The 57,671-nt window shown below is 40.4% G+C and carries 57 protein-coding genes, 2 tRNA genes and 1 pseudogene (2 of these 60 cut by a window edge); 35 read left to right on the top strand and 25 right to left on the bottom strand.

The window, feature by feature from the left end; all coding sequences use genetic code 11:
- On the bottom strand, positions 1–574 hold the 5' portion of the coding sequence (locus tag PSM_RS00560; protein ID WP_013463742.1) for a DUF808 domain-containing protein. 347 nt of this gene lie to the left of the window's left edge; 574 of the gene's 921 nt are visible here — the first part of the coding sequence; its start codon is at positions 572–574; the stop codon falls past the left edge of the window.
- Positions 575–696: 122 nt separating this feature from the next.
- On the opposite strand from PSM_RS00560, the gene PSM_RS00555 reads away from it, so the two are divergent.
- The 5 genes from PSM_RS00555 to PSM_RS00535 all read left to right on the top strand — a co-directional run bounded on the left by PSM_RS00555 (position 697) and on the right by PSM_RS00535 (position 5,996).
- Positions 697–975, top strand: coding sequence for an MliC family protein (locus PSM_RS00555; protein ID WP_013463741.1), 279 nt, complete (start codon positions 697–699; stop codon positions 973–975).
- A gap of 67 nt (positions 976–1,042) precedes the next feature.
- On the top strand, positions 1,043–3,073 hold the full coding sequence (locus PSM_RS00550; RefSeq protein ID WP_013463740.1) for a methyl-accepting chemotaxis protein: 2,031 nt from the start codon (positions 1,043–1,045) through the stop codon (positions 3,071–3,073).
- 71 nt (positions 3,074–3,144) lie between these two features.
- Complete coding sequence (gene ubiD, locus PSM_RS00545; RefSeq protein WP_013463739.1) at positions 3,145–4,611, top strand: 4-hydroxy-3-polyprenylbenzoate decarboxylase; 1,467 nt, start codon at positions 3,145–3,147, stop codon at positions 4,609–4,611.
- An 86-nt stretch (positions 4,612–4,697) separates the two neighbouring features.
- Positions 4,698–5,411, top strand: coding sequence for an NAD(P)H-flavin reductase (gene fre / locus PSM_RS00540; protein ID WP_013463738.1), 714 nt, complete (start codon positions 4,698–4,700; stop codon positions 5,409–5,411).
- Positions 5,412–5,582: 171 nt separating this feature from the next.
- Positions 5,583–5,996, top strand: coding sequence for a CBS domain-containing protein (locus PSM_RS00535; RefSeq protein WP_013463737.1), 414 nt, complete (start codon positions 5,583–5,585; stop codon positions 5,994–5,996).
- 47 nt (positions 5,997–6,043) lie between these two features.
- Here PSM_RS00535 and add read toward each other — a convergent pair whose 3' ends face one another.
- The 8 genes from add to cyaY form a co-directional block, all read right to left on the bottom strand.
- Positions 6,044–7,045, bottom strand: coding sequence for an adenosine deaminase (gene add / locus PSM_RS00530; protein ID WP_013463736.1), 1,002 nt, complete (start codon positions 7,043–7,045; stop codon positions 6,044–6,046).
- 122 nt (positions 7,046–7,167) lie between these two features.
- Complete coding sequence (locus PSM_RS00525) at positions 7,168–9,858, bottom strand: ATP-binding protein (protein ID WP_013463735.1); 2,691 nt, start codon at positions 9,856–9,858, stop codon at positions 7,168–7,170.
- Between the two features lie 48 nt (positions 9,859–9,906).
- Positions 9,907–11,016 (bottom strand): heme biosynthesis HemY N-terminal domain-containing protein, encoded by a 1,110-nt coding sequence (locus PSM_RS00520; protein WP_013463734.1) that lies wholly within the window; start codon positions 11,014–11,016, stop codon positions 9,907–9,909.
- On the bottom strand, positions 11,013–12,854 hold the full coding sequence (locus tag PSM_RS00515; protein ID WP_013463733.1) for a uroporphyrinogen-III C-methyltransferase: 1,842 nt from the start codon (positions 12,852–12,854) through the stop codon (positions 11,013–11,015). The genes PSM_RS00520 and PSM_RS00515 overlap by 4 nt, the downstream gene beginning before the upstream one ends.
- Positions 12,854–13,792, bottom strand: a complete 939-nt coding sequence (hemC, locus tag PSM_RS00510) for a hydroxymethylbilane synthase (protein WP_013463732.1) — start codon at positions 13,790–13,792, stop codon at positions 12,854–12,856. Before hemC ends, PSM_RS00515 begins: the two co-directional genes overlap by 1 nt.
- A 71-nt stretch (positions 13,793–13,863) precedes the next feature.
- A complete protein-coding gene (locus tag PSM_RS00505) occupies positions 13,864–14,769 on the bottom strand; it encodes a DUF2914 domain-containing protein (RefSeq protein ID WP_013463731.1) in 906 nt (301 codons plus the stop codon).
- A gap of 23 nt (positions 14,770–14,792) precedes the next feature.
- The gene (locus tag PSM_RS00500; protein WP_041695561.1) at positions 14,793–15,449 is read right to left on the bottom strand and encodes an alpha/beta hydrolase; all 657 of its coding nucleotides are present in this window, start codon (positions 15,447–15,449) and stop codon (positions 14,793–14,795) included.
- A complete protein-coding gene (cyaY, locus tag PSM_RS00495) occupies positions 15,446–15,769 on the bottom strand; it encodes an iron donor protein CyaY (protein WP_013463729.1) in 324 nt (107 codons plus the stop codon). The genes PSM_RS00500 and cyaY overlap by 4 nt, the downstream gene beginning before the upstream one ends.
- Before the next feature lie 148 nt (positions 15,770–15,917).
- Here cyaY and lptM point away from each other — a divergent pair, with 148 nt between their 5' ends.
- From lptM to PSM_RS00460, 7 genes are all read left to right on the top strand, one after another.
- Positions 15,918–16,097, top strand: a complete 180-nt coding sequence (gene lptM / locus PSM_RS00490; protein WP_013463728.1) for an LPS translocon maturation chaperone LptM — start codon at positions 15,918–15,920, stop codon at positions 16,095–16,097.
- The gene (gene lysA / locus PSM_RS00485) at positions 16,098–17,351 is read left to right on the top strand and encodes a diaminopimelate decarboxylase (RefSeq protein WP_013463727.1); all 1,254 of its coding nucleotides are present in this window, start codon (positions 16,098–16,100) and stop codon (positions 17,349–17,351) included.
- Positions 17,352–17,415: 64 nt separating this feature from the next.
- On the top strand, positions 17,416–18,246 hold the full coding sequence (dapF, locus tag PSM_RS00480; protein ID WP_013463726.1) for a diaminopimelate epimerase: 831 nt from the start codon (positions 17,416–17,418) through the stop codon (positions 18,244–18,246).
- Complete coding sequence (locus tag PSM_RS00475) at positions 18,243–18,854, top strand: DUF484 family protein (protein WP_013463725.1); 612 nt, start codon at positions 18,243–18,245, stop codon at positions 18,852–18,854. The genes dapF and PSM_RS00475 overlap by 4 nt, the downstream gene beginning before the upstream one ends.
- Positions 18,851–19,795 carry a tyrosine recombinase XerC gene (locus tag PSM_RS00470; protein WP_013463724.1) on the top strand — a complete coding sequence of 315 codons (945 nt, stop codon included), beginning with the start codon at positions 18,851–18,853 and terminating at the stop codon, positions 19,793–19,795. Before PSM_RS00475 ends, PSM_RS00470 begins: the two co-directional genes overlap by 4 nt.
- Before the next feature lie 10 nt (positions 19,796–19,805).
- The gene (locus PSM_RS00465; RefSeq protein ID WP_013463723.1) at positions 19,806–20,516 is read left to right on the top strand and encodes an HAD-IA family hydrolase; all 711 of its coding nucleotides are present in this window, start codon (positions 19,806–19,808) and stop codon (positions 20,514–20,516) included.
- 97 nt (positions 20,517–20,613) lie between these two features.
- Positions 20,614–20,973 carry a HopJ type III effector protein gene (locus PSM_RS00460; protein ID WP_013463722.1) on the top strand — a complete coding sequence of 120 codons (360 nt, stop codon included), beginning with the start codon at positions 20,614–20,616 and terminating at the stop codon, positions 20,971–20,973.
- Between the two features lie 14 nt (positions 20,974–20,987).
- Here the strand turns inward: PSM_RS00460 and PSM_RS00455 are convergent, their stop codons facing one another.
- Both PSM_RS00455 and PSM_RS00450 read right to left on the bottom strand, forming a co-directional pair.
- Complete coding sequence (locus PSM_RS00455; protein ID WP_013463721.1) at positions 20,988–21,407, bottom strand: GNAT family N-acetyltransferase; 420 nt, start codon at positions 21,405–21,407, stop codon at positions 20,988–20,990.
- 41 nt (positions 21,408–21,448) lie between these two features.
- Positions 21,449–21,754: a DUF6482 family protein gene (locus tag PSM_RS00450; RefSeq protein ID WP_013463720.1), complete on the bottom strand. Its 306-nt coding sequence runs from the start codon at positions 21,752–21,754 to the stop codon at positions 21,449–21,451.
- Between the two features lie 91 nt (positions 21,755–21,845).
- Between PSM_RS00450 and PSM_RS00445 the strand changes: the two genes are divergently transcribed.
- The 3 genes from PSM_RS00445 (at position 21,846) to PSM_RS00435 (ending at position 24,240) form a co-directional block, all read left to right on the top strand.
- Positions 21,846–22,538, top strand: coding sequence for a pseudouridine synthase (locus tag PSM_RS00445; protein WP_013463719.1), 693 nt, complete (start codon positions 21,846–21,848; stop codon positions 22,536–22,538).
- 109 nt (positions 22,539–22,647) lie between these two features.
- Positions 22,648–23,022, top strand: a complete 375-nt coding sequence (locus tag PSM_RS00440) for a BlaI/MecI/CopY family transcriptional regulator (RefSeq protein WP_013463718.1) — start codon at positions 22,648–22,650, stop codon at positions 23,020–23,022.
- A 9-nt stretch (positions 23,023–23,031) separates the two neighbouring features.
- Positions 23,032–24,240, top strand: coding sequence for a M56 family metallopeptidase (locus PSM_RS00435; RefSeq protein ID WP_013463717.1), 1,209 nt, complete (start codon positions 23,032–23,034; stop codon positions 24,238–24,240).
- Positions 24,241–24,314: 74 nt separating this feature from the next.
- On the opposite strand, the gene PSM_RS00430 is transcribed toward PSM_RS00435, so the two are convergent.
- A complete protein-coding gene (locus tag PSM_RS00430) occupies positions 24,315–24,698 on the bottom strand; it encodes an MAPEG family protein (protein WP_013463715.1) in 384 nt (127 codons plus the stop codon).
- Positions 24,699–24,941: 243 nt separating this feature from the next.
- On the opposite strand from PSM_RS00430, the gene PSM_RS00425 reads away from it, so the two are divergent.
- Positions 24,942–25,823: a DMT family transporter gene (locus PSM_RS00425; protein WP_013463714.1), complete on the top strand. Its 882-nt coding sequence runs from the start codon at positions 24,942–24,944 to the stop codon at positions 25,821–25,823.
- A 44-nt stretch (positions 25,824–25,867) separates the two neighbouring features.
- Here PSM_RS00425 and PSM_RS00420 read toward each other — a convergent pair whose 3' ends face one another.
- From PSM_RS00420 to PSM_RS00405, 4 genes and pseudogenes are all read right to left on the bottom strand, one after another.
- Complete coding sequence (locus PSM_RS00420) at positions 25,868–26,185, bottom strand: DMT family transporter (RefSeq protein WP_010392612.1); 318 nt, start codon at positions 26,183–26,185, stop codon at positions 25,868–25,870.
- Positions 26,185–27,717, bottom strand: coding sequence for a bifunctional GNAT family N-acetyltransferase/carbon-nitrogen hydrolase family protein (locus PSM_RS00415; RefSeq protein WP_013463712.1), 1,533 nt, complete (start codon positions 27,715–27,717; stop codon positions 26,185–26,187). Before PSM_RS00415 ends, PSM_RS00420 begins: the two co-directional genes overlap by 1 nt.
- Before the next feature lie 88 nt (positions 27,718–27,805).
- On the bottom strand, positions 27,806–28,654 hold the full coding sequence (locus PSM_RS00410) for an MBL fold metallo-hydrolase (protein WP_013463711.1): 849 nt from the start codon (positions 28,652–28,654) through the stop codon (positions 27,806–27,808).
- A gap of 76 nt (positions 28,655–28,730) precedes the next feature.
- A pseudogene (locus PSM_RS00405) lies at positions 28,731–31,019 on the bottom strand (penicillin acylase family protein).
- 156 nt (positions 31,020–31,175) lie between these two features.
- Here PSM_RS00405 and ycaO point away from each other — a divergent pair.
- The 7 genes from ycaO to folX all read left to right on the top strand — a co-directional run bounded on the left by ycaO (position 31,176) and on the right by folX (position 39,782).
- The gene (gene ycaO / locus PSM_RS00400; protein ID WP_013463710.1) at positions 31,176–32,936 is read left to right on the top strand and encodes a 30S ribosomal protein S12 methylthiotransferase accessory factor YcaO; all 1,761 of its coding nucleotides are present in this window, start codon (positions 31,176–31,178) and stop codon (positions 32,934–32,936) included.
- A 118-nt stretch (positions 32,937–33,054) separates the two neighbouring features.
- Positions 33,055–36,408: an ATP-binding protein gene (locus PSM_RS00395; protein WP_013463709.1), complete on the top strand. Its 3,354-nt coding sequence runs from the start codon at positions 33,055–33,057 to the stop codon at positions 36,406–36,408.
- A gap of 47 nt (positions 36,409–36,455) precedes the next feature.
- On the top strand, positions 36,456–37,088 hold the full coding sequence (locus tag PSM_RS00390; protein WP_028834876.1) for a YceH family protein: 633 nt from the start codon (positions 36,456–36,458) through the stop codon (positions 37,086–37,088).
- A gap of 72 nt (positions 37,089–37,160) precedes the next feature.
- Positions 37,161–37,997: an ammonia-dependent NAD(+) synthetase gene (nadE, locus tag PSM_RS00385; protein ID WP_013463707.1), complete on the top strand. Its 837-nt coding sequence runs from the start codon at positions 37,161–37,163 to the stop codon at positions 37,995–37,997.
- Positions 37,998–38,124: 127 nt separating this feature from the next.
- A complete protein-coding gene (folM, locus tag PSM_RS00380; protein WP_013463706.1) occupies positions 38,125–38,844 on the top strand; it encodes a dihydromonapterin reductase in 720 nt (239 codons plus the stop codon).
- Between the two features lie 23 nt (positions 38,845–38,867).
- Complete coding sequence (gene folE, locus PSM_RS00375; protein WP_008108996.1) at positions 38,868–39,422, top strand: GTP cyclohydrolase I FolE; 555 nt, start codon at positions 38,868–38,870, stop codon at positions 39,420–39,422.
- Positions 39,423–39,425: 3 nt separating this feature from the next.
- Entirely contained in the window at positions 39,426–39,782 is a 357-nt protein-coding gene (gene folX, locus PSM_RS00370) for a dihydroneopterin triphosphate 2'-epimerase (protein ID WP_013463705.1), read from the top strand.
- Here folX and PSM_RS00365 read toward each other — a convergent pair.
- The 3 genes from PSM_RS00365 to PSM_RS00355 form a co-directional block, all read right to left on the bottom strand.
- Positions 39,759–40,199, bottom strand: coding sequence for a YqaA family protein (locus PSM_RS00365; RefSeq protein WP_013463704.1), 441 nt, complete (start codon positions 40,197–40,199; stop codon positions 39,759–39,761). The two genes, folX and PSM_RS00365, sit on opposite strands and share 24 nt — an antisense overlap.
- A 91-nt stretch (positions 40,200–40,290) precedes the next feature.
- Positions 40,291–40,656, bottom strand: a complete 366-nt coding sequence (locus tag PSM_RS00360) for a DUF4870 domain-containing protein (protein WP_010392586.1) — start codon at positions 40,654–40,656, stop codon at positions 40,291–40,293.
- A 159-nt stretch (positions 40,657–40,815) separates the two neighbouring features.
- Complete coding sequence (locus PSM_RS00355; protein WP_013463703.1) at positions 40,816–42,987, bottom strand: S9 family peptidase; 2,172 nt, start codon at positions 42,985–42,987, stop codon at positions 40,816–40,818.
- A 191-nt stretch (positions 42,988–43,178) separates the two neighbouring features.
- Between PSM_RS00355 and PSM_RS00350 the strand changes: the two genes are divergently transcribed.
- Positions 43,179–43,649, top strand: a complete 471-nt coding sequence (locus PSM_RS00350; RefSeq protein ID WP_013463702.1) for a DUF2721 domain-containing protein — start codon at positions 43,179–43,181, stop codon at positions 43,647–43,649.
- A 53-nt stretch (positions 43,650–43,702) separates the two neighbouring features.
- Here PSM_RS00350 and PSM_RS00345 read toward each other — a convergent pair whose 3' ends face one another.
- Both PSM_RS00345 and PSM_RS00340 read right to left on the bottom strand, forming a co-directional pair.
- Positions 43,703–44,236, bottom strand: a complete 534-nt coding sequence (locus PSM_RS00345) for a hypothetical protein (RefSeq protein ID WP_013463701.1) — start codon at positions 44,234–44,236, stop codon at positions 43,703–43,705.
- Between the two features lie 11 nt (positions 44,237–44,247).
- Positions 44,248–46,581, bottom strand: a complete 2,334-nt coding sequence (locus PSM_RS00340; RefSeq protein WP_013463700.1) for a S8 family serine peptidase — start codon at positions 46,579–46,581, stop codon at positions 44,248–44,250.
- A gap of 221 nt (positions 46,582–46,802) precedes the next feature.
- Here PSM_RS00340 and PSM_RS00335 point away from each other — a divergent pair, with 221 nt between their 5' ends.
- Entirely contained in the window at positions 46,803–47,255 is a 453-nt protein-coding gene (locus PSM_RS00335) for a c-type cytochrome (RefSeq protein ID WP_013463699.1), read from the top strand.
- A 51-nt stretch (positions 47,256–47,306) separates the two neighbouring features.
- Here the strand turns inward: PSM_RS00335 and PSM_RS00330 are convergent, their stop codons facing one another.
- Positions 47,307–47,963, bottom strand: coding sequence for a cytochrome b/b6 domain-containing protein (locus PSM_RS00330; protein WP_013463698.1), 657 nt, complete (start codon positions 47,961–47,963; stop codon positions 47,307–47,309).
- Positions 47,964–48,068: 105 nt separating this feature from the next.
- Between PSM_RS00330 and PSM_RS00325 the strand changes: the two genes are divergently transcribed.
- The 3 genes from PSM_RS00325 (at position 48,069) to PSM_RS00315 (ending at position 49,654) form a co-directional block, all read left to right on the top strand.
- Positions 48,069–48,773 (top strand): AzlC family ABC transporter permease, encoded by a 705-nt coding sequence (locus PSM_RS00325; RefSeq protein ID WP_013463697.1) that lies wholly within the window; start codon positions 48,069–48,071, stop codon positions 48,771–48,773.
- Positions 48,770–49,069 carry an AzlD domain-containing protein gene (locus PSM_RS00320; RefSeq protein WP_016900234.1) on the top strand — a complete coding sequence of 100 codons (300 nt, stop codon included), beginning with the start codon at positions 48,770–48,772 and terminating at the stop codon, positions 49,067–49,069. The genes PSM_RS00325 and PSM_RS00320 overlap by 4 nt, the downstream gene beginning before the upstream one ends.
- Before the next feature lie 93 nt (positions 49,070–49,162).
- The gene (locus PSM_RS00315) at positions 49,163–49,654 is read left to right on the top strand and encodes a glutathione peroxidase (protein ID WP_013463695.1); all 492 of its coding nucleotides are present in this window, start codon (positions 49,163–49,165) and stop codon (positions 49,652–49,654) included.
- A gap of 118 nt (positions 49,655–49,772) precedes the next feature.
- Here the strand turns inward: PSM_RS00315 and PSM_RS00310 are convergent, their stop codons facing one another.
- The gene (locus PSM_RS00310) at positions 49,773–49,958 is read right to left on the bottom strand and encodes a PA3496 family putative envelope integrity protein (protein WP_008108975.1); all 186 of its coding nucleotides are present in this window, start codon (positions 49,956–49,958) and stop codon (positions 49,773–49,775) included.
- Between the two features lie 387 nt (positions 49,959–50,345).
- Here PSM_RS00310 and PSM_RS00305 point away from each other — a divergent pair, with 387 nt between their 5' ends.
- From PSM_RS00305 to PSM_RS00290, 5 genes are all read left to right on the top strand, one after another.
- The gene (locus PSM_RS00305) at positions 50,346–51,140 is read left to right on the top strand and encodes a YggN family protein (protein ID WP_013463693.1); all 795 of its coding nucleotides are present in this window, start codon (positions 50,346–50,348) and stop codon (positions 51,138–51,140) included.
- A 760-nt stretch (positions 51,141–51,900) separates the two neighbouring features.
- Complete coding sequence (locus PSM_RS18555; protein WP_008113257.1) at positions 51,901–52,041, top strand: hypothetical protein; 141 nt, start codon at positions 51,901–51,903, stop codon at positions 52,039–52,041.
- A 226-nt stretch (positions 52,042–52,267) separates the two neighbouring features.
- Positions 52,268–52,358: transfer RNA gene (locus PSM_RS00300), tRNA-Ser, on the top strand.
- 53 nt (positions 52,359–52,411) lie between these two features.
- Positions 52,412–52,504 (top strand) — tRNA-Ser (locus PSM_RS00295).
- A 359-nt stretch (positions 52,505–52,863) separates the two neighbouring features.
- Complete coding sequence (locus PSM_RS00290; protein WP_013463692.1) at positions 52,864–53,352, top strand: DUF4124 domain-containing protein; 489 nt, start codon at positions 52,864–52,866, stop codon at positions 53,350–53,352.
- Here the strand turns inward: PSM_RS00290 and PSM_RS00285 are convergent.
- Together PSM_RS00285 and PSM_RS00280 are read right to left on the bottom strand one after the other, a co-directional pair.
- A complete protein-coding gene (locus PSM_RS00285) occupies positions 53,336–54,460 on the bottom strand; it encodes an aminotransferase class V-fold PLP-dependent enzyme (RefSeq protein WP_013463691.1) in 1,125 nt (374 codons plus the stop codon). The genes PSM_RS00290 and PSM_RS00285 overlap by 17 nt on opposite strands.
- 1 nt (position 54,461) lies before the next feature.
- The gene (locus tag PSM_RS00280; RefSeq protein WP_013463690.1) at positions 54,462–55,631 is read right to left on the bottom strand and encodes a PrnB family protein; all 1,170 of its coding nucleotides are present in this window, start codon (positions 55,629–55,631) and stop codon (positions 54,462–54,464) included.
- Between the two features lie 136 nt (positions 55,632–55,767).
- Here PSM_RS00280 and PSM_RS00275 point away from each other — a divergent pair, with 136 nt between their 5' ends.
- Positions 55,768–56,223 carry an Lrp/AsnC family transcriptional regulator gene (locus tag PSM_RS00275; protein WP_013463689.1) on the top strand — a complete coding sequence of 152 codons (456 nt, stop codon included), beginning with the start codon at positions 55,768–55,770 and terminating at the stop codon, positions 56,221–56,223.
- Positions 56,224–56,296: 73 nt separating this feature from the next.
- Positions 56,297–57,671 carry the 5' portion of an ATP-binding protein gene (locus PSM_RS00270; RefSeq protein ID WP_013463688.1) on the top strand. Its footprint extends 1,352 nt past the window's final position, so 1,375 of the gene's 2,727 nt are visible here — the first part of the coding sequence; its start codon is at positions 56,297–56,299; its stop codon lies off the right edge, out of view.

The following is a 57,671-nucleotide window of genomic DNA, read 5'->3' as shown; positions in this document are numbered from 1 at the left end:
CATCATCAAGTTTTACAATTCCAGCTACCAGTCCATAAACACCAATTGTCATGATGATGGCAATAACACTTAGCACCAGTGCTTGATTCATTAACGTAGCCCCAGCCACAGTCCCTAAGGTAATTACAATAATTTCAGCAGACAGAATAAAGTCAGTACGAATAGCACCTTTTACTTTTTGCCTTTCATATTCAACTAAATCTAACTTTTCATCATCATCTATCGTTTCCTCATGGTGAGGTAAAAAGCGAGCAAATACTTTTTCAGCGCCTTCAAAACATAAAAATAAACCACCCATCATCAAAAGTGGCGTAATTAGCCAAGGCAACCACACACTAATTAATAACGCAGCAGGGACTAATATCGCTTTATTTAAAAACGACCCTTTTGCCACCGCCCATACTACCGGCAGCTCTCTATCGGCAGTGACCCCTGTAACTTGCTGCGCATTGAGCGCCAAGTCATCTCCTAGTACGCCTGCCGTTTTTTTAGTCGCAACTTTACTCATGGTCGCAATATCATCAAGTAAGGTCGTTATATCATCAAGTAATGTTAAGAGGTTAGTGCCAGCCATGATATTCCCTAGCTAAAAATAAGAGCTTAAACATAACGTAAAGCCTTATTTTCACCAACGGTTAATTTAGCTTTGCTAAGCTCTTAATTAACCAAGCGACTAAATAAGTAAAACACAGCCTAATGAAACACTACGCCATTACTATTGCTTTAATAGCCCTGGTTGCATGCAATGAGCAACCCATTACAACAAACTACATGTGCGATAACACCGCTGCACAGCTAGATATTATTAGCAACAAACAGGCGACGCTCCGCTTTAATAAGCATGATTATTTATTAACTCATGAGGTGAGTGCCTCTGGTAGCAAATATATTAATACCAAGGTACTGTTTTGGAGTAAGGGCGAGCAAGCTATGCTAATAATTAACGGTAAAAAATATCAATGCACAAGCAATTAACCACTAACTAACAACATATTAAAAAACTTGCTACACTAACAAAAGTCTTAATACTGTTGATAAAGTTATGCATTCTATCGCTATAAAACATAAAATAATTTTAGCCTTTTCAGCTATTGGCCTGTTAATGCTCACCAGCTGCATATTTTTTTACTGGTCACTCCATCAAATCAGTACCACTAACTCGCGCATAGAAACGTTAGCGGTTCCGGTACAGCAAGCGAGTAAAGACCTGCGTTTATCGCTACTTTCAATTACTAAATTTAACGCCATTGCTTACAGCCAAACTAAACTTGATTTACTACTGCAAAATAAAAAGCAAGCACACGCAGAGCAGACACAGTTTTTTAATAAATTAGAGACGCTAAAAGCACAAGTTGCCAAGCAACAAAGTATGCAAACATTGCTTGTTACTATTCATAATGACTTCACTAAACTAAACACTATAAGCAACGACATGCTTGCAGCAAAAGAGCAACGCTTTAAGGCGCAAAGTACCGCCGCAGCACTGACAGTTACCTTTAATGAACAGCTTCGCGATCTGAGTAACCAATTACTTGATATAGAGCTTATAAACGTAGCAGGCAACCAGCAATCGCTTTTAAATGCAGTCTTTGGCACAGCGACTCGAATTGATGATTTATTATTTACTCTAAACAATAATGTCAAAGGCATCGGGCAAGTAACCACCTCTGAAGATATCAATGCCCACCAACAGGACACTTCTTTTTTACTCAATAATATTCAATCTAATCTTAGTTATTTAGAGCAACAAGCCTCTCCTATTGCAAATAAGCTCAACGCCAATGAGTTAATAGCGGCGTTTAACGATTTAAGCAGCCTATTAAATAATCCTGATGGGCTGTATGCATTGCAGAACACTGTACTCAATAGCAAAGACAAGGTTGATCAGCGGTTTGAAAGTTTTCAACATGCTTTTATCATTATAGAAAATCAGCTAATTGAGCTTAATAAACTTGCAGACACGCGCTTTGACTCCCTGCAAGAGAGCGCTAAGTCAGCAATCAATACCGGCTCTAGCTTAGTTATTATTATTGCTTTTGTTTTAATTGTTTTGCTGGTTATTATTTCAGTGTTTACTACTAACGCCATGCTAAAACCACTTAAAAAGGTGAATAAAGAACTCGCACGCATAGCCTCAGGTGACTTTTCACAGCGAAGTAATCCTCTAAGTAAAGACGAATTTGGTACCCTGCTGCATAATACCAATAAGCTTTGTGATGATTTAACTCACCTAATAAAAGGGATCAGTAACGACGCCTACGAACTCGATAATTCAGCCATTCAAACCAGTGAAAAAGGGCAGCAAATGACCATCGTTGCTAAGCAACAGTTGGAACGCAGCGCACAAGCAACCTCATTAGCGCAACGTATGCTACAAAGCTCACAAGCCGTTTACGAACAAGCGCAGAGTACCTCAAATGAAATAACGAATGCCTCGCAGTTTGCAAATGATGTCAATGACATTGCAAACAACAATAGCCAAAGTATTGAATCTCTTTTAAGCCGCCTAGATAAAGCAGTTAGCAGCACCGAAGAGCTTGCACAATACACCAAACTGATTGGCGCTATTGTTGATACGATTAGCAGTATTGCAGAGCAAACCAATTTGCTAGCGCTTAATGCGGCCATTGAAGCAGCAAGAGCCGGTGAACATGGTCGAGGATTTGCCGTAGTGGCCGATGAAGTGCGTTCGCTTGCAGCACGAACACAAAGCTCCACTAGCGAAATAACCACCATGATCAACACACTACAACAACATACTCAGACTACCCAAGCTGAAATAAATGATGGTCAACAACAAGCCAAACATTGTGTTGAAAACAGTACTGAACTAAATGCAGCCGTTGAGCGTATCAAAAGCACGTTAGTATCGGTCAATGCAATGAGCAAAGACATTGCCCATGCATCGCATGAACAACTTGCAAACAGCACTGATATCCAACAAATAATGGCTAAGGTAACCGATCATGCCACCTTAAATGCCGACAATGCGACGACCCTAGCAAGCGAAAGTGAAGATGTTAATCAACTTGCACACTCTTTAAAAGGTGCGGTAGAGCGCTTTAAGTTTTAAGTGCAAGTAATGACTTGGCTTGCATGAACTGGGTATAATACTTTTAACTTTTTGCTAAGTAACGGCCCACAATGAAATACAAAGATCTACGCGATTTTATCGATTTACTTGAAAAACGAGGCGAATTAAAACGCATCAGCCAAGAAATCGACCCGTATCTTGAGATGACCGAAATTGCCGATCGCACACTGCGTGCTAAAGGCCCCGCTTTATTATTTGAAAACCCGAAAGGGTATGACATGCCTGTTCTAGCTAACTTATTTGGTACACCTAAGCGTGTAGCAATGGGCATGGGCCAAGAAGATGTCAGTGAATTACGTGAAGTTGGTAAGTTATTGGCATTTTTAAAAGAGCCAGAGCCACCAAAAGGTATTAAAGAAGCCCTTGGACAAATTCCGGTATTTAAGCAAGTCCTTAATATGCCAGCCAAAGAAGTAAAAAAAGCGCCTTGCCAACAAGTTATTTTACAAGGTGACGATGTTGATTTAACCAAGCTTCCTATTCAGCATTGCTGGCCTGGTGATGCTGCGCCTTTAATTACTTGGGGTTTAACCGTTACCAAAGGGCCTTATAAAAAGCGTCAAAATTTAGGGATTTATCGCCAGCAGTTACTTGGCAAAAATAAAATTATTATGCGTTGGTTATCTCATCGTGGTGGCGCGCTTGATTTTCAAGAGTGGTGCAAAGAACACCCTGGTGAGCCGTATCCGGTATCAGTGGCATTAGGGGCTGATCCTGCCACAATTTTAGGGGCGGTTACTCCGGTCCCCGATACATTAAGCGAATATGCTTTTGCCGGTTTATTGCGTGGCAGTAAAACGGAAGTGGTTAAGTCTATTTCGAATGATTTACAAGTACCGGCCAGCGCAGAAATCGTGCTTGAAGGGCATATTATGCCAGGTGAAATGGCACCTGAAGGCCCTTATGGCGACCATACGGGTTACTATAATGAAGTCGATGACTTTCCCGTTATGACAGTCACTCATATTACTCATCGTAAAGACCCTATTTATCACAGTACCTTTACGGGTCGTCCGCCTGATGAGCCAGCTATTTTAGGGGTGGCTTTAAACGAAGTATTTGTGCCAATTTTACAAAAACAGTTTCCAGAAATCGTTGATTTTTATTTACCGCCAGAGGGCTGCTCGTACCGTATGGCCGTGGTTACGATGAAAAAACAATACCCCGGGCACGCCAAGCGCGTAATGATGGGGGTTTGGTCATTCCTACGACAGTTTATGTACACTAAATTTGTTATTGTCTGCGACGATGACATTAACGCCCGAGATTGGAACGATGTAATATGGGCTATTACTACCCGTATGGATCCTGCACGCGACACCACGTTAATTGAAAACACGCCAATAGACTATTTAGACTTTGCATCGCCTGTCTCTGGCCTTGGTTCAAAAATGGGCATGGATGCAACCAACAAATGGCCTGGCGAAACAACCCGTGAGTGGGGCGAACCTATTGTTATGGATCAAGCCACTAAAGATCGCGTTGATGAACTTTGGGATAGCCTAGGTATTCTTTAACGACTTTGGTCTAGGCTATAAACTCACCCTGCGGATATGCTACTATTGCTCAAATAAAGTGCGTATCCGCTAATTTAAGGTAAAACATGCAAACATTACACGCTGACGTTGTTTCTATCAGTCCACTAACAGAATTTGTTCATAAAGTTATTTTAAAGCCGCAGCAACCCGTCACATTTGAAGCTGGCCAATATTTACAATTGGTTTTAGGTGAAAAAGATAAACGTGCGTTTTCAATTGCAAGCCGTCCTTCACAAACGGATGCTTTAGAATTACATATTGGTGCTTCAGTTGCTGACTCATATGCTATGCAATCGCTAGAGCACCTTCGTAGTGCCCACAATAATAATCAAACAGTGACTATTGAAGCGGGCTTAGGTGTTTCTCAACTACGTTTGCAGTGCGAGCGCCCCATTATTTTACTTGCTGGCGGCACAGGCTTCTCTTACGCAAAATCAATGGCCGATCACCTTGCTGAAATAAATTGTCAGCGCCCAGTGCTATTTTATTGGGGTGTTAAAGAAGAGTCTGCGCTGTATGCACACAGCGAAATGAAAGCTTGGGCAGATAGTCATAAGCACTTCGAATTTATTCCTGTGGTAGAAAATCCTACTGACAGCTGGACTGGCCATACTGGTTATGTGCATAAAGCGGTAATGGACGATATCATCTCGCTTGAACCTTACGATATTTACATGGCAGGTCGTTTTGACATGATAGGCATAGTGCGCGATGACTTTATTAGCCACGGTGCCATTCGCGAAAACATGTACGCGGATGCATTTGCTTTTATAAAATAACAGAAAATGCATCATTTTTAAGGCACCTTAGGGTGCCTTAATTGTTTTTATTGCCCGCCATTACCGCTGCGATGATTGTTATTACCTATTAAACTCATCAACATAAACAATTTCCTAAAATCCAATCTATAAACCATACTTTGTATAGAACATTCAGCGGGAGAAACCTAAATGCTAAATACAAAAGTAAAAGATTTTATGCAACACAAGTTGCCTCATATCACCCCTAATACAGAAATGACGACCGCCATTGCAGAACTACAAAAATTTAAATTGCTTGGTGCCCCAGTATTTGACGATAACAAGTTGCTAGTAGGTTTTATTTCTGAGCAAGAGCTTCTTAAACCCCTAATGCAAAGCAGTTATTTTTGTGACGGTATGGTAAAAGTATCGCAGTTGATGCAAACAGAAGTTGTGACGGTCAGCGGTGATACCAATATCATGGAATTAGCAGAACAAATGCAACCCGGTAAGCCAAAGAATTATCCTGTGGTTGATGGTGACGTTGTAGTTGGCATGATCAGCCGTGCCGATATTTTAAAAGCACTTTATGATAATTACGTTAGCTGTCAAACTCACATATAAACAAAAATGCCACTGTAAACAGTGGCATTTTTTTATAGTACAGGTGATTAACGCTGTGCGACTTTGGTTTTGAGTGCCTGTTTATCTGCATCACTTAAATACGCAATCTCAAGTGCATTGGCTTGCGCTTTTTCCATATCAGCTTGCGATAAACCAGCTTGTGGCGCTGCAGTTGTGTATTCGTACTCAATTTCAATCCCTTCAACAGCCGGATCATCGGTATTAATGCTGGCCAAAATGCCATGATCTAAAAACTGTTTAAGCGGATGCTTAGTTAAATCATTCACTGTGCTGGTTTGAATATTACTGGTTAAGCACGATTCAATACCAATACGGTTATCACGTAAATAATCCATTAGCGTTGAGTCTTCAATCGCTTTAACGCCATGCCCTATTCTGCTTGCGCCAAGCTCGTTTAATGCTTGCCAAATACTTGCAGCACCCAATGCTTCGCCAGCATGCACAGTAACCGCTAAATATGCATCGCGTACTTGTTTAAAGTGATCAACAAACAGTTCACCAGGGTAACCAATTTCGTCACCCGCTAAATCAACCGCGACCAAATCATTTTTAAAAGCAAGTAAAGCATCCAGCTCGTGTTGACAGGTTTTAACACCGTAAGTACGAGATAAAATACCAATTAAGTTTGCTTTAATATCAGCATCTTTTGTTGCACTTTTAATACCATCGACCACGGCTTCAACAACGCCCTGAGGATGTAAACCTTGGCTTTGTGCCATGTAGTAAGGGCTAAAACGTAGCTCTACGTAATCAAGGCCTTGCGCTTGTGCATCTTCAATGTTTTCTATTGCAATTCGTCTACAGGCATCGTAATCACCCAGTACCGTGACCCCCCAATCAAGCTTTTGTAAAAAAGCCATTAGGTTTGGCTCAGGATCAATAACTTGAACATGAGGAATAAGTGCCTCAACATTATCTGCTGGTAAAGCTATATTAAACTGACGACCAAGTTCTAGTATGGTTTGCGCGCGTACATTCCCATCTAAGTGACGGTGAATATCTAGCAAAGGTATTTTTCTATTAATCATAGTAGCTACTCGGTTGAGTTAAAATTGCGCGAATGATACGCAGGTACAGTAATATTTCAAGTGTAGAATATTTAAAATGGCGCTTGGAGGTCTTATGTCTGCCTTTTGTACAAAAATACGTGTTACTTATCTAAGCGAGATAAATAATACCAAAGCGTTTTAAATAGCTCATCAGCTTCAATAGGCTTGGTCATGTAGCTATCCATTCCAGAGGCAATCGCTTTTTGAGCGTCTTGTTCGTGAGCGTTGGCGGATAAACCAATAATAGGTAAATCAAAAAAACCTAACTCATTACGAATCACTTTTGTTGCTTGTAAACCATCCATATTAGGCATTTGAATATCCATTAATACTAGGTCGTAGTTTTTTTCGCTAAGCATCGCAATCGCTTCTAAGCCATCATTTGCGATATCAGCAATACCGTGTTTAGTTTCTAAAATAGCACTTACAACATGTTGGTTTAATGGGTTGTCTTCCACTATAAGTAATTGATATTTTTCTAAAGAAATATTACTCACATCAATTTTTGATAAAGCATCAGCACTGTATTTGGCTTTTGGCAGCGATGAATGAACTGGTAAGCTAAAAGTAAACGTAGATCCATGCCCCTCACTGCTTTTTAAATCAATAGCCCCTCCCATCAATTCGACCAATTTTTTACAAATACTCAAACCTAAACCAGTACCACCGTACTGACGTGACGTTGAGCTATCTGCTTGAGAAAAGGGTTTAAAAAGCTGTTTTTGAGCTGCAGAGCTAATGCCAATCCCGGTATCGTTAACACTAAAATATGTCATTTTTGATGATTGCCAAATCTTTAACGTAATACAGCCCTTTGCGGTAAATTTTACTGCATTATTTAATAAATTAAGCAGAATTTGCTTTAAACGAATAGGATCGGTATTGAGAATTAAATGCGCATCGCTGTCATACTCTAATTTTAAAGAAAGCGATTTACTCTCCACCTCAAATTGCATTAAACCGACGATGTCCTCGGCTAATTGCTTGAGGTTCACAGGCTCTTGCATTAACTCAAGTTTACCGGCTTCCATTTTAGAAAAGTCGAGTACATCGTTTAACACTCTTAATAATACACTTAGAGCACCATCAGCTTGCTCTATATAGCCTTTTGCTTGCTGCCAATCCTGTTGTTGTAGCGCTAGATAGTGCATACCCTTTATGCCATTTATTGGCGTGCGTATTTCATGACTCATGTTGGCTAAAAACTGACTTTTTATAGCGCTGGCTTCATCGGCCTTTTGTTTTTCTTGGCGTAGCGTGAGTGTTTGCTTTGCCACTTGTTCGCGAATCCGAATATTGGTAGCCGTCACAGAGATCAAAAATATAATCAACAACCACACAAATAACATACCCACTATTTGCGCTAGCCAGTATATGAACCACGATGATTTTAAAACGGGTTGATGCAGCTCAACGCGCCACATTCGCTGACCAATTAACAACTGATATTTTTTTAGTAACACCATAGAATGATGCTCTGCAATATAAAGTGCCTGCTGTTTTTCAGCATTATTAATATCAAAAAAACTAATCGCAATACGCTCATTAGAGTCAAACGACAGCGACTTAGAAAGTTTAGCTAAGCTAACCACGGCAACAACAAATCCTTTAAAATCGCCTTCTGTTACCACATTTCCAAAAACGGGATACATAAAGAGTACACTTAATCCATCGTTATTCGGTATCAGTGCTGTCGGTTCACTGATCACCAATTCATTAAGTACTTTAGATTTAGTGAGTGCTGTGCGTACTTGCTCGTTTGAACCTAAATCAAACCCAACAATATCTTTCATTCCCCTAAGTGGGTTTATATATTTTACGGGGTAATAGAGCTCTCGATAGGGGGCTTTTTGCCATTGCCCATTCGCTGATTTTTGTTTGATAAACGGGTTTTCGCTATCAACTTGCTCAATCCATGATTGATACTCGGCACGAGAATCATCAGTAATCGCAGGAACCCATTTAAAAGCAAGTATTTCTTCACTGTAGCTTAATTGTTTAGCTGTAAACTGCGTAAACTCACTAAAACTAACGTCTTCACTATTTGCTAAAAAACCACTTAATAAAGATAGATGCGCAATGATCTCATCTAACTTTTGATTTATAGCGCTTTGAGTCGCAAGCACTTTCGTTTCTTGCTTTTGAGTGTCTTTTTGTTTTTTTACACTCGCTGCACCATAAAAACTAATACTAATAATCGCATAAATAAGTAATGCAGGAACAATAACTTGTAGTCGATGGCGCATTTCAGAATAGTGAAATACAGCTAATAGCAATGGGGTAAAAATTAATACGCCAATGCTGTCACCTATCCACCAAGTAGTAAAATTATCCAGCGCATTCGCAGCAGGGATGATCTGGTTAAATACTAATAAACTCGTGCCAGCAATAGCGCCTATAACACAGCAGACAGGACCTGCAATTACTAAGCTTTGAATACTTAATTTTAACGATGAAAGGTCTAGAGGGGCTTTTATTACTTTTGTAATTATTTGCGCGCCAAGCCATGCTTGCAAAAAAGCAGCGAAGCTGAGGCCCACTGCATGTAACAAAATTTGCCAGTTTAAAATATCTGTAACATGGTCTAAATGAATTAAATTAATCAGTAAAGAACCAGCAATAATGCCTAAGTAAGCGCGATGGCGCCATAATAAAAAACTGGCTAGTGCAATGCCTGCAGGTGGCCAAGAAGCCACGGCATAACCGTCAACTGCGAGTAATAAATTACTAAGATAACCAGTAAAAAAATAAGCGCATGCAAGACTAAAAGAGAGTGTAAACACATTTTTCATAGCCTTCGCTCCTGCGCTTTTAATTATTGATTTATAAAATATAATCCATTATTGATAGAGCACAAGCGCCTTATCTAATTGTGCGCTGTGTTTATAGCTTAGTATAGCTTGTTGTCGATACTGTGATTTGTTATCACTATTAAGCGCTTTGTCGAATACTCGTGCAGCTAAATCATAATCACCTTGGGCATTCGCTAAACACGCCAGCGCTAATAATAACGCGTTATTGTGCTCGTCTTTTTTCAACCGTTCTTGAATGCTTGATTGCAGCTTGTAAGCATTACTTGGCGCAGCTTCACGTAAAATGTCGGCAAGTTCAGTGTGGTGCTTAGCGTGTTTGAGCATTTTATTTAACTCGTTTTCAATACTCGCCAACTGCCCTGTTTTTGCCATTTGAGTTAAGTACGCAGTGTGCGCATGTGCTTGCAATTTCTTACCTAATTGCTGGTACTTACTGGTTAGCTCATCACTCGCTTGAGCAGCAAAATAAGCTAAAAACACCTGCTGCCACTGCTTATCGCTCAATGCATCTTTACGTAATAAGCGCGGTAAAAAGTCTTCTAATATTTTAAAGTGCTGCTGTTGCACCAACACTTCAGTGTACAGTTTAAGCTCAAGTACCGTGGCTTTTTTAGATTCAGCCGCCATCCGTATTTGCGGTTCAATAACACTGCTGTCGCCACTGGCTAACCATAGTTTAGCCACTTTTAGTTGCTGCTCAGGGCTTATTTCAAACAAGTATTCCAGCGCTTTATCGGGTTGATTATTTGCCAGTGCAGCTTTTGCTAGTAACGCCAAACGTATGTCTAAAAATTTAGCTGGCACACTGTTACTTGATAACGCGCTTTCCACTTGCGCGTAATCGTCATTAATCAAACTCCAAAGTGCTTGCTCTATAGCTGCATGCTTGCGCTCTTGGCTGCGAGCAAAAAATCCATGTTTGGTATTTCTGTAAATAGATAAACAGTAGCGTACGAGTTTGTAAGTTAAATACAAAGCTGCTGCGCTCAGTGCCGCCATAATACAAAACGAAACAATCGTACCTTCTATGGTGGTGTTATTAAATGAAATCAGTACATAGCCTTTTTCATCTAACACGAAAGGAGTGATCGCTAATACCAATACAATAGCGACAATAAAAATGATCAACCCTATCATTGTGCCCACTCCTTAACTTGCTGAGTACTTTGCAATGTCACCTCAGGGTTAAAGTTAAGCGGCTCTTTTTCAAGGTTTACTAAAGTTTGTAGTACCACTTTTGTGGCATTATCATCTTGCTTAAAGTATTCAGTAACTAAACGTTTTGTGTCGTTTAAGGCGCTAAAATAGATGCTGGCTTGCTTGCTCATTAGTGCATCTTGCGCCTGAGTAATATTGAGCTTTATGCGCTGATTAATCAGGTGGCGCTCTCTATCAGTTAATAGCGGCTCTATTAATACCCCTTCGTGATGGCGAATTGTAATAAAGCTATCAACTATTTTATTCCAGCTATTTCGGATATTTTGCTGCCAATCACTCATATTTTCAGAGAGCGCGTTTTCGTCAGTTACTGACGCTTCTTCTGGCAAATTAACCGCATTAAATACCAAGTTATCGATACGATCTCTAACACTATTTAACTGTAAGTAAATCGCCTCTGTCGCAACGGGTTTAATGCTATCGAGCGTTTGTATGTCTTGTATAATTGCTTGGCGCAATTCAAGCGTGCCTGGGTGGTCGCTTAAAAGTGAATCTAAACGTTTAAGCACTGCACTTGTGCCTTGATAATCTTGTTCAGCCCACAATTTAAATTCAGCCATGCGTTGTAAGCTGGTCACTTCTTGTGGGTTTAATGTGTTACCACTTTGCTGCACTTTTTGCAGTGCTGCTTTTAATGCTTGCTGATTTTTTACAGAGTTTTCATTAAGCGCCATAGCAGTTTGCTCTTCGCTCTTTTGTAACGCTTGCTGAAGACTGAGTTGCTCAGACTTAAGCGCTTGCAGCTCTTGCTGCAATATCTTATTTTGCTCTGATAATGCATTAACCGCTAAATTTTGCACTTTACCGGCATTGAGCTTTTGATAAAACTCATAACCCACGCCACTGGCAACAAGTAACGAAATCACCAACGCTAAACTCCCCACCTTACTCACTTTATGGGTATTATTTTGCGTTTGATTATTGGCTTTTGCAGTGTCGTTTTTAGCGGTATTAGACGTGTTATTGGCTATTGGTTGCGCTGCTGCTTTTTCTACTTTTGACGTCGCTGACTGTTCACTCATTTTGCTACCTTGCTGATTAATGCAGGCAAACATAGCGTGGTCGCTAGCCCCTGCCGCAGTATGTATATGTGTCGAATTTATTTTTTGCTGTTGTAAATAATCGCCAATACGCTCACTGGCAACATAAAATTCGCACTGTTGTAACCATGTTAGTTGCGCCGCGGTAAGGGTATTAAAAATGGCATCAACGGCGGCATTACTAGTAATGACTATACCGTGTACATTCTGGCTTTGCCAGTGGTCTATCCAGTCAGCGGATTGTTGCGCTACCGGCTCGCGCTGATACACCACACAATTATTTAAAAAAGCACCGCGTTGTTTTAAGGTTTTTGCTATCTCAGGCCGCCCACCAATGCCTTTAACCAACACGATATTACTGCCATCAACCTCAGCCAATGACTTAAGCGCCAGCAACCCCTCAGAATCATGTTGTTTTGGCAAAGCAGCACGTACACCAAATACTTCATAAATGGTGTCGGCAGTTTGTTGGCCAACACCATAAAACTGCGCTTTGGTGTTAATTGCAGGCTTAAGCGCACTCAGTGCATGTACTGCATCTTGCGAAACAAAAATAATTTTGTCGGCATTAACCAACGGGCTTAGCTCAACGCTGGTTGGGGTTAAATACGTTATTTTTAGAACAGGACATAAAGACGCTTGATAACCCGCTTGCTCAAGTTGCTGTGCAAGGGCTGCGCCTTTTCCTTCGGGCCGAGTTATCAAGATGTGTTTCATTATGCGTCTCGATATACGTCAGCAAGGATTTTATCTGCGCCTTGTGCTAAGAGTTTTTTAGCCAGCTCAACTCCTAATTTTTCCGCATCATCAACATGCCCACTAATTTCATCGCGTAAAATTTCGCTGCCATCAATCGCCCCAACTAAACCACGTAAATGCACTTGCTCACCATCAACCAATGCATAAGCACCAATCGGAACTTGGCAGCCCCCTTCTAAGTGGCGGTTCATTGCGCGCTCGGCATTAACACGAATACGAGTTTCACTGTGCTCCAGCGGAGCTAATAAGGCTTTAGTAACTTCATCATTTATACGGCATTCAATACCGACAGCACCTTGACCATTAGCAGGTAACGACACTTCTGGCTCAATAAAGTCACGAATACGTTCACCCATTTCTAAACGAATTAGCCCAGCCGCTGCGAGTATAATCGCATCGTATTGACCACTATCAAGCTTTGCTAAACGTGTATTTACATTGCCACGTAAGTCACGAATTTCTAAATCTGGACGCAACGCTCTGATTTGGCATTGGCGACGTAAACTTGAGGTGCCAACAATGGCGCCTTGCGGTAACGCATCAATATTGGCAAAATTATTTGAGACAAACGCGTCACGCGGGTCTTCACGCTCACAAATAACGTGTAACTCTAAATCATCTGGAAATTCGACTGGCACGTCTTTCATTGAATGCACTGCAATGTCTGCTCGCCCATCAAGCATGGCTTGTTCTAGTTCTTTTACAAATAAGCCTTTACCACCAATTTTAGCCAGTGGTGTATCTAAAATAATGTCACCTTGAGTCGACATAGGCACCAGCTCTACACGCACGTCATCGTGAAAATGCTCTAGCTGCGCTTTTACAAATTCAGCCTGCCACAGTGCCAATGCACTTTTACGAGTAGCAATGCGAACTAACTTTGTTTTTTCAGTCATAAAATATCCATCAATAATTACTGGGGTCTGTTGACCTTCCAGGATTAAAACCTGTTCTATCTGAGGGCGATTTAATCAGCTAAAATTCTAAATTCTTTTTGCGCAATGAGTAAACCTCGCTCATCAACCACATCAACGCGCCAATTCCCTAACTGGGAATCCATAATATTTTTAGTTGAGTAAGTTCGGTAGCGCGGAGAAGTAACTTTGAGCGACACTTCCGCCATCACTTCGCCTTCAAATAACCAAATATGCTTTACCTGCTGACCTTGTAAGTTTTTAAGCTCACTAAAAAATGACAATGATTCTTCAAATTGGCCTAAACGCACATCGGCGGCAAATACATTGGTTGGTTCACGATTACTCACACTGCGCGTCAATACGGCTCGGCTAATAGTAGCGGTATCTATTTTGGCACCAATGGCCACACTCGCAACTTGTGCTGATTCAGCAAATACTTTTTGCTCAGCCTGTTTTTCACTGGCCGTTTCGGTTTCAGGCGTTTGGTTATCTGTTGCAGCCATGGCTGCTTCTTCAGGCTCAGCAGTGAGCGTTGGCTCTACTTCTTGCTCAATAATACTTTGTTGAACTTCAGGCTCTGTTGTTACTTGTTCGGTAATAGGAGCTGGTTTTTGCTCATCTGGGGAAAGGATTTTAGGTGCTGCAATTGCGACACTGCTCAGCAGCTCCTCATCAGCATCTGTTGCGTTTTCACTCTCTGCTGATGCTGCAGTATCATCGCTTAACGACACAATTGCTATTTGTTGCTCAGTAGAATCGAACTGCTCATTAGGATGCGGCGCCCCTTGATCAGCATTCACAGCGCTAGACAGGCCGTAAATAACCGCTGCAGAGGTCATAATCACCAACATAGAAATACTCACAATCCGACGCCAATGCCACTCATAGCTCACGCTGGGTTCGCTAACCTGTGGTTCACGTTTTACATTTGCTGTTATTACTATTTTTTGACTCATTTTGACCCTCAGCGGCTCCTAAACTAACTTAAGCGAGAAATTAACCATTGGCGCACAGCTTGTAACTCTTGTGTACAAACCTGATGCCCCATAGGGTATTCTTGCCAACTCACATCCATGTTATGCGTTGATAATACTTCAAACGCACTTCTACCCGCGCTATGCGGTACAACGTCATCTTGGCTCCCATGAGCCATAAATATATTTAGCTGTGTTTGCTTTGCTTCATCAGCCAATTTATGTGGCACACACATATAGGTTGATAGTGCCATAACGCCAGCAAGCTTTTGCTCTAAACGCGGGGCTAAATGTAGCGATATGACGCCACCTTGTGAAAATCCCGCTAAAATAATTTTGTTCGCCGGTATGCCGTTAGCAATTTCTTGCGTTATTAATTGCTCAACTTTTGCTGCAGACTCCCTAACCCCTTGTTCATCTGCACGTTTGTCTAAATCCATCGATTTAATGTCATACCATGAGCGCATCTGCATACCGCCGTTAATAGTAACAGCCTGCATAGGCGCATGCGGAAATACAAAACGCACACCTAGTTCACTGGGTAAATCGAGCTGTGGCGCTACTGGGGCAAAACCATCACCTGAATCACCCAAACCATGTAACCAAATAACCGTGGCTTTATGCGTCCCCTGAGCTGGGTATTGAACAAACTCTAAACTCATAGCGATGATTGCCACTTAATTTCTTGACCCGCTTGACGTGTTGACGCTTCATTGATGAAACTCCAAAACTCTGCGCCTGAGCGGTTATCAATCCATTGACCATCACGCATTTCAAAATGGTGACCATTAAATTTTGTTGCCACCCACACTTGATGCAACGGTGCTTGCTTATTAATCACAATTTTACTGCGATCTGGAAAAATAATTTCTAAAATACCTTGAGCCGATTCATAATCTAAATCTGCTTCACAATCATCAACTTGTTCTTCAATTGTGAACATAAGAGCTTCTGCTAACTGGTGATATTCGTGATCAGTCATCGTTAATTTCCTTTGCAGGCAAGACGCCTAAATAATGGGTGCATGTTTGTACAGCTAGTGTAACAGGAATAAAATCATCCGCGAATAGCTGCATTTTTTAGATATTCTGTTACTCTGCGATTATAAAGCCAGCAACCGTATTAATCTAATGAAAGCGACATATACCTTACAATTAAAACAACTATTAATCAGCACCGTTTTGTTGTGTGCGTTAGCTGGCTGTGGTCAAAGCGGCCCGCTGTACTTACCAGAGCAGCCTACTGAACAAAATCAGCCAACAGACACCCCCAACAAGCAAACACCTATTGAGCAAAAACAGGAGCAGTAAATGGATTTTTTTAATTATAAAAACAACCAACTATTTGCTGAAGATGTCAGCGTAGCAACGATTGCACAGCACTATGGTACACCGTGTTATGTGTATTCAAGAGCGACGTTTGAACGCCATTATTTAGCGTTTGCCAATGCAGCTCAAGATCATAAAAGCCTAGTGTGCTACGCCGTTAAAGCAAATTCAAATATTGCAGTATTAAATATACTGGCGCGACTTGGTGCGGGTTTTGACATTGTTTCAAAAGGCGAGCTCGCGCGGGTCATCAAAGCGGGAGGCGCAGCCAATAAAGTGGTGTTTTCTGGGGTTGCTAAAACCGCTGACGAAATTGCTTATGCGTTAGAATTAGGTATTAAATGTTTTAACGTTGAATCAATCTCAGAGCTTGAGCGCATTTCAGAAGTAGCGTGTGAGCTTAATCTAGACGCGCCAATTTCTATTCGTGTTAATCCTGATATTGATGCTAAAACACACCCGTATATTTCTACTGGCCTAAAAGAAAACAAATTTGGCATTGGTATCGAAACCGCGTTAAGTGTGTACCAACATGCTGCGTCGTTACCTGGCTTAAATATAGTTGGGGTTGATTGTCACATTGGCTCACAGCTGACACAAACCAAACCGTTTTTAGAGGCGCTTGATAAACTACTGGCATTAATTGATGAGTTAAAAAATGCAGGTATTGAGTTAAGCCATTTAGATATTGGTGGAGGCCTTGGCGTAACCTACAACGACGAACAGCCTCCCCACCCGAGTGAGTATGCAGCACAAGTAACACAGCGCCTTACTAATTATCGCCACCTTGAACTGATTTTTGAACCAGGGCGAGCTATTGCCGCCAACGCTGGGATTTTAGTGACTCAGGTTGAGTTTATTAAGCAAAATCAAGACAAGTACTTTGCGATTGTTGATGCGGGTATGAACGACATGTTGCGCCCATCACTTTATCAAGCGTGGCAAAAAATTATTCCTGTATCGGTGCGTGATGACGAAACACCTACCCACAACTATGATGTAGTTGGGCCGGTGTGTGAAACCGGTGACTTTTTAGGTAAAGACCGCCCTCTAGCACTCAAACAAGGTGACTTATTAGTGCAGCGTAGCGCTGGAGCATACGGCTTTACAATGAGTTCAAATTATAACTCACGCCCACGGGTTGCCGAAATAATGGTAGATGGTGAGCAACATCATCTTATTCGCGAACGCGAAACCATCGAGAGCCTGTACCAAGGTGAGAAAATTTTACCATAAACGTTTTTGTTACCTAGCTGCTCTGTGGCATGATTAGCGCAGAGCAAAACCGAATTAGAGCGCTATGTTAGTTAATTTTTCCAAAATGCACGGCTTAGGTAACGACTTTGTTGTGATTGATAATATTACACAAAACGTTTTTTTATCCCGTGATCAAATCAAAAAGCTGGCCGATCGCCATTTCGGCATTGGGTTTGACCAATTACTGATGGTTGAAGCCCCTTACTCACCCGATCTCGATTTTCACTATCGGATTTTTAATGCCGACGGCCACGAAGTAGAACAATGTGGTAACGGCGCCCGTTGCTTTGCCCGCTTTGTGCGCATGAAAGGCTTAACCAATAAACATAAAATTAGCGTTTCAACTAAATCGGGTAACCTCACCCTGTATATTGAAAAAGACGGCCAAGTAACGGTTAACATGGGACACCCTAATTTTGAGCCGAGTAAAATCCCGCTTAAAGCAACCAAACGTGAGCTGACTTATATTATTCGTGCAGAAGAACATACCGTTTTTAGTGGTGCTGTTTCTATGGGTAACCCGCATTGCGTCATGGAAGTAGACGACATTGAAACGGCACAAGTGAGTACCCTTGGCCCGTTGCTTGAAAATCATGAACGTTTTCCACAGCGCGCAAATATTGGCTTTATGCAGGTTATTTCTCAAGAACACATTAAACTCAGAGTGTGGGAACGTGGTGTAAGCGAAACACTTGCTTGTGGTACCGGTGCGTGTGCCGCTATGGTGATTGGCTTTATTCAAAACAAGCTCACCAGCACAGTGCAAGTTGATTTACCAGGCGGTAGCTTACAAGTTCGCTGGAGTGGCGAAGGCCACCCAGTGCGTATGACAGGCCCCGCTGAACATGTATTTGATGGGCAAGTTGCACTATGAGTGAATTAACTAAACAGCAAGTAATAGATTACTTACAACAGCACCCTGATTTTTTAATAAATCAACCTGCGCTATTAGCGCAACTTGAGTTACAACAGCAAGTTCAGGGGGCGACTTCGTTAGTACATATTCAGCAACGTCAACTACGTGAACATAATACTCAGTTAAAACATCAAATCGAGACGATGACCAAGCATGCCACGCAAAATGAACTCGTGTACCGCTTGTTCAGTCAATGCCATCGTCAGCTTTGGAGCAATTATGACTTTAATACTTTGGCAAGTAACTTACGCAACATTATTTGCATGAGCCCGACTATTAATGAGTGCAAACTCGTAAGATACGACAGCACGTTTGAGGGCTTAGTAAAGCATAGATTGTCAGATAGTAATCATTATTTAGGGCGGGTAAATCAGCAAGAGCGCGACTTACTCTTTAATGATGATACCCAATCGACTGCCCTGTATTTAATTGGTGAACCCACTAACCCTTATGCTATTTTGGCTTTTGGCAGCCACGATGAGAACCACTTTGAGCCCTCACAAGATAACTTATTTGTGTTAGATTTTGTACGCTCATTACAAATACGGTTACTGGAACTGGCATGAGCGACGACACGCCAAATATTAGCGACTTAAGCGATAGCTGGCGTACACCCATTACATTATTTAGTGATTACTTAAAATTTGAACGCCAGTATTCAGCGCACACCGTCAATCAATATGTTAGCCAATTAGGTTTTGCCGCCTTGTATTTTAATAAGCTATGCGACAATTGGTTTGCCGTACAAAGTGAGCACATTCGCCGTTACAGCATGGCGCTGCGCGCTAAGCAACTGAGCGGCAGAACAATCAGCTTAAAGCTAAGCTGCATTCGAAGTTTATATAAGTTTTTAAAAGCAAAAAATATTACTGAGCAACCGCATTACCATAACCCCGCGCAAGGGATAAAAGGCCCTAAATTTGCCAAGCCTTTACCTAAAAATCTTGATGTTGACCAAATGGCACGTTTACTCGAAATCCCCGATGACGATCCACTTGCCATTCGAGATAAAGCCATGATGGAACTCATGTATTCATCAGGTCTGCGCATTAGCGAGTTAGTTGGTGCTAACATGCAGGATATAAACGCCCGTAATGGTGAAATACTGGTACGTGGTAAAGGTGCAAAAGAACGGCTAATACCGGTTGGCTCTAAGGCCCTTGAGGCATTAAAGAAATGGCTCGCGGTTCGGCCGCTATTTATGGGCGCAGACGAACACGCGGTATTTTTAAGTAGTAAAAAAAACCGTATCTCTGTGCGCCAAGTCCGTTTGCGAATGCAAGAATGGGGCATTAAACAAGGTATAAGCTCACAAGTGCATCCGCATAAATTACGCCACTCATTTGCGTCGCATATTTTAGAATCGTCTGGCGATTTACGAGCAGTACAGGAGCTATTAGGCCACAGTAGTTTATCTGCAACCCAAGTTTATACTCATTTAGATTTTCAGCACTTGGCTAAGGTGTACGACAACACCCATCCACGTGCTAAAAAACGAACCGATTAGGGTAATAACCATGATCCGATTTAATCGCGCAATTTCTCCTTTTTCTGTACTAAGCTTTGACTTAGACGACACCTTATACGACAACCGCCCAATCATAACCGCAGCCGTTCAGGCGCAAATTGATTATTTAAATGCGCTGCCAGGCTACAAAAAACAGGGGCCACAGTTTTGGCAACAATGCCGTGAGCGAGTTGTTCAACACCAACCTGAACTCATTGATAACGTCACTCAGTGGCGTAAACATACCCTACGCTTAGTTTTGTCTGAGCTTGGTTTTAAAGACGATGAAGTAGAGCATCATGCACACAGTGCTTATCAAGCATTTGCTGATGCGCGCAGTAATATTGAAGTGAGCGAAGACGTACTAACATTGCTCGATAAACTAAGCCAGCACTACAAATTAATTGCCATTACTAACGGTAATGTAGAGGTTGAGCGTTTTAATTTAAAAGATAAGTTTGAACTGGTGCTGCAAGCTGGCTTGCACGGTAAAGCTAAACCACATACGACCTTATTTGATCAAGCTGCAACACATTTGCGTATTAACAACAGTGAAATTTTACACATAGGTGACAGCCTTGATAGCGATGTGCAAGGTGCTAATAACGCTGGCTGCCAGTCTGTGTGGTTAAATAATCAAGCACAAGCCTATGCCTACAAAGGACTTGCTGATATTGAAATAACCAACATTCATGCGTTAACCCACTTAATTGGTAAATAAACTATGCTTGTTTTATTGGCTCAATTGAATATAAATCAATCATAAGATAGGTTAGGGGTAATTACTTAACAATATCTTATAATAACAAGGACAGCGTATGACGCTCACAAACTACTTAACAACGCTCGCGAATGAGCCTAAAAGCATTGCTTTTGCTGATACTATGGCCGTTATTGATGAGCATTATACTTTTACAGCGTGCAGTTTTAGTAACCATGGGTTATTGAGCTCTGCGAGTGAAAATAACGGTTCATGCAAAATTTTTGCGTTTGCTAAGCTCAATGGTCTTAGTAAGCAAAATACATTAGATTGTTTTGGGGCATTTTATCGCGAAGACGTACTAAACAACCCAGATGCAGACGATCACATGAATATTCGCACCTTTATGTTAGCGCCTGAAGCCACCCCATTTTTAGGTATTACCTTTGATGGTACGCCATTAACAGCAAAAAAATAACGCTCCAATCAGCGTTATTTAGCCACTATTAGCGGTTTTTCCATAAAGTAACGAGTGCCATTAAGTGGGTAATTATCAAGTTGATATTTAACTTGGTAACCCCGTTTTTCATAAAAAGGCTTGGCTTGAAAATCTAAGGTGTCAAGCTGAGCCTGAGCAGCGCCTTGTTCAATCGCCGCGTGTTCTAATGACATTAATAACGAATCGGCCAAACCACTGCCCCGCGCAGATTCATCGCACCATAGCCAGCTTATTAGCAACCAGTTACCAAACACATGACCGCTTATGCCTGCAACTAACTCACCTTGTTTATCGAGATATTTAAAGCCAAGAGGTTGACGCTGTGCGTCGAAGTGCTGAGCATTAAACTCAAGCATGTGCGCGCGCAGTGCTTGATTTAATTGCTCAGAATTATCGGGATGTAATAGGTACATTGGATGATTCCAAATAGACCTATATTAGCAAATACCTGATATTAAAACAGGTTGTTTTGCCCAAAGGGCACTTCGAGCATATTACTGGAAATTTTTTCTGGTTGACCACACATTTCATCATAAGCACTGGTGTGCCTTAGCATCATTTGTGCATAGGCGATATCTTCAAAGCGTTTTTGAATATGTAATGGGCTTAGTGCCTTCACAAATTCACCATTACTTTCTTGTACATAGTATTCAACATTATTAATGACAACAGACACTTGGTACAAGGCCATTTCCAGTGAATGAACAACCACTTTTTGTAATGGCTGATGCTTTTTTAGTTCTGAAAATTGAATACCCATAGTAACCTACCTACTGTTAAATTAACTGTCCAAGTAATCAATACGCAGCTTTGCTATAATCGCGATCAATATTTTTTAATTACACGGCATTATGGATACAAAAATTCGACTTGCTAAATACATTGCTCATGCCGGTATTTGCTCACGAAAACAAGCGTCGCGCTTGATTGATGAAGGCGTTGTCATCGTTAATAATCGCCCCGCTAATCATATTGATCATGTGGACGAAAACGACCGTGTTATCGTTAATGGTCACGCCATTAAAGGCCCAGCCGATTTAGTGTACTTTGCCTATCACAAACCGGTAGGGATTGACTGTAAACTCAATCATCACGACCCCAGCAGCCTTATTCATCACCTGCCTCAACTTACCCGTGTTTACCCTATTGGCCGCCTTGATAAAGATTCTCGTGGTTTAATTATCTTGACCAACGACGGAGACTTTTGTAATCAACTGATTCATCCAGACTTTCATCAACCTAAACGCTACTTAGTCACTGTGAATAAACCATTAGACGCGCATTTTTGTGAAAAAATGGCGGCAGGCGTCCCCGTTGATAAGCAAATAACACGACCTTGTGAAGTAGTTAAAATAGCGAGTAATCAATTTAGTATTGTTTTAAAACAAGGGCTCAACAGGCAAATACGTAAAATGGCGCATTACTGTGGCTACACAGTCATTGATTTATACCGCGTACAGATCAGTGAATTACTATTAGATAATTTAAACCTCCCAGAAAACCACTTTATAAAAATTAACAAAAACGATATTTTAAGCCAATAAGCTCACACTAATCCCCTTCCTTTAGCGTGATTAAAAAACAAAAAATAAACTTGCAAAAATAGATTACAGGCGTAGTCTTAAATAAAAGATTACACTTGTAGGCAATAAAATGATCGAATTATCAAAAGCAGAATTTGAAGTGCTGGATGCACTCTGGATTAACTACCCCGCCACAGCCAGCCAAATTATTGAGCGTTTAAGTGACGATAAACAATGGCACGAAAAAACCATTAAAACCTTATTGGGTCGTTTAGTAAAAAAAGGCGCGCTTAGCTTTGAAAAAGACGGCCGCCAATATATTTACACCCCCTGTATAAAGCGTGCTGATTATACTTTAAAAGAGAGTAAGAACTTCATAGAGCGCTTTTTTAGTGGTCGTATTGCCCCTTTGGTAAGTGGCTTCGCTAAATCGGAGCAACTCTCTCAGCAAGATATAAACGAGCTTAAAAAAGTCATTGATGACTGGGAAAAGAATCAAAAGTAAGGAGTTAGCATGGCGATTCAAATAGGATTTAATTGGCTCATTGAGCAGCAGCTATTATTAAGTCTGTTGTTTGCAGGGTTTGTTTTACTGGAGCGCTTTGGCTTAAAAACCCTTGGTTCACGCTTTGTGTATAAATTAGCTTGGTTAATACCTGTATCAGTTCTGTTGGCTAATTTACCTAGTGCAATTAAGCCACTGCAAAATAGCGGCATTAGTTACCATTTAATTACGCCTAATCAGGTACTTACAAACGGTTTAAGTGTTAGTTGGGCGCTACTGTATGTCATTATTACCACGGTCTTATTAATTGCCGCTGTTGTTACCCATACCCGATTTGTTAAAGGCCTACAGCTCACTGAATTAGCGAACTTTAAGCAGGTAATAACCGGAGTAAAAACTTATACCAGTGCTCAGGTGGCTACGCCCATGGTCATTGGTGTTTTTAATAGCAAACTGGTATTGCCGCACAATTATAATACTCAGTTTGATAATACTACTCTGGCGCTTATTCTAGAGCACGAAAACGTGCATATAAAGCGCAAAGACAACCTTATAAATGCGGTGCTATTACTGGCTACAATTTTATTGTGGTTTAACCCTCTGGCTTGGATGGCTTACGCAAGCTGTAGACGTTTGCAGGAGCTAACTTGTGATGAACGGGTACTAAGCAATAAAACCACACAGCAACAAATTTTATACAGCAAAGCCTTAATAAACTGCGCTGCCAATGCGCCAGCGGGTCTGATGGCTTATTCACACTACGGAGATAAAAAAACCATGTTACAACGACTTACTAATATCAAACATAACGGCGCACATTCGCGCCTAGCAAAAGGAAGCGTGTTACTTATCGCTGCGAGCTTGCTCAGTGGCTTAGCTGTAGCAAAGCAACCTGAAGCATCAGCTAAAAAAGAAACATCTATCGCTCCCGTAATGCGAATCGAACCGCTTTACCCAAAACAAGCGGCGGAACAAGGCATTAGCGGTTCGGTGGTATTAAAATACGACATAACCCCAGCAGGCAAAACAGCTAACATTAATGTTGTAAAAGCTGAACCAGAAGCAGTCTTTAACAAAGAAGCAAAAAGAGCACTTATGCAATGGCAATATACACCTTCATCAATGGGACAACAAAACGTACTAATACAACTTGATTTTGCACTCAACAGTACAGTTACAAAAAGTGATTTAATAGAGCGGGTTAACATATCGCATTAATGGGAATAGGTGTTTAAGACTATAAAGCAAGCACCCTTTTAGGCTGCTTGCTTTGTGGTTTTTGCTTATTCTCGTTATAAACTGACGGCGATCATGCCAATAGCGGTGCCTATTCCTACCAGCCAAGTGATCGAGCGAATAATATCGAGGTTTAAATAATAAAAAGTACAAAATAAAATACGCGCTACAATATGCGTCATCGCTAAAGTTTCGGTTACGGCATTAACATTGTTTGTGCCTAATACAGCAGCCAAAGCAACGGCAAAAACCGCTAACGATTCAAAACAGTTTTGATGAGCAGCCAGCGCCCGTGCTCCGAGTCCTGTAAGTTGTGTTTGTTGTTGCCGCGGATGTTTATTATCGTAACCACCGAGCTTATTCATTTCTATAATAGCTGGGATTCTCGCAACATAAGGCATGATCACTGCAATTAAGGCGCAAACCAATAAAATCGTCATTATAATTCTCGAGTTATTATTTATGACCCAAAATAACACAGCAAATAGAAAAAAGCCGCCAAATATAAATAACCTGGGCTCTGGCGGCTAGCAGTAACATCCCTCACACTATAGCCGATTTAAGCAGTGCGTCACTGTGGCAAATTGTCGCAGGTGATGAATATTCATTATGCCTTTTTGATGGTCGCTTTAATGCCAGAGTACTGCTAAATTAGCTCTCCACTTTTTTGTATGTTATTTAAGATGATTTGGATTTTACTCACTATTTTTGCCGCATTTATGCAGTCATGGCGTAATGCGCTGCAAAGCAAATTAAGCGCTCATGTCAGCGTTGCTGGCGTTACTCTAGCCCGCTTTATTGTCGCAAGCCCTATTGCAGGGCTGTATTTATATGCGCTTTATTATTACCAAGATGCGCCTCTCCCTTCATTTAATCCTTTATTTATTAGCTATATTATTGGAGCCAGCATAGTGCAAATTATTGCCACAGGGCTCATGGTGAAGTTGTTTAAAATGAACAATTTTGCAGTAGGCGCCGGCCTTGCTAAAAGCGAAGCGCTAATGGCGGCGATATTAGGGTTACTATTTTTTGGTTCGGCGCTTTCATTTTTAGGTTGGATTGGTGTATTTATTGGCGCACTCGCTGTATTGCTATTAAGCGGCATTGCGAATGTGAAACATTTTAGCTTAAAAACCGCCTTAACAGGGCTTGCTTGCGGTACTTCGTTTGCGTTGTCATCGTCATGGATCCGCGAAGCAAGTTTAAGCTCGGGTATAGCTTTTCCTTATGCACCAGCGTGGGTTTTGTTACTGATTATTAGCTTGCAAACACTGATGTTATGTATATACATTGCTTTAAAAGAGCGCCATACCTTTAAAATGATGTATCAATATAAGAAAATGACAAGTGCAGTGAGTGTATTTAGCTGCTTAGGTTCCGTAGGCTGGTTTAGTGCCATGAGCTTACAGCATGTCGCCTATGTAAAAACGCTCGGTCAAATAGAAGTATTTTTTACCATGTTAATCTCTATTTTATGGCTAAAGCAGCCGCTAAAGCGCCAAGACAGTGCGGGGCTAGTGCTGATTGCAGTGGCTGCCATATTGGTTATGCTGCCAAGTAGTTAAAAAAAGCGCAGGTATAAATCTGCGCTTGTTTTTTAATCTAACAATTAATGACTAATTTTTAAGGTGATGACACCACAAATAATCATTAATACACCAGCAATACGGCCAAAAGTGGCTGCATCACCATAAAATAATATACCAACTAAAAACGTACCTGCTGCGCCAATACCCGTCCATACCGCATAAGAAGTCCCCATAGAGATTTGCTTTTGCGCTAACCAAAGCATAAAGCCACTTGCGACCATAAACGCGATTGCAATTGCAATGCCTTGCCAACGAGTTTCAGGGGTTTGAGAAATTTTTAAGCCTATTGGCCAACCAATTTCAAGTAACCCTGCAATTATTAAGTACATCCACGCCATTAAACATCTCTCTTTTTCAATATCACTTCATATAAATCACTGCGGCGGTCTTTTAAGTTACGCACGGTACCTTCACTGTGAAGTATTTTTAACTTGTCCATATCTAAGTCGCTAAATAATAGCATTTCGGTATTGGTGGTGGCCTCATTTAGTGTGGCATCGTGTGGAAATGAAAAGTCAGACGGTGTAAGAACAGCAGATTGCGAGTACTGTACATCTAAACTTTCTACTTCGGGTAAATTACCCACCGAACCTGCGATAACCACATAACATTCGTTTTCAATAGCGCGCGCTTGTGCACAGTGGCGAACACGTAAATAACTATTTTTGGTGTCGGTCCAAAATGGCACAAATAAAATATCAAGCCCTTGGGTTGCTAAAATACGCGACAACTCTGGAAACTCTACATCGTAACAAATTTGAATCCCTACGCGACCGGCATCGGTTTCAAATACCGCTATTTTATCACCGCCTTGAATCACCCAATCATTATGCTCATGCGGGGTGATATGAATTTTACGTTGCTCATCTATTTTGCCACTGCGGTGGCACAGGTAACTCACGTTATAGATTTTATCCCCCTCGGCAAGCGGCATAGAGCCGGTGATAATATTCGCGTTGTACTCAATTGCCATGCGCGACATCGCGTTTTTAAATGTCTCAGTGTATTCAGCTAAATAACGAATGGCTTCGGTTTGATTACTTTGCTCAGTTAACCCCATCAGTGGCGCGTTAAAGAACTCCGGAAATAAAATAAAGTCGCTTTTATAATCAGACACCGTATCAACAAAATATTCAACTTGCTTAAGCATTTCTTCAACCGACTCAACACAGCGCATTTGCCACTGCACAGCCCCTACACGTACAATTGATTTAGTCGACTCAATAACGGTATCGGTTGGCTCAAACATAATGTTATTCCACTCAAGTAACGTGGCATAACCTACTGATTCTTGATCCTCTGGAAGGTACTTTTTAAGTAAACGCTTTACCTGAAAATCGTTAGCTAATTGAAAGCTCAATATTGGATCGTATATCTCTTTTTGATCCACCTTGGCAATGTATTCCATTGGCGTCATATCGTTGCTGTGATTGTAATAACGCGGAATGCGGCCACCCGCTAAAATAGCGCGTAAGTTATATTGGCGACATAATTCTTTACGGGCATCATAAAGACGACGCCCTAATCGCATGCCTCGGTACTGCTCACTAATAGCAACATCTAAACCATATAGCGCGTCACCTGTGGTATCACTAAATACACGGTCATGGCCATCAGCAATATCTTCATAGGTGTGCGGGTTTGAAAAACGTGCATAATCTACTTGGACACTCAGCGCTAAACCCACCAGCACGCCATCATCAACAATACCAATTTGCCCTTCAGGGAACTGATCTATAAGTCTAAAAATTGTATGGCTTGGCCATGCGCCGCCTAAATCAGGGTACGCTTCGTCCATCAAGGTTTTAATTTGTGGGTATTGTTCTCTGCTTAAATTACAAATTTCAAGATGGGTTTTTTCTGCCGACATATACAACTCCTTTAGGCACGTAAAAATCAAAAAAGCTGAACAAATGCTCAGCTTAATTAGGTTTATGCGTTATGGTTCGCGCTAGGCGCTACTTTAAACTGCGATAAAAAAGGGTGGTTACACGCTCTTTTGGTAACCAGTTTGCATATTCAAGGCCAAGTTCTGATAATGGATCGGCTTTGAGGACTTGCTCTAAACTGGCATCGTTTTGCATAGCATTAAGCATAACATCTTTCGCTTTTTGTACCAGCTTACGATACGTCATTAGCCCTGAACGGTCGCTTATCGGGCCATGCCCTGGAATAACGGTTGTTTTTTCATCAATTTGTTTGATCACATCATCAACCGCCGCTAAAACACCATCAACACTACCGCCACTATCTACATCAACAAAAGGTAAGCTTCCAAAGTTAAAATATATATCGCCCATGTGCACTATGTTGTCGTTACTAAAAAAGATAACCGAGTCGCCATCTGTGTGTGCATTTGAGTAGTGCACAACATGCGCATGCTCATTGTTAAAGTGCAGTTTTAAATCATGGCCAAAACTAATACGCGGTAAGTAATCAGAACCCTCACCATGTTTTTCTTTTAAGCGTTTGTGCACATTGTCGTGAGCAATCACATGTGCGCCCGCTTTGGCAAAGTTCTCGTTACCACCAGTATGGTCACCATGATGATGGGTATTAATTACAAACTCGGCACTGCCTGGCTTTAAGTCGCTAATGGTTTTTTTTATATCGTCGGAAAGCTTGGCAAACTGATCGTCAATAATATAAATGCCATCATCCCCCACGCTTGCGGCAATGTTACCGCCTTGACCAAATAACACGTAAACATGTTCACTTAATTGTGTAGCCGTAACAGGGTTTTCATCCGCAAATGCATAATTGCTTAACAGTAAACTGGTGATTAATGCCGGTAGTAATTTTTTCATTTTTGTTTTCCTATAATTGCTTTATCTGGGTTATAAAACGTTATTACTACTTATTTAGCTCACTTTGCATCCAAGGCTAGTCGTTCATTGGTGCAATTTCAATTTGATGCATTAATGCTTGCGGTAATAATGGCGTGTGCTTGCCTTTTACATATTCATCAAAACCAGCTCGGTAAAATTCAGAAAGTGGGTGCCCTGATTGCCCACCCGGAATCGTTAAAATAGCATTCTTTAAGTGCCCAGGCTGAACAATAAAACGCTGTGATGCGCCAAAACTACGTTTTTGCACCGCTGGCATATAACTGTCACCAAACCCGGGCGCTGTTGGCATGTTAAGTAACTTACTTAGTATGGGCATTTGTTTAGCAAACGGGTGCTCAATCGCTAATTCGTTTACTTTTCCCCACTGCCAGTTTTGTATGTTACTACCAAACCTTGATGTTAACTGCGTGAGTGTTTGCTCAAATGCGCCCTGTAATTGCTGCTCCCAATTAGTAAACTGCGGATTAACCCAACTTGTTGGCTGAGCCTTTATTAACTGCCAAACAGCAGGCTCTAAATCACGTTTCACATATTTTAATGTGCCATCTTGCTGGTTGAGTGTTGTCTCAATACTGCTAAATAAAATATTAATCAGTTCATCACGATACGTTTTTACTAAGGTATACCCTATTGATTGCGGGCAAGCGCATTGCTGCCAGTTTTCGAGGGCATTTATATGATCTTTATAGCGCGTGGGCTGCTTTTTTAACTGCTCAAGCAATAAGGCATGCCAAGGCATTAAAAATCGTGCTTGGTTATCTAACTGCAACTGATAAAAATCACTTTCATTAAAGCGTTGTTTTTCAAATAACCTATCGCGAATTTGCGTTGCACGTGCTCCAAGCGCATAGCCGCCATTACCAAAACGGACGTTATCATCAGCAGATACCACTCGAGAATTACCTGTCCACAATCGCCCGTTTTCAGGATTTTTAATAAAAGGTCGATCGATTTCGTTTTGCTGCCAAAGCGCGGAGTAATCTTCTTCTTTTACGGCTAATTCACTAGGTGTTGTTCGCGCAGGTATGCCGCCCATATTTTTCCATGCTGCATTTCCTTGGTCATCGACCACCAGCAGGTTTTGCACAGGAATGCCTACGTCACTTGCAATATCAAGCGCATCATCAACACTCTGTGCTTGCTCAAGCTGTAATAGCTGCATATTAACGGCGTATGGTTAATGTGCAGCCCAGCTCAGTGCATAAGGCTTTTCATTAATGTATTTTACCGGACCGTATTCACTGAGCGTAAGAGAGTAACTTTCTACTTTGCCACTGGGTAATGCAATAGGCTCATCTACTTGCCACATTTTGCTATCGCTATTAAGCGCAATCCAATCGGCGGTATCTAAATACCCGTTGGTAAACCCCCATGCAACGTTGTTATTTGTGCCTACTACAATCGCCGGCGCTCCCGGAAGCGAGACACCCGTTACCTGCATGGGTTTATTATTTAATGAATAGTTTAATTGGGCTCGATACCAAATAACCGGCACAGCCATTGATAAATGCATATCATCAGAGAGCATCGCAGCCTGAGTGTTGGTTAAATTTGAGGTGACCGCCCAATTATTACTACCCACTTCTAAGTTAGCGGTAATGGGTTTAATCGCGGTGATTGGTTGCGATAAAAGCTCGGGGATTGGGTTATTCAAAAGAGCGAGCTGACTGCCATCCAATGCGGCTTGATATTGGCTAGGCTGAGTTAAAAAACTTACCATTTCAGCACCGTACTGCTGCTCTATTTGAATTAAAGCTTGGTCGCGCTCAAATGTAGATGACTGTAAATCAAGGTACATGCTAAAAATAACTAATAAACTGTCTTCACTTTGCCAAGGCTTTTGCTCGGCCCCTGTGATTAAATATTCAAAACTTGGGTACCCTACTTGTGCAAGGCCTTCATTTACACCTTGGGCATAACTGCGTAGCAGCTGTTTGTCGGCCTTCGGGAGGGTTTTTAAAATAGCTTGGCTGCGTTTACGTAATTGGTGAAAACGCATTTTTTTATCAAGCCCAAGCGCGGCTTCACCAAATAGTTCGCTTAGCTCACCGGCCGCATTACGACGTAATAAATCCATTTGAAAAAAGCGGTCTTGCCCATGCGCATACCCTAAGCCATAGGCAGCCTCATGACGAGTAGTTGCAGTAATAACGGCTTGGCCAAGCGTATCACGAGCGACTTTAACGGGCTGTGTTACCGCATCGCTTCGGCCTTTACCATCAAGGGCTGGCAAACTTAAGGTCAAAACGCCGTAAACAATTGCAGTACTGGCGAGTGCTAAAACCACAACAACCAATAGCAACCGTTTGATTACTTTAAACATAAACATACCCTTTAACTATTTCAATAAACTATTATTAGCATATATTCATAATCGTTCTATTAAAAACGCTACGAAAAGCGGGTAAAGGGTGAAATAAACATCAAAATCCACGATAATACACAGTTCATGTATTGTGCAGACCTAGTTGAGATAAAAATGACTGAAAAAACATTTATTAAAGGTAAAGACCGCGATTTAGAATCGTCTATCTCTACCATGCAAAACAAGCTAAAAGCGCTAAATATTAATATTGAAGAAGCGCTGTGGCTTAACCCTGTAGCAAACTGTTATTCAGTTCATATAAAAGATAGCGACTGCGGTGTGATGTTTACTAATGGTAAAGGTGCCACTGATAAAGCCTCTATTGCCTCTGCGCTAGGTGAATATTTTGAGCGTTTAAGCTGTAACTACTTTTTTGCTGATTTTTACTTAGGCGAAGAATTTGCCAATGATGACTTTACTCATTATCCAAACGAGAAATGGTTTAAAGTTGAAAACGATGAAATACCACAGGGTATTATGGATGAGAGCTTATGGGATTATTTTGACCCAGAGCGTGAATTAACCGCATCACACCTTTATGACTTTAACTCTGGCAATTTCGAACGTGGTATTTGTTCTGTACCGTACACTCGTCAGCGCGACAACCAAGACATTTACATTCCGGTGAATGTGATTGGTAATATTTTTGTTTCTAATGGTATGAGTGCCGGTAATACTAAATTTGAAGCCCGTGTTCAGGGATTATCTGAAGTATTTGAGCGCGCTATTAAAAACCGCATTATTGCCGAAGGTATCAGCTTGCCAATCGTGCCTGAAGAGGTGGTAAAACAATACCCTAAAATTCATGAAGCTTGTGAAGAGCTGCGTAGCCATGGCTTCCATTTACGCATTGCGGATGCATCACTAGGCGGTAAATACCCAGTAATGAGTGTCACGCTTATAAACCCTGTTGATGGGTCAGTATTTGCTTCTTTTGGTGCCCACCCTTCATTTGAAGTAGCGCTAGAGCGTACCGTTACTGAATTACTGCAAGGTCGTCGCCTAGATCAACTAGACGTATTCCAACCTGCTACATTTGATAACGACGAAGTCGCTACTCCTGAGAACATTGAACTGCACTTTATTGATTCAAGCGGTTTAATTTCACATGACTTTTTCCGCTCTGAAGCAGATTTTGAATTTGTACATTGGGACTTTAGTGGTTCAACTGAGCAAGAATACAACTTCTGTACTGATTTAATTCATAGCATGGGTCACGATATATATATTATGGATTACACCCACTTAAACGTGTATGCATGTCGTATTTTAGTTCCTGGTATGTCAGACATTTATCCAGTAGATGAGTTAATTTGGCGCAACAATAATGAAGGCGCTAAATTCCGTGAAGACTTCTTATCGCTTGATCAGTACGATAGCGAACAATGGATGGAAATTTACGACAACCTCGAAGAAGCAGGCCACAGCGATATTATTCGCGCAGCTGAATTCATTGGCTTAGCAACCGACGCCGATACACCTTGGCACACACTACGCATTGGTGAGCTTAAAGCACATTTATGCTTAGCGGCGGGTAATGAAGAAGCTATTGACTGGGTTGATTGGATTTTGCATACCGGCCAAGTAAACGACGAAGCGATGCGTCACTTTCGTTGCTTAAAAGCAATCCTTGAAATTAAATATGATGACGAGCGCGAATATGCAAGTTATCAAGATGCATTAGGTTTAATGTTTGGTAGCGACAATGTCACGCTTGCTATTGAAATTGCTGAAGGTCGTAAATTATTTAACGGCTTAACTTTCCCAGGCTTATCGCTTGAGGGTTTTAAAAAGCATGCAGCACTTCTTGATGGTTACCGCAAATTACACGTTGCAAAGCAACAGCATTGGGCGCGCGAAGTTAGCGACTCATAACCACACCTAAACTACTAATTATAAAAATAAAATGGCGCATTTTTAACTGCGCCATTTTTATTTCTTCGATAAATTGACTATAGTTAGCCTGTCTTGATTAACAACTTAATTACATTCTATGTCCCCGCAGCGCAAAAACAAACGCACCCGAATTAATAACGCTAAGCTGACTTTTTTATTATCGCTGGTGTTGATAATCACTATCAGCTTGGTGCTTGATCACGTCAATTATCACCGTGAGAAAGATGCTTATCGATTACGCACTCTGTCGCAGGTAAGTACCTATAGAGCACAACTTGAAGCTGTATTAGTGTCTAATATTCAACTCATTCGTGGCTTAGCTATTGCTGTTGCCGCTGAGCCAAACTTAGATCAAACTCGCTTTGAACAAATTGCAGCCCCACTTTTTGAAACCTCAAATGAGCTACGTAACATTGGCGCGGCGCCAGGCATGGTAATAAAAATGACCCATCCGCTTAAAGGTAACGAAAAAGCGATAGGTCTTAATTTTTTGGAAAATAAAGCACAGCGCGAAGATGCCATTAAAGCAAGAGACACGAATACGATCGTGATGGCAGGTCCACTTCAGCTTATCCAAGGCAGCGAAGCCTTGATTGCGCGCGTACCAGTATACTTGCCAGAAAATAACGCCTTTTGGGGATTGCTCTCAGTGGTACTCGATATAGAAAAAGTTTATGAAAACTCGGGGATTATTGAACTACAGCAAAATTATAATATAGCAATACAAGGACGTAATGGATTAGGTAAGCAAGGTGAGTTTTTTTTCGGTGGCCCCTCTATTACTGATCAAGACCCTCTAGAATTTACTTTAAACTTTCAAGGAGGTGTTTGGCAGCTTTATGTTATACCCAAGCAAGGCTGGCAACCAGTGAGTTCTTCGATCTGGCCTTTACGGTTCATTATTTTAACCGTGTTAGGCTTGCTCATTTCTGCCTTTTTGTTTTATCTAAAAATACTCAACCGTGAACAAGAAAGCGAAAGAATGCTTGAGGTGATGAGTAATTTAGCACAAGTCGGTGCATGGTCGTTTAACTTAGAAAAAAAACACGTGTTTTGGTCAGATATGACTAAAAAAATATTTGAATACCCATTAGATGAGCAACCAAAATGGTCAGAAAATTTAAACTATTTTAAAGAAGGTGAAAGTAGAGAAAAAATCGCTAAACTGGTTGAAAGAGCAATTAAGCATGGTGAAAGTTACGAAACTGAGCTTGAAGTGATCAATGCAAATGGTCAGCCTGTATGGGCACTTGTTCACGGTGAAGCTGAACATAAAAATGGCCGTTGTGTAAGAATATTTGGTTCATTACAAAATATTGATGCCCGTAAAAAAGTAGAATTAGAAAATCGCAAAATTGCTCGTTTTAACGAAACCTTGGCCTCCTTAACGGTGAGTGATGAAATATTAAATGGCAAACTAAGCCAATCTAAAGAATTAATCACGCAGTCTATTTGCCAAGCCCTTGAGGTAAACTGCGCCAGTATAAAATTGTTTAATCAACAAAGAACCCAGCTAATTCAATTTGCGAGTTTTAATCGTTCAGGTAGCGAAAATAATATTCCGTGGCTGCAAGAAACTATTCCTGACTTTTTTACCGCAATAGAACGAAAAGCGATATTTTGTGTTGATGATGCTCAACAACATCCCTACTTAGCCCCTATCAAAGAAAGCTACCTTCAACCGTTTTCAGTCAAGACGATGCTGTGTGTTCTTATTCCTGCAAGCAGTGGCTCTATTGGAATAGTTTGTGCTGAGCAAGATATAGTTAGAACATGGAGCCATAATGAAGAAAGCTTTTTAATTGCTGTAGGGGCTTTAATTGGCAGCCTTTACTCTAGCCAACAACGTATAGAAACAGAGGCACAACTAGTCAAGGCAAAAGAAGCCGCAGAACAAGCTGTGATTGCAAAAAGTGAGTTTTTAGCCAGTATGAGCCATGAAATTCGCACACCCATGAATGGGGTGTTGGGAATGCTTAATATTGTTAAAGCAACCCAATTAGATCAACAACAAAAGCATCATATTAAACTTGCGCAATCATCTGCAGAGTCATTATTAGGAATTATTAATGATATTTTAGACTTTTCTAAAATAGAGGCTGGCAAGTTAGACATTGAAAATATTCAATTTAATTTACCTCGCTTACTGGGTGAAGTGGTTGAGTCATTTGCATTAAAAGCCGAACAAAATAACACCACGTTAATTTTGGATGCAACACATATCACTAGCAGCGAATTTATTAGCGATCCGAATAGATTACGTCAAATTTTAAGTAACTTAATTGGTAATGCCGTTAAATTCACCCAAAACGGTGAAATATTGGTAACCGCTAAAATAACCCACACACTTGACGCCACAGTTTTAGAATGTGCAATCGCTGACTCAGGTATAGGAATCAGCGCAGAGAAACAGCCCCATTTATTTGACTCATTTACTCAAGCAGACACATCAACCACACGCCAATATGGTGGCACAGGCCTGGGTCTTGCTATTGTAAAGCAGCTTTGTGAGCTCATGAGTGGCGAAGTGAATGTGAGCAGTACACCAAATAAAGGCAGTACATTTTCCTTTTTTATAAAGATAATCCCTCAATTAGTTCAACAGCACGAAGCATATCAAGCAATTAAAAATAAGCGTATTTGGGTTATTGATGATTGCTTACTCAATACCACTATTGCCAAAAAACAATTAACTCGCTGGGGGGGCAAGGTCAGCACGATTTGCGATTACCTGTCTATAAGTGACTACATTAATAGCCATGAAGATACCCCACCAAACATTGTGCTCGTTGACAGTGCTTTATTTGAACCATTATACGAAGCTCAAGCACTCGCACTTAAGCAGTTTTTAATAAAAAGTAACAGCCATTTAATTATTATGGCTCCCATGAGTTATACAAATAAAAACGCGACCTTACCATTAACCGAAGAAACCCTCGTATTTAAACCACTCACCCCTTTTGATTTACAAAATGCGCTGACTGCAAAAAGCACTATCGAGCAAACACACGTTGATACACAACTAAAGTCGCTTGCTGCCACTGAGGTTATGACAGATACACTGGCGGCGCATGTTTTATTAGTAGAAGATAATAAAATTAACCAAGTTGTTACCGCTGCTTTTTTAAAACAGTTGAACGTGACATTTGAGATTGCTGAAAATGGTGCTGAGGCAGTTGAAAAGTTGAATCAAAACCCAGCTAACACTTATCAATTAATATTAATGGATTGCCAAATGCCTACGATGGATGGCTACCAAGCAACTATTGCCATCAGAGAAGGCAAAGCAGGTAAGGTAAATAAAAACATAACAATAATAGCGCTTACCGCAAACGCAATGCAGGGTGATAAAGACAAATGTTTAGCCACTGGTATGGATGATTATTTAACTAAACCCCTCAATGCCACAACTCTTCATTCTAAGCTCCAGCAATGGCTTACAAGCAAATAACAGTGTAAGCTAAAAATAGAATTTATTAGGTGAGATAAGGTATGCAATTGCAATTATCAATGGAGCAACAACGCGTTATTGGTTGTTTATTAGAAAAACAAAGCACAACACCTGAGCACTACCCTTTATCGTTAAATGCATTAACAAATGCCTGTAATCAAAAATCGAATCGCGCGCCAGTTGTTAATTATACAGAAGAGCAAGTTCAAACAACCGTTGATGAATTAATCAGTATGCGATTAGTCACTGTAAATGAAGGGCTGTCTGGGCGAGTTAATAAATACGATCATCGTTTTTGTAATACTGAGTTTAGTCACCTGCAATTTGATCAACAGCAAAGGGCGATTATTTGTTTATTATTATTGCGAGGCGCACAAACACCTGGCGAATTAAAAACACGCAGTAGCCGCCTTGCCGACTTTGCTCGTATTGATGATGTTGAAAAGTCACTTGAACAACTAATTCAAAGCAATCATGTTAAAAAGCTGCCGCGCGAATCAGGTAAACGGGATTGTCGATATATTCATTTATTTGCAGATCAATCATCTGTGAACGAGGCTTCACTTGAGGCACAAACACACACTGATGATATAAAAAACACTGAGCTAAATGACTTACTTGCAGAAATTGATGAGCTAAAAGTCCAGCTTAAACAAATAAAAGCTCACTTAGGGCTTTAATTCATAAATATGAAATCACATAATAGTTGCTCTATGTAGAGCGTAAAAATTATTTAACTAAAGGAGCGGGCCATGCGCGCCGAGATTATGGCTGAAATGAAAGTTCAGCCTTCGATTGATGTAAACGCTGAAATTAAACGCCGAGTGGATTTTATTAAAGCACGTTTAAAAGCGGCATATTCAACCTCACTTGTACTAGGGATCAGTGGTGGTGTAGATTCATCGACCTGTGGCCGTTTGTGTCAACTTGCTATTGATGAGCTAAACCAAGAACACCCTGACACTCATTATCAATTTATTGCTGTACGCCTACCTTATGGCGTTCAAGCTGATGAAAGTGAAGCGCAAATGGCGGTTGATTTCATTAAGCCGAGCACCCGCATGACAGTAAACATTAAACCCGCAACCGATGCTCTGCATGAGCAGACAATGGCAACTCTCGCGGGTACCGAACAAACACTCCCTTCGCAAGATAAAATCGATTTTATTAAAGGTAATGTCAAAGCACGTCAACGCATGATTGCGCAATATGAAATAGCCGGCTTTTGCCAAGGCTTAGTGGTCGGTACCGATCATAGTGCTGAAAATATTACGGGTTTTTACACTAAATTTGGTGATGGTGCATGCGATTTGGCTCCTTTATTTGGCCTATCAAAACGCCAAGTTCGCGCATTAGCAACCACATTGGGTGCGCCTGCGCTTTTAGTTGAGAAAGCACCAACAGCAGATTTAGAAAGTGATAGACCTGGACTAACAGACGAAGAAGCACTTGGCTTAAGTTATGAAGAAATTGATGACTTTTTAGAAGGTAAAGCAGTTTCAAGTCATGTAGAAGAAACGCTAATTGCAATTTACCAGCGCACGCAACATAAGCGCCAGCCTATTCCAACAATATACGATGCTTTTTAAATCAATATTATAAGCGTGATTTAACTGATCGAGCCGCTTGTATTTTACGTAAACATGACGTGAAAATAAGTGGCTTAAATTTTTAAAAGTTAACCTTAACGCTTGCCAACAGAGAGTTTTATATTTTATGACACCCCCTATTTTGATTACTGGTGCAGCACAACGTATAGGGCTTGCGCTGGCAAAGCACTTTATAGCCCAAGGGCAAGCGGTCATTATTACTTATCGGACCCGTCATGAGGCTGTTGATTCGTTGGAACAACAAGGAGTTACCTGTCTTTATGCTGACTTTAGTACTGATGAGGGCATTAATACTTTTATTACGTTGCTTAAATCACACACTGACTCACTCAGGGCGGTTATTCATAATGCATCAAGCTGGGACTGTGAAGCTAACAACCCCCACTTTGAGCAGCTGTTTGACAATATGATGCGCATTCATGCAAAAACACCGTACTTGGTAAACTTACACTGCGCAGATTTACTATTAAATTATCAGGCGTCGCATGCTAAACCCGCTGACATTATTCATTTGACTGATTATGTAGTGGAAACAGGCAGTCCAAAGCATCTTGCTTATGCGGCCAGTAAAGCCGCACTGGATAACTTAACTAAATCATTTAGTGCTAAATATGCACCTAACATAAAAGTAAATTCAGTCGCACCATCATTAATTATTTTTAACCAACATGATGATGAGCAGTATCGCGCTAAAACTTTAAAAAAATCATTAATGGGTATCGAACCTGGATGCCAAGAAATTATTAATAGTATAGACCTACTACTGAACAGCCATTACATCACAGGGCGTGCTTTACCTGTTGATGGTGGTCGCCATCTTAAGTAAGTCCTAATAAAACTGAGAAACTTATGCATAACGAATTAAAAGAAAGCTATCAAAAAATTATAACTGCTGTAGGTGAAGACGCTGAACGTGAAGGGTTACTTGATACCCCAAAACGCGCTGCAAAAGCGATGGAGTACCTTACTCAAGGATATCGTCAAACGCTTAACGAAATCACTAACAATGCGGTATTCACCTCTGACGCTGACGACATGGTATTGATACAAGACATCGAGCTTTACTCTATGTGTGAACATCATTTACTCCCTTTTATTGGCCGCTGTCATATTGCTTATATCCCTGATGGCAAAGTATTAGGCTTATCTAAGTTTGCGCGTATTGTTGATATGTTTTCGCGTCGTTTTCAAATTCAAGAACAGCTTACCCATCAAATTGCAAAAGCGGTTGAGGAAGTAACCGGTGCAAAAGGTGTGGGGGTAATTGTTGAAGCAAAACACATGTGTATGATGATGCGTGGTGTAGAAAAGCAAAACTCAAGCATGCGTACCTCGGTAATGCTAGGAAACTTTAGAGCCGATCCGAAAACACGTAATGAGTTTTTACAGCTGATCAAAGGATAATGTATGGCAAACGCAATTATTAATGTAACTAATTTACGACTACGCACATTTATTGGTTTTAATCCTGATGAGCGTGAAAAAAAACAAGATGTGGTCATTAACCTTGAAATTCACTACCCTGCTGATCAAGCTTGTGAAACAGATGAAGTAGACCAAGCACTTAACTACAAAGTGATTACTAAAGAGGTGATTAGCTTAGTGGAGCAAGGACACTTTTTATTGTTAGAAAAACTAGTTGCTGAAATTCTTGCTGTTTGCCACTCACACCCAAGTGTTAATTATGCTAAGGCTCGAGTAGATAAACCTCATGCGTTGCGCTTTGCCGATTCGGTTTCTTTAACCCTCGACTGGCACAAATAATCCAACGGCAAGGGCTATTACCGCTAAATAACGTAACCCCTTGCCGAGCGTTACCAGCACTAAAAATGTAGTAAAGCGAACTTTAAACACGCCGCCAATAACGGTTAGTGGGTCGCCAACGATGGGCAGCCAAGCAAACAACAGGCTATAAACACCATATTTATTAAACTGCTGTTGTGCTTTTTTAAGCCCTTTTTCAGACACTGGAAACCATTTTTTATCTTTAAAACGCAATGCCTGCGTCCCTAACCAATAGTTAACACAACTGCCTAGTACATTACCCAAGGTTGCTGCGAACCAAATTAGCCATAAGTTAGTATTGCCTTGCATGATCATGCCACCCATCAATACTTCAGAGGAGCTAGGTAATAACGTGGCAGATATAAATGCTGTAAAAAATAATGTTATATAGAGCATCTTTCCCTTATGGCTAAAAACTAAACCCAGCAATTAGCTGGGTTTGAACGACTTTTTAACTTAAAACCAATTCACCGAATAATAAAAACAGTTATTTTATCAAATTTAAGCTAAGGGGATAATTAAACTCTTTGCCATCGTTGGCTTTCACGCTTGCGATAACCACCATCACAAATGAAAAAATAGCCACCATAGGTAACAGTAGTAAACCAACCGCTGCAAAAATTAGTAAAAAACAAACAAAATAAGCTATAGCCATAGTAATTTGAAAATTAAGGGCTTTTTTGCCATGTATATCAACAATTGGCATTTCATCTTTTTTAATTAACCAGATAATAAGAGGGCCGAGTACCGACCCAAATGGCACAATAAACCCCGCTAATGCACTTAAATGACATAGCATTGCCCATGTGCGGTCATCTTTATTGACGACTTTAATCTCTTGATTTTGTTCCATTACACTCTCCCTTCTCGTTTTTATTTTGCGCTAAAATAATATTCACACTCATTAGCCACCTTAATGTAAATGCTTATTTATCCAATGCAAAGCATTTGTGTATATTTAAAAATAAAAAAGCGCAGCAAATAGCTGCGCTTATTGATATTGCCAGACCAGTTACTTATTCACACCCGCTAAATCAAGCATAAAAGCATAATTTAATGCAGTATCTTCTAAGCGTTTGAAGCGACCTGATGCACCTCCGTGCCCTGCTTCCATATCGATTTTAAACAGTAGCTTGTTATCATCTGTTTTGTAATCTCGCAGCTTAGCCACCCACTTTGCAGGCTCAAAATATTGTACCTGTGAATCATGTAAGCCAGTAGTAACTAACATATTTGGGTAATCTTGCTTACTGACCTGATCATAAGGTGAATACGATAACATATACTCATAGTATTCTTTCTCATTAGGGTTACCCCACTCACCGTATTCGTTGGTTGTAAGTGGAATACTTGCATCAAGCATCGTGGTCACTACATCAACAAATGGAACCGCAGCCACCATACCTTTATACAACTCAGGAGCTTGGTTTGCCACTGCGCCCATTAACAAGCCACCCGCACTGCCACCTTGAGCAAATATTTTATCTTTTGCACCATACTTTTGCTCAACCAATGCCTTGGTAACATCTACAAAGTCGTTAAAGGTGTTCTTTTTAGTCAGTAGTTTACCGTCCTCATACCAAGGGCGACCTAGCATTTGTGAACCGCGAATATGCGCAATGGCAAATACAAAACCCCGATCGAGCAAACTTAAGCGAGCGCTAGAAAAGGTAGGATCCATGGTCGCGCCATACGAGCCATAACCATATTGTAGCAGCGGATTAGTTCCCTCTTTTTTAAACATGTCTTTGCGATAGACTAGGCTTACCGGTACTTTAATACCATCTCGTGCAGTGACAAAAATTCGCTCTGATGCGTAGTTATCTGCACTAAAATCACCGAGTACTTTTTGTTGTTTAAGTAATGTTTTATTGCCAGTAGCTAAATTAACATCATACGATGAAGCGGGTGTTGTCATACTGGTATAATACACACGTAATGTATCGCTATTTAAATCATTGTTACCGTAGGTGCTAATTGTATAAGCACTGTCGTTAAAGCTAAGCGGTATCTCTTTACCCGTGGTTAAGTTACGAGCAATAATAGTCGACTGACCCATTTCACGCTGCTGATACACTAAGTAATCGTTAAATAAGTCGATGCCTTCTAATTTTATATTATCGCGAGCGGGGATCACCGTTTGCCAATTAGCTTTATCGCCAGCTTTATCAATATCTACTTTCATTAACTGAAAGTTGACTGCGTTTAAATTAGTGACAATGTAGTAAGTATTACCCAGCTTAGAAATTCCATACTCCAGATCCGCTTCACGTTCAATCAAGCGTTTTGGCATAGCTTTAACATCATCAGCACTTAAAACCGATACACCTGACGCAGTTGTACTGCTGTGCCAGATATAAATTTCTGAATCGTCTTTGCTTTTGCTAATACCCATGTAATAACTGGTATCTGTTTCTTCATAAACGAGTTCATCTTCAGCCTGTGGGGTACCGAGCGTATGACGATAAACTTGGTAACCTAGTAAAGTTTGTAAATCTTTTTTTATGTAATAAAGCGTTTTGTTGTCGTTTGCCCAAACAACACTGCCATTCGTACCTTTAAGCGTATCTTCGAGTAATTTACCAGTGCTTAAGTCTTTTATTTTTATATTATAAATACGACGACTTACGGTATCTTCACCATATGCCATTAAATTGCCGTTTGGACTTACATCTAAACCACTTACGGCATAATAATCATGTTCCTTAGCTAGCTCGTTTACATCTAAAATAACCTGCTGGTCAGTGCCTGCAAAATCACTACTACGTACATAAGTTGCGTATTCGTTATCACCGCGAGTTTGTGATGAATAATAATAGTCACCGTTTTTAACTGGCACTGAATCATCGTCTTTTTGAATTCGCCCTTTTAGCTCTTCAAATAACCTAGTTTGTAACGTTTTTGTATGCGCAAGCATTGCATCTGTATAAGCATTTTCAGCCTCAAGGTAACTAAGTACCTCAGGATCTTTTCGCTCATCATCACGCATCCAGTAATAATCATCGATGCGAGTGTCGCCATGGATTGTCATTTCATATGGCACTTTTTTAGCAACCGGCGGCATGACTTCGGTTTGAGCAGCTACATTTTCAACCTTTGCTGATTGCTCAACATCAGGGGCTTTATTACATCCCCCTAAAATAGCTAAGGATATAAAAGTAAGAACAAATGGGGTGTGTTTCATTGATTGGAATCTCTGTAGTTTTTATTTTTATTAAATATACCTAATATTTAATAGCACGGAGATTTAGTTTGTGAAGCTATGTAAAAAGAGAGCCTAGAAATTCTTTTTATATGTTTATGACTTCAGTTATCCTAACAATAACGAAGTAGCATTATATAGCCTCTTCATGCTGCTAATTAATAAGGATAAAAATGAACAACGACGTAATTAACATTTTAACAATGGCTAAAGTCATTCAAACAGCGGTTGCACCCGTTTTTTTAATTACTGGTATTGCAGCAACGCTCGGGGTTTTATCTAATCGCTTGGCGCGAATTACAGACAGAGCCAGACAGTTAGAGCGAAAATTAAAAGTTAGCACCGATGAAGAATTTAACTTGTCTCTGACTACAGAGCTTAGAGCACTCCTTAAGCGCTCTCGCTGCATACACATTGCATTTAGTTTAAGTGTATTAAGTGCACTATTAGTTTGCGCCGTGGTTATGCTGTTATTTTTATCTCACATACAGTCAATTAATTTAGGTGTCACTATTGGCAGCTGTTTTGTTGGTGCAATGGCATTACTGATATGTGCATTTATGTCATTACTCGGTGAGGTGTTTTTGGCAACGCGCAGTATGCGTCGAGGGATGATTTTCGCAGATATAGATATAAACGAATAATAAAAAACCCCGAGTCAATCGTGCTACTCGGGGTTTTACTTATTTAAAACAGATTACTGTGCAGTGTAAATAGTTTCTAACACTTCTATTTTAGCTTCTTTAATCAAACCAGATTCTTTTAGCTGCTTTGATGCAACTAAAATATCTTGACCATCATTTACAGCTAAAACAGCAATTTTAGTGCCTGGGAATAAAGATACGACCTTCAAACCTGCAGCCGAAGCAACATCGCTTGCACTCATACCATCTTTTAAAAGAATAGTAATATTACCTGATAGTGACGTTAGGTTATTAGTAAAAATATTACGAACTAATGTTCCTTTTGTGACCACATCAGACGATTTATCTACGCTTACTACTGTCATCTCACCTTTTTGCATAACGACATGCTCTTCTGAAGCAACACTCGAAGGCACTAAACGTAAGTTCTTTTCAATTTTGTAAGAACCAAAATCCGCTTTATCAAACTTTAATTTAGCTACTTGTTTCTTAGGAAGCTGAAGCTCTTTATCTGAGCTAGTGTTTGCTGTTGCCCCAAACGAAATACACGCAGCAGCACCCAATACGATTAATTGTTTAATTTTCATCTTTATAATCCTTACTCTTGACCTGCGTGACCAAATGCACGAAGAGATACACCTTCAAGTACACTTGCTGAGTTATTATTACTAATACCAGTAACACCTAGAGAATTATTTGAGCCTCGACTAAATGCAAAGCTATCTGCGCTTGTATCTAACAAACGAACAGTCCAAGTACCTTTCGTAGACTCTCCGTAGAAAGCATTTGAAAGCATCACAGCGTCTTTAAGTACATAACCTACACTCCAGCTATTCGTGAAGCTATATGCAGGGTAAAACAAAGCTTGTTTAGATGAAAGTAATACACTTCGAGTACCCGCTGGCGAAGTAACCTCAATAGCTAAATCATTACCAGCAGATGTTTGAGTACCATCAGCTAGGCCGAAGCCCATTTCAGGGTTGCTTACATCAAATTTAAATTGCATTGCCTCAATGTTTAATTCTTCTGTAACTACAATTTCTTGCGTTAAACCTGTAGCACTGTTATCAGGAATTTCTAATGCTAGTGCACTCTCAGAAACGGCTGAACCAACACCATTCCAATCCGTGATTACTTGCTCACCTAATGAAGCGTCATAAGACTTAGCCATTGCAACCGCTGCACCTGCATCTACACGCCCAAAGCCATATAAGTTATTAAAGCTATAACCAGCGGCATTTTCAACCCAACCATCATGTGCAACAAACTCACCATCTGCGGTAGTTAATTTTACAGGGGCATTTTCAGCGTCAATTAATGTACTTGTTGACGCTAATATATGACGCACATCACGCCAAGTTAGTTCAGGATTAGCCGAAAGAATAAGTGATACTACACCTGATGCATTTGGCGCAGCAGACGATGTACCGTTAAATGTAGATGTATAGTTACAACTTGCGTTATCTTCATTACCAGGATAGTTAAATGGGAACTGGCTTATGGCAAACTCTTCTCCATATCTCTGAGTAAAGCTTGCAACAGCACCACTATTAAAGCCTGAGTAACCGTTGATACATGTCATCTGATCCGTTGTTACCATTGCAGGTGCCCAACGACCATATTCACCAGCTGGCGCTGAAACCATTAAGTTAGCACCTGCTGTTGAGTAGCTAGTGTGCTTACCATTTGCATTTACAGCAGCAACACTTAGATAGTAAGGATGGCCTTGGCTTGGCTCAAACGCACCGTTATAACACGTTAAACCTAAGTCATTAGCTCCATTATCTTCACATAGTGAGCCTTCATCACCGCCATCAACAAAAGAGTTACCACTCGATTTCATATTAAGTGCCCCCTTACCATCTCGCAGGTTTAGGTTTGGGTATGACTCAATAGCTTCATCTAATTCTGAATATGCAATAAATGTTGGGAAAGTTATGCCATAACTACGGTTAAACGCAGAAATATTTTCTGTTGTGCTAATGCCGCTTCCAGGGAAACCATGCACCATTAACTCAGTTTGTGGGATTTTAGCACCACCAAGATAATTCATACCAATTAAACCAGCATCAGGAGCAACGCCACGGCCACCTTTACCATTCCAACCTTTTGCAGCAATCAAACCAGCAACACTTGTACCATGATCACCACTGTTTGACATACTAGTAGGATCTGTACGGTCAGTCGCATCAGCATTTAGGTTTAAAGAGCGGTTTGGTAATACATTATCGATTAAATCTTCATGGCGGATTTCCATACCCGAATCGATCACAACTGCCGTTGCACCTGCCCCAGTAACACCTTGAGCATAAGCATCAACAACATTCATATCTTCACCAGCTACAAGCTCTGTCGCTTCTGATTGAGCAAAGCTAGCGTTGACATCGGCTTGTGCTTCTTCTTCTGTATCGCCAAATAAACTAACGTACAAATCAATTAAGCCTTGTTTCATCTCATCACTAAGCGAGTAAGCTTTCTGACCTGTATTGTTTAGGTGCCACTGCTGATTTGCAAGAGGATCTCCAATAATTCCTGAGATATTAATTTTCGCAGAGGCCGTTTTACCGTTTGCAGTTACTGTGTAATCAATAACCGCATCTTCACCAGAAACAGGCACATATGTAAACGAAGTACCCTCTACTGTTAACATACCATGGCTAAACTTAAAGACACCATCTTGCGCGGTAATTGCCTCGCCATTTTCAGTAAAACTAAAAGTAAGTGCGTCACCATCATTATCACTTGCTTTAAAGTCTGCAGTAACTGGAACCCATTGTTTTAAATCAGTAACGACAACATCACTCGCTTTTGGTGCTACATCAGTAACAACTGGAACTGTATTGTTATTATCATTATCGCTTCCACCACACCCTGATAGCGAAATTACTATCGCTGCAGACAACGCTGACAGCTTAAAAATATTATTTTTCATAAATGCTCTTCATTGGTTATTTTTATGACACCTGAATGTACACAACCAAACAACAAGCAGCAACACTGCATTTACAAACATTCACAATAAACCGTAAAATAATATCAGCCCGATTAAAATCCCGTTAATAATATCAAAGTAATAATCTATGCTTTCCCTTGAACTAAAGCCTAAGCTAATATACAAAGATAATTAAAGAACCCTCAAAGGAGTAGAGTAAAGTGAAATTGAAGCAAGTATTTATCGGGGCATTACTATCTACATGCGCACTTAGTGTATCTGCAAATTCTGCATTTAAAGAGCCGAGTGATGCAATTGAGTATCGCCAAGCTGCATTTTCTATGATTTCAGTTCAAATAGGCGATATGGGTGCCATGCTTAAGGGTAAAATTCCTTTTGATGCAGAGCAATTCAAACAGCGTGCAAATAACGCGGCGGCATTATCTAAAATGCCTTGGGAGGCCTTTTACGCAGGCACTGAAAAAGGCGATACATCAGCACTTCCTGCGGTATGGTCTGAAAACGATACTTTTATGAAAAAAGCGACAGCGTTTCAGCAATATGCTGATGAACTTGCTGTAGCAGCTCAAACAGGTGACAAAGCGGTCATTGGTAAAGCATTTGGTGCATGGGCTAAAGGCTGTAAAGATTGCCATAAGCAATTCAAAGACTAATAAATTCTGTGTATTAAACAATAAAAATGGCGCTGTATTAGCGCCATTTTTTTAACTAAGCAGATAACTTAAAGGCTCACTTCCCCAAGTACTCATTAATAAAATCAGTAATAGTAACAATAAAAACCATGCAATCCATGGTGACTTTGTCTCAGGCTCTGAGCTTTGTGTTGGCAGTGCTTTATTGCCGGTGATCATTGCTTTTACTAAAGGCTTGCCTTTAATTTTGTAAGCAATAATAGCCACAACATGCAAAATAATCGCATAAAATAAAATATCAAAATTGATATGGTGCAGCCAGTTGGCAAAATCAATCGTATCACTCGATACATACTGCGCTAACGGGCCATCAGTTAAAATGCCATCACTGCTCATTAAACCACTAACCAGTTGCGTAATAATCAGTATAAAAAATAATAACACCATATAACTACCTGGTGCAGAATGGCCCACATCATTTATTTTTTTGCCACTAAAAGAAGCAAGCACCGACTTAGGAGAATGCAGTAATGCCGATATTCTTGCCGTTTTACTGCCTATAAGACCCCATATAATCCGCGTTGAGATAAGCGCTAAAGTAAAAAAGCCAACCACAAAATGTAGCTCTATCATGCCCTCTTCAGCACTAAAATAAAGCGCAGCAATACTCAATACTAATAACCAATGAAAGCTTCTTAAAAAGCCATCCCACACTTTTACCTTGAACATTGCACCTTCCCTAAAAAACAGTATCATCTAAAACGCTAACTATTTTAGCATCTTAATATTAAGGTATCCTAATGAGTCTTTCTACCAGTGCGCAGAGTAAAACACATGCAGTCCATTAAAAAACCGATACTAAAAGGCTTTTTAGATATGCTGCCATTATGTTTAGCCGTTATTCCTTGGGGGATTTTATGTGGCTCGTTGGCAATACAAAATGGCTTTACCCCTTTTGAAACTCAAGCCATGTCGCTACTGGTATTTGCAGGCTCGGCGCAGCTGGTTGCAATTGAGCTCATTGCTGGTAATACCCCTCTATTAACCATTTTATTTACCACGTTTATTATTAGCTCTCGCCATTTTTTATATGGCTTGGCGGTTCGTCACAAAGTGATTGAGCAACCCATGCGTTGGCGCCTTCCAGTCAGCTTTGTCTTAACTGATGAACTATTTGCTTTTTCGCATCACCCTCGCGCCTACCAGACTCAAACGCGCCTAATTTACGCGCTCAGCGCAGGCTTTAGCTTTTACATTGCTTGGAATATTTGGACACTTATCGGTATTGTAGCCGGCACTATGCTCCCTGATCTAACCAATTTAGGACTCGACTTTGCGATTGCTGCAACCTTTATTGCTTTGGTTATCCCAGGAGTTAAAAATTTAGCCACTCTTGTCACGGTCATTGTTGCAGGGATCTGTGCCACTTTATTAAAAAGCACAGGCTTTGAGCTGTGGTTGGTATGCTCAGCACTATTAGCAATGAGTGCAGGTTACACTGTAACTAGAATAGTAAAAAATAAGGACGCTAAATCATGATGACGACTATTTTACTTATGGCATGTATTACCTTTTTTACCCGTTATTTATTCTTACACCGCGCGCTACCATTTAAAGTAGGGCCTAAAATGCAGCAGTTTTTGAGCTTCAGTGCACCTGCGGTTCTAACAGCGATTTGGGTGCCGATTGTATTTATAAATGATGGTGGCATTAATCTAAATTGGCAAAACCCTTATTTAAGCGCAGCGATTGTAGCCATTATAGTTGCTTACAAAACACATAATATTTACCTAACCACACTTGCTGGTATGGGGTTATTTTTGATTTTAAATTAACAGTAACGCCATAGCAGTGTTCACTATTTCGACTTTGTTAATCACCAAGCAAAGGTTAGACTATGCCAAATAAACAAATAATAGCTTAATAATATGCACCCATTTCATCAACTAAGTGCTACTAGCCTGCAAGGCCAACCTATCGATTTTAAAGAGTTTGTAGGTAAAGTTGTGTTAATAGTAAATACCGCAAGTGAGTGTGGATTCACCTATCAATACGAGTCATTGCAAGCATTACACGAAAAGTATGCCAGCCAAGGTTTAGTCATTATAGGTTTCCCGTGTAACCAATTTGGCCAGCAAGAACCCGGAGACGCGAATCAAATAGCACAAGGTTGTTTAATAAATTACGGAGTTAGTTTTTTAATCGCAGAAAAAGTGAACGTTAATGGTCAGCATACACATTCGGTTTTTCGCTATTTAAAATCTGTATTGCCGGGGTTTTTGACACGAAAAATTAAGTGGAACTTCACAAAATTTTTGATTAATGCAGATGGCTCACCGATTAAGCGCTACGCGCCCTTTACTAAACCTGAAAAACTAGAAAAAGTAATTGAAAAAGCATTGCTCGCAGCTAAAGTTTGAGGCTTAAAAATTATAAAGAGGCATAAAGCCTCTTTATTACCAACCCACAGAGCTCTAAATACTAACTAAGTAGCAGTTAAAAGCTAATATGTCGGCACTGATTTGTACTAGCGACAACCTAATCAATATAATCGTTTAAGTCATCTTCACCTAGGTTTTTACGCAAGCGTTTTTGCTCAAGGTAATCCTCTAACTTTCTTTTCACCTTTTGCTTTTTCTTGTCGTGTTGATTACGCCCGACCATTTCGTATTCGTCTTCAACAAAATCATCATCTAGCGCATCGTAACTAAATGTCTTACCCACAACCCACTCCATAAAGTGTTTGAGACCAATTACGGATTCTTGTATCGCGATAATTGGTGAAATTAAAATGTTCAACGCAAATTCATTGTACAAATTTACGTCAAAATAAAGCCACATCGCTATCCTAAATAGTCTCTGTGTCAGTATTGTGAATAAATAGCGCTAAATTTGAATTGTGGAAAGTGAGAGTTTTTTATCGTATCGATAAATTTTATTTATTATCATTTAACTGTTGGTTATTTTGACCAAATTTTAGCTTTTTTAATAACTTTACTTTCAACTTCAAAGCACCTTAAAAATCACAAACCACTGTTTTTAAACACTAAAAACTATTGGCACCAAACTTGTTATAAGTTAATTATCATCATCAAAAAACAGAGAATAAACATGAAAGAATTATTATTAGTTAGCGCAATTATGTGCGCCCCCGTCGCCATGGCTCATAACGATAACAGCTCTTCAATTACATTTAGTAACGACGAATGTAAAGTTGAGTTTAAAAACGATGTACGTATAAAGCCAAGTGAATTAGAAATTTTTAAAGCCAACAATCAACGTATGACTTTTACCACTCAAGGTGAGTTGTCGATCAATGGCGAGCAAGTAGCATTAAATAGCGCTCAGCGCCAAGCACTGACCAACTACACAGATAATTTACGTGCGCAATTACCTGAAGTAGCCAACATTGCACTTGATGGCGTTAAAATTGCGGGCGTTGCATTAGAAGAAGTCGCCAATGCATTTAATATTGATGGCCTCGATAACATTGCTACCTTAATGGACGATATTCAACAAGAAGTAGAGGGTACCTTTTACCAACAAGGTACATTTGTCATGGGCCAGCAAAGCTTCACTCAGTTTGGTGAAAACTTTGAACAGCAGTTTGAACAACAAATAGAAACTGCCGTTGAGTCGGCCGTAATGCAATCAATGGGCAGTATTTTAGTAGCATTAGGCTCTGAGCTAATGGGTTCAGGTGGCGACATGCAAGCCTTTGAAGAGCGCATGGAAAATATGGGCGCACAAATAGAAGAAAAAGTAGAGCTCCATGCAAAAAAACTTGAACAGCGTGCAAATACACTGTGTGGTGACTTTGTTGAAATCGCACAACAAGAAACTCAACTTGCTGCGCAAGTGCCTGCATTAAAAGGCTATGAGTTATTTACTATAAAACAGCACTAACTGCTCAGCATTTTAATTAATCTCCCTTTGCGGCATTTGCTTTTAAGCTATGCCGCATTTTGCGTTTTTTACCCCCACCAGTCCCATTTAACTCAAATAATAGACTGTTGAGCGGATCTGCTCTTGCTGTGCAGAGGCATTTTGTGGCTTCATAGTAAAATACAAACCAAAGTATAATCTTCACTTCGCTCTAGATCACTTAGAATGCCGTCCGAGCTGATGATTGTAAGCCCAAATTGCAACATATTAAAACCACCTCTTTTTAAGTTTTAAATTCTTGAGGCGGTGCGATCCCCAGTTAGACGCGTTTTAAAACGCAACTAACTCCAAAGTGCCTAGTAACCTAGGCACTTTTTTTATAATTTAAAAGCCTAGCAACACTCTTTTTTATCGTTTCTTTAATGCTCTTCTCTGATAAATAATTAACCACCTATAAATAGCATGTTAAATCTTTTAACGAAGTAAAACCCACCCCATTAATACAAAATAATTTAATCTGAATAACTATTCAAAATAATCTATTTATAAACATATTAAAATTAAAAAAACTGCAAAAGCCCCGTATAAAAGTGATATAGCACACGACTATAATGAATAAATATACAAAATCAAAAAAAACGCCATTAAATAGCAAATCAAAAAAAACACTTTCAGATTAAAAAAACTAATACTTCACCAGCAATTTTTATCGCTTTATTTTTAACCAACCTACGGGCAAAATGCACACGTTTTCAACAGACACAACCTTGGAGCGAATACAATGAACCCAATTAATACATTAAACCAAACAGCCACAACTCACGTTGCAGTTAAACCAACTAATCGCAAAGCGAGAATGTTAGCTAAACTTAACCGTTACGGAAAAAAATTAGCACTTGGCGGTGCAATTCAATACAAATAATCACCCAACCATGATTTTTGTATTGTTGCAGCAAACACCCAACCACTAAATGAAGTTTCTTCTTTAGCTCCATCTGTTTGCTGCCAGCTCCCTCCTCATAGCTAAAAATCATCTTTAATTTTCATAATTTACAAAAAAAACCGCATTTACGCTCACTTTTTAAGCAAACGATCTTTTTGCTATTTACACAGGCAACTCACCTAAGTATTATCCTGCATCACGACGTGGAGAGATGGCAGAGTGGTCGAATGCACCGGTCTTGAAAACCGGCAGGGGTTTATAGCCCCTCTAGGGTTCAAATCCCTATCTCTCCACCACTTATTTGTATTAATTGGTTTTTTCCGATTGATAACACGCTGAATAATGCGTCGGAGAGGTGTCCGAGTGGCCGAAGGAGCTCCCCTGCTAAGGGAGTATAGAGTTTGTAGCTCTATCGAGGGTTCGAATCCCTCCCTCTCCACCATTACTGATTACAAGCCACTTAATTGTGGTTTTTTTGTGCCTAAATTTTAACTCCGTTAAGAAATAGGGAGGGTGAGCACTCTCGACAGGGTTCAATAAAATGTCTGGAACATTTTAGGCCGCTGCAAGCGTCGCGCAGCGATTAATTACAGGGATGTAAGTAAGTCTATCCCTCCCTCTTCACCATTACTGATTACAAGCCACTTAATTGTGGTTTTTTGTGCCTAAAATTTAATAGCCTCTATTAATTCGCACTTTGTATAAGGCCGTCGCGAGCGCATGCTAATAAATTAAACAAATTGTATGGTGTCACAACTTAGTGCATTATAAATGGTACTTTAAACCAGCTTAGGTTTAACCATGGCAAAGCTAATATTACTACTATGTTGTTTGGGTGCCTGTGCTGCTAGCATGGCAAATGAAGTGACGGTTTATAAATGTACCATTAAAGGAGTGCCTACTTTTAGTCAAACTCCTTGCGCTGAAGACGCTCAAGTGATCACGCTTAGAAACGTCAACATCATGCAAACAAATACGCCACAATCTGAGAACACACCAGTTGCCGATACTTCTGTTGACGATTATCTAGCGGTGCAACAAATAGAGCGTGATATTGTGCAGCTTGAGCTTAAGATTAAACAATACCAACAAGAATACGCACAAAAAAAACAGCAAATCGATTACATGACCCAAGATAAAGCAAATCGCTTAGGAGCCAGCTCAATTGCGAATGCCATTACCACTGAAACGGCGGCACTTAAGCAGCGATTTGACCCACAAATCAAGCAAGCACAACAACAAATAGAAGCACTCACTCAAAAAAAACAGCAGCTTAGTCAGCAACCTTAAGTATGTGCTTCACAACATCAATAAATGTTTGTATCTCTGACTTTGTATTATATATGTGAGGTGAAACACGGATGCCGAGTTTACGCACATCAACACTTATTTTTGCAGTCTCTAATGCTGTTAATACACTTTGCTGATGCTCAGAAAACTGCAAAATAGCGGTGCCACTACATTGCTCTTTAGCGCTAGGTGACATTAAAAAAGCGCCCAATTGCTGCTGAATTAACTCAAGTAACATCAAGTTGTGCGATCTCACTTGTTCAACGCCAAATTCAACAATATATTCAATACTATGAGCGGCAATAATATAAGGAAGTACCGAGGGCGTACCGCCCCAAAACCTTAGTGTTTTAGCGTTATATTGAAAATGCGCAATATCAAACTCGAATGGGTTTTGATGTGAAAACCAGCCAACATCTTTTGGTTCACATTGTGTTATTTGCTTTGGATTTACCCATAAATAAGCAGCTCCTGGCCCTCCGCATAGCCACTTCACACTTGAACCGATCATAAAGTCAGCATTTAACGCCGTTAGATCGACAGGGATAACCCCTGCCGATTGCGCCACATCAATTATTGAGAGTGTATTCGTGACTTTACTCAGCGCCACAATATCGTTTATGGGAGCTTGTACACCCGTATTAGAATAAACATGGCTAACAAATACCCCATCAATCTCTGAAGTTAAATATCGCTGCCATACCTGTCTATCACTCAAGTCTTCATGCTCAGGGATGTAGCGTATTTTTGCACATTCAGGCAGTGCTTTTTGCATTACAAACCCCATACTGGGAAAATCAGCCTGCGCCATTAATACTGTACACTGTGGTTTATTAAATACGGGGTGTGACATAACCAATTTGGTTAAACCACTGGATAAATTAACCTGAGGACAAAATTGCTCACTAGGCGCATTAAACAACTGCCCTAATGCCTCAGTAAATCTTTCAATGGCGGGTAACCACTGTTGCCATGGCTCTTTTACACTTTCTTGCCAAGGAGTAAAAAAATGTTCAGTGGCATTTTCTAAGCTCGTTTTTAATGGGCGGCCAACAGAGTGGCTTAATAAATAACAACCCTGTGGCATACAAAAATCATTTTTAGCCATATTAATTAATCCACTGTTTTAGCGTGTTTAAATCATCAAAGCGCGTATTTATGTCGTCACGCTTTGCCGCGGCACGCCTATCTCTTAACTTAGCTAATGAATCGAGCAGTACCGGTAAAGGTGGTCCACTGGCAGTTACTTTGCTTATATGCTGTTGTTGCATTTGCAGTGACGGTTGGGCAATAAACTTCTCAACCAACTGATTATGATGACCGATAGCGGTGTCACCATGTAATTTACACACTTGTATAAATAGTTTGCCGTGCTTTTGAAACCACTCTGTGTGTTTATATTGCTCGGCTTTTAAGAAGTCATCCATAAAGCTTTGCATACGCATGGCTTCTCGCAATATTTGTTGGTCCTCTGGCATCATATATAAAAATTTATCCACCAGCATTTGTGAGTAACTCGGCTCATTGGCACTGCAAAGCCCTAACAGCATATCAATAACATTAATGCCGGCAAAATCTCCCGCATTTGCACCACGGTAAACCTCTTTACCTACCCGGTAAGGCTTGTAGTATGGGCGTACACAATTAAAAAAACGCTCGGTATCAAGTTGAGTATACAAGGCATTATTCGACGCTATTACATCAATAAGTGCCGTTTTAACCACCTCAAGTAGTTCAGCCGTGACTGGGTGTGAAATACCTAATGGCAGTATTTTTAGTAAAGCATCACTCGCGCGCTTATACGCTAAAATACCTTGGGTGTTGTAATCTAAAAACAGAGCTTCATCATCAAGATTTGTAAACCGTTTATAGGTGCCATTAATGGCTTTATTATGAGTGGTTAAATGTGCGGTGGCAAAACGAGGAGTTACTCCAATAGAAGCACCAATATGCATAGCAAGCGCCGATGCTTCAACTAATGGTGAGGTTGTTTCTCTGCTCGGCTCTGTGATCTCATGCCTGCGACAAGCAGCCATAAACAAACCAACATTACCAAGCAAATCGAATGCGCTATCAAATCCTTCGTCGGTATTGCCTTCGTCCAATAAATCGCTGATCAGCGCATTGCCTTGCTCCTTTAGTGCCAGCTTTAAGCTATCACCAATCCCCTCAACATTAGCCTTATCGGTTTGCTGCCAATAAAGCTGTTCTAATTGCGAGTTTAAGCTTACAAACTCTGATCTTATCCAACGGTCAAACTTAGCAGTAAAAGAACTCATAACTACACCCTGTTATTATTATGTTTTAATGCTAACAAAAACCCCTGAGGGTAAAACGCCAAAAAAAATAGTAAAAACACCTTTAGTTAGCAATAATCACTACCAACATTAAAATCACTAATAAGATCCCATAGTCATGTTAGATAAAAAAGATCAGCAGTTACTGGTTGCCTTACAATCGCATGCCCGCATGTCGGTTTCTGAATTAGCCAATACCATTAACCTATCAGACACCCCAACTCTTAGGCGTATCAAAAAGCTTGAGCAGGAACATGTAATTACGGGCTATCACGCTGCCATTAACCCTAAGTCGCTCAACCTTAATGTGCTGGTTTATGCTTTTGTGCGACTAAGTCAAAACTCGGTGAGTGCGGCACAGCAATTTGAGCAGCATGTAGAAAAGCTAGCCCATGTACTTGAGTGCTCTGTGATCTCAGGTAGCCACGATTATTTACTGAAAATTATTTCTCAGGATTTAGAAAGCTATGAGCAGTTTGTAAAGCACCAGCTGGGGAGCTTAAGCTGTATCGCCAATATAGAGTCAACGGTAGTACTCAAACAATCATTTAGTAAAAAGCAGCTACCACTTTAAAAAATAATACTATTTAGTGCCGATTCGCTATACTGAAATATCACTATAAAAATAATATTTAACAAGGATGCATGTGAAGATTTTTCGTTCAACATCCAGTTCTTTTGTTTTTTACATATCATTTGCGGTTGCGTATTTTGCAACTGGTAAGTTATTGACTAATTTTGCCTTTCAATCACAAGTCATCCCTATCTGGCTCCCTGCAGGTATTGCCCTAGTTGGCTGTTTTATCTGGTGGTGGCGTTTTATCCCGGCATTATTTATTGCCTCTGTCGCCTTTAATTTAAGTACCGGTGATAACCCAATCACTGAGCAGGTTTTAATTGGTAATACACTACAACAAGTACTGCTAATCGGTTTAGGCGCTATGCTACAAGGCATGATTGGCGCTGCTCTTTTAAAGTACTGGCTAGGCCATCCGTTGTATTTAAAACAACGCCAATCTATTATTTATTTTATTTTTGTCGTCGGTATTGTCGTCAGCCTAATATCGGCCAATATTGGCGTCTATGCTTTAAGTCAGTTTAACCCTGCTTACAGCATTGATAATCATTGGAACAATGTTACTTTTTGGTGGCTTGGTGACTCTCTTGGCGTACTGATCGCAACTCCCTTTTTATTGGCGTTATTACAACCAAAATTTAAACGCCATGATGTTACCCCATTACCTACTATTGCAGTGTGCTCGGTGTTATTTATCTCTGTAGCTTTAACCACTAAGCTATACAACCAAGAGACGTATTCAAATGCGATACAAATAGCTAAGCGCGAAACATCTATTATTGAAAACAGTTTGCTGAGCAATTTAAACCTCAGCCAAATAACCGTACAAAGCCTTGCAAGCCAGATACAATCAACACCGACTTTAAGCAAGCAAGAGTTTGATAGCTACAGTGCTCAACTATTGGCTGAGCATTCATTTATTAAAGCATTTTCATGGAACCGCAAAATTAACCAGGCTCAGGTCAGTGACTTTAACAAACAGCTCAATGAAGTTTATACTGCATACAACTTTGATCCGAGCATTAAAGGGGCGCCATTATCAAACAACGATCCATTGGTGGTTATTACCTATATTGCTCCTTTTGTAGAAAACCAATCTGCCATAGGTTTTAATCTCAATTCTCGTAAAGATCGCCGTGAGACTTTACTCGACCCACGCATTAAAAATCGCCCTGTGGGCACTAAAATAATTCAGTTAGTTCAAGCAAAAGAACCTGAACCTGCGTATTTATTATTTGCTCCTGTGTATCAACAAAATAACGAAGTTGCCTCAATTAAAGGCTACGCAACAGGTGTATTTTTAGTAAAAAACATACTTGCTCAGTCGATTACCCAAGCACAAAATAAGATGTTTAATATCGATATTTATGAAGCTAATACTACCAATCCATTTTATTCAAACGCCGAAAATATACCGACCAAAAGCAATAAACTGACAACCATCA

It is taken from the genome of Pseudoalteromonas sp. SM9913, assembly GCF_000184065.1.
Classification (GTDB): domain Bacteria; phylum Pseudomonadota; class Gammaproteobacteria; order Enterobacterales; family Alteromonadaceae; genus Pseudoalteromonas; species Pseudoalteromonas tetraodonis.
Note: the sequence above shows the minus strand (reverse complement) of the source record. Positions and strands in the feature narration are given on the sequence as shown.

Bases quoted from the DNA above. Each gene is read 5' to 3' on its own strand.
- PSM_RS00555 (WP_013463741.1), top strand. From the start codon at position 697: ATGAAACACTACGCCATTACTATTGCTTTAATAGCCCTGGTTGCATGC.
- PSM_RS00550 (WP_013463740.1), top strand. From the start codon at position 1,043: ATGCATTCTATCGCTATAAAACATAAAATAATTTTAGCCTTTTCAGCT.
- ubiD (WP_013463739.1), top strand. From the start codon at position 3,145: ATGAAATACAAAGATCTACGCGATTTTATCGATTTACTTGAAAAACGA.
- fre (WP_013463738.1), top strand. From the start codon at position 4,698: ATGCAAACATTACACGCTGACGTTGTTTCTATCAGTCCACTAACAGAA.
- PSM_RS00535 (WP_013463737.1), top strand. From the start codon at position 5,583: ATGCTAAATACAAAAGTAAAAGATTTTATGCAACACAAGTTGCCTCAT.
- add (WP_013463736.1), bottom strand. From the start codon at position 7,045: ATGATTAATAGAAAAATACCTTTGCTAGATATTCACCGTCACTTAGAT.
- PSM_RS00525 (WP_013463735.1), bottom strand. From the start codon at position 9,858: ATGAAAAATGTGTTTACACTCTCTTTTAGTCTTGCATGCGCTTATTTT.
- PSM_RS00520 (WP_013463734.1), bottom strand. From the start codon at position 11,016: ATGATAGGGTTGATCATTTTTATTGTCGCTATTGTATTGGTATTAGCG.
- PSM_RS00515 (WP_013463733.1), bottom strand. From the start codon at position 12,854: ATGAAACACATCTTGATAACTCGGCCCGAAGGAAAAGGCGCAGCCCTT.
- hemC (WP_013463732.1), bottom strand. From the start codon at position 13,792: ATGACTGAAAAAACAAAGTTAGTTCGCATTGCTACTCGTAAAAGTGCA.
- PSM_RS00505 (WP_013463731.1), bottom strand. From the start codon at position 14,769: ATGAGTCAAAAAATAGTAATAACAGCAAATGTAAAACGTGAACCACAG.
- PSM_RS00500 (WP_041695561.1), bottom strand. From the start codon at position 15,449: ATGAGTTTAGAGTTTGTTCAATACCCAGCTCAGGGGACGCATAAAGCC.
- cyaY (WP_013463729.1), bottom strand. From the start codon at position 15,769: ATGACTGATCACGAATATCACCAGTTAGCAGAAGCTCTTATGTTCACA.
- lptM (WP_013463728.1), top strand. From the start codon at position 15,918: ATGAAAGCGACATATACCTTACAATTAAAACAACTATTAATCAGCACC.
- lysA (WP_013463727.1), top strand. From the start codon at position 16,098: ATGGATTTTTTTAATTATAAAAACAACCAACTATTTGCTGAAGATGTC.
- dapF (WP_013463726.1), top strand. From the start codon at position 17,416: ATGTTAGTTAATTTTTCCAAAATGCACGGCTTAGGTAACGACTTTGTT.
- PSM_RS00475 (WP_013463725.1), top strand. From the start codon at position 18,243: ATGAGTGAATTAACTAAACAGCAAGTAATAGATTACTTACAACAGCAC.
- PSM_RS00470 (WP_013463724.1), top strand. From the start codon at position 18,851: ATGAGCGACGACACGCCAAATATTAGCGACTTAAGCGATAGCTGGCGT.
- PSM_RS00465 (WP_013463723.1), top strand. From the start codon at position 19,806: ATGATCCGATTTAATCGCGCAATTTCTCCTTTTTCTGTACTAAGCTTT.
- PSM_RS00460 (WP_013463722.1), top strand. From the start codon at position 20,614: ATGACGCTCACAAACTACTTAACAACGCTCGCGAATGAGCCTAAAAGC.
- PSM_RS00455 (WP_013463721.1), bottom strand. From the start codon at position 21,407: ATGTACCTATTACATCCCGATAATTCTGAGCAATTAAATCAAGCACTG.
- PSM_RS00450 (WP_013463720.1), bottom strand. From the start codon at position 21,754: ATGGGTATTCAATTTTCAGAACTAAAAAAGCATCAGCCATTACAAAAA.
- PSM_RS00445 (WP_013463719.1), top strand. From the start codon at position 21,846: ATGGATACAAAAATTCGACTTGCTAAATACATTGCTCATGCCGGTATT.
- PSM_RS00440 (WP_013463718.1), top strand. From the start codon at position 22,648: ATGATCGAATTATCAAAAGCAGAATTTGAAGTGCTGGATGCACTCTGG.
- PSM_RS00435 (WP_013463717.1), top strand. From the start codon at position 23,032: ATGGCGATTCAAATAGGATTTAATTGGCTCATTGAGCAGCAGCTATTA.
- PSM_RS00430 (WP_013463715.1), bottom strand. From the start codon at position 24,698: ATGACGATTTTATTGGTTTGCGCCTTAATTGCAGTGATCATGCCTTAT.
- PSM_RS00425 (WP_013463714.1), top strand. From the start codon at position 24,942: ATGATTTGGATTTTACTCACTATTTTTGCCGCATTTATGCAGTCATGG.
- PSM_RS00420 (WP_010392612.1), bottom strand. From the start codon at position 26,185: ATGGCGTGGATGTACTTAATAATTGCAGGGTTACTTGAAATTGGTTGG.
- PSM_RS00415 (WP_013463712.1), bottom strand. From the start codon at position 27,717: ATGTCGGCAGAAAAAACCCATCTTGAAATTTGTAATTTAAGCAGAGAA.
- PSM_RS00410 (WP_013463711.1), bottom strand. From the start codon at position 28,654: ATGAAAAAATTACTACCGGCATTAATCACCAGTTTACTGTTAAGCAAT.
- ycaO (WP_013463710.1), top strand. From the start codon at position 31,176: ATGACTGAAAAAACATTTATTAAAGGTAAAGACCGCGATTTAGAATCG.
- PSM_RS00395 (WP_013463709.1), top strand. From the start codon at position 33,055: ATGTCCCCGCAGCGCAAAAACAAACGCACCCGAATTAATAACGCTAAG.
- nadE (WP_013463707.1), top strand. From the start codon at position 37,161: ATGCGCGCCGAGATTATGGCTGAAATGAAAGTTCAGCCTTCGATTGAT.
- folM (WP_013463706.1), top strand. From the start codon at position 38,125: ATGACACCCCCTATTTTGATTACTGGTGCAGCACAACGTATAGGGCTT.
- folE (WP_008108996.1), top strand. From the start codon at position 38,868: ATGCATAACGAATTAAAAGAAAGCTATCAAAAAATTATAACTGCTGTA.
- folX (WP_013463705.1), top strand. From the start codon at position 39,426: ATGGCAAACGCAATTATTAATGTAACTAATTTACGACTACGCACATTT.
- PSM_RS00365 (WP_013463704.1), bottom strand. From the start codon at position 40,199: ATGCTCTATATAACATTATTTTTTACAGCATTTATATCTGCCACGTTA.
- PSM_RS00360 (WP_010392586.1), bottom strand. From the start codon at position 40,656: ATGGAACAAAATCAAGAGATTAAAGTCGTCAATAAAGATGACCGCACA.
- PSM_RS00355 (WP_013463703.1), bottom strand. From the start codon at position 42,987: ATGAAACACACCCCATTTGTTCTTACTTTTATATCCTTAGCTATTTTA.
- PSM_RS00350 (WP_013463702.1), top strand. From the start codon at position 43,179: ATGAACAACGACGTAATTAACATTTTAACAATGGCTAAAGTCATTCAA.
- PSM_RS00345 (WP_013463701.1), bottom strand. From the start codon at position 44,236: ATGAAAATTAAACAATTAATCGTATTGGGTGCTGCTGCGTGTATTTCG.
- PSM_RS00340 (WP_013463700.1), bottom strand. From the start codon at position 46,581: ATGAAAAATAATATTTTTAAGCTGTCAGCGTTGTCTGCAGCGATAGTA.
- PSM_RS00330 (WP_013463698.1), bottom strand. From the start codon at position 47,963: ATGTTCAAGGTAAAAGTGTGGGATGGCTTTTTAAGAAGCTTTCATTGG.
- PSM_RS00325 (WP_013463697.1), top strand. From the start codon at position 48,069: ATGCAGTCCATTAAAAAACCGATACTAAAAGGCTTTTTAGATATGCTG.
- PSM_RS00320 (WP_016900234.1), top strand. From the start codon at position 48,770: ATGATGACGACTATTTTACTTATGGCATGTATTACCTTTTTTACCCGT.
- PSM_RS00315 (WP_013463695.1), top strand. From the start codon at position 49,163: ATGCACCCATTTCATCAACTAAGTGCTACTAGCCTGCAAGGCCAACCT.
- PSM_RS00305 (WP_013463693.1), top strand. From the start codon at position 50,346: ATGAAAGAATTATTATTAGTTAGCGCAATTATGTGCGCCCCCGTCGCC.
- PSM_RS18555 (WP_008113257.1), top strand. From the start codon at position 51,901: ATGAACCCAATTAATACATTAAACCAAACAGCCACAACTCACGTTGCA.
- PSM_RS00290 (WP_013463692.1), top strand. From the start codon at position 52,864: ATGGCAAAGCTAATATTACTACTATGTTGTTTGGGTGCCTGTGCTGCT.
- PSM_RS00285 (WP_013463691.1), bottom strand. From the start codon at position 54,460: ATGGCTAAAAATGATTTTTGTATGCCACAGGGTTGTTATTTATTAAGC.
- PSM_RS00280 (WP_013463690.1), bottom strand. From the start codon at position 55,631: ATGAGTTCTTTTACTGCTAAGTTTGACCGTTGGATAAGATCAGAGTTT.
- PSM_RS00275 (WP_013463689.1), top strand. From the start codon at position 55,768: ATGTTAGATAAAAAAGATCAGCAGTTACTGGTTGCCTTACAATCGCAT.